This window comes from Streptomyces beijiangensis (assembly GCF_017315755.1).
GTDB classification, from domain to species: Bacteria; Actinomycetota; Actinomycetes; order Streptomycetales; family Streptomycetaceae; genus Streptomyces; species Streptomyces beijiangensis.
Map to the genome: position 1 here is coordinate 1 of NZ_JAFLRJ010000038.1, position 42,034 is coordinate 42,034.

Below are 42,034 nucleotides of genomic sequence, written 5' to 3' on the forward strand. Positions count from 1 at the left end.
CGAGCCCGCGCTCCCAGCTGCGGACCGCCTGCGCGGTGTCCCCCGCATGCCACTGGGCGACACCGAGGTGGTACTCGGTGAGAGGTTCGGCGGGTGCGGTCTCCAGCATGTCGCGCCAGTGCGCGGCCACCAGGGTCGGGCCCGGCGGGATGACGCGGCGCGGCACGGGGAAGGTGCCCGAGCGGTAGAGCTCCGCCCAGGGCGCCTGCTCCTCGTCGAGCGCCGACTCGTCGAAGGGGGTGCCGGGGAGCTTGTGGCCCGCGCGCAGGACTTCCAGGGCGCCCCAGCCCGATCCGGTGGCCAGCGTCTCGGTGGGCTCGTGGTCGGCGTACGGGCGCCAGGCCTCGTACGCCGCGTCGACCTGGGCGCGGGGCAGCGCCGCCTCCAGTCGCGCCTCGGCCTCCGTACGGGCGGCGGTCCAGTCGGCGCCGTGCACCGCGGCGGGGTCGCCGGCGAGCGGTCCGTACGCCTCCAGCCAGCTGAACTCCGCGCCCGCTTCGAGCTTGATGTGCTCCAGCTGGGTGCGGGCCAGGCCGGCCTGGATCTCCGCGTACCCCGGGGTGCCCGGCTCGGTCAGCCACTCCTGCCAGCGGCGTCCGCCGGTCCCCGAGCCCCAGAGGAAGAGCTTGCGGCCGCGCAGCTGGTCGGTGGAGGTCTGGACGAGGCCCTGGCCCGTCGCGTCGAGTGAGGCGATCCAGCGGCGGGCGTCCTCGGGGAGCTCGTAGAAGTAGTCCGCCGCGTGCTCGCTGCGCAGCGGGTAGCTGCGGTCCACGCCACCGAACTCGGGTACGGGGACCCGGCGCAGACTGCGTTCGTACCCGAAGTGCCAGGCCTCGTCGGCGGGCGCGACGATCCGCGTCGTCTCGTCCTCGGGGACGGCGATGTTGGACCACCAGTAGGTGGGGACGGCCTGCTCGTGCGGGTTGCGGATGCGCACGCCGACGTACAGGAAGTCGGAGTCGGCGGGGAGCCAGAGGTCCACCTGGTAGGGCAGGTCGCGCAGCCGCTCCCACTCCCAGAGGCGGACCATCTCGCCGCCGTCGGGGGCGGGGACGACGGCGGCGTGCAGCGGGGCACAGGTGAGGGTGGTGTGGCCGGTGGCGCCGATGTTCCACTCGATGCCGCCGGAGAACCAGGCGCCGTTGAGGGCGAAGTCGGCGGGCTGCAGGACCGGGTTGCGGTAGAGCAGTTCGCGGCCGGTCGTCTTGTGGAAGAGGGACTGGATACGGCCGCCGAGGCCGGGCAGGACCGTGACCCGCAACCGGTCGTTCTCGATGATGATCGCGTCAAGACCGGTCGGGGTCCGCTCCCGCCCGTATCCGTCGAGGACGCGGACGGGCAGAAGGGTACGGAGCGGTTCGTAACCCAGTTGCCGCGCCATGTCCCGGGGGAGGTCGCGCCGGCCCTCTTCGGCAACGTCGACGACATGCGTCTCGTCGAGCGGCCGGAGCGCCGGCAGCGGATTCTCCGGCCCCAACGGGGCGGCGGGCAGAGTCAGTACGGCACGTCGCACAGTCGTGGCCAAGGCAGCCTCCTCGATCGATTGCCTTGGTGACCATGGAACACTGGCCGAGCCCTGCTGACCAGGGGTTCCCCGGGTCAGGATTGCGCAAAAGCGTCCACCACAAGGTCGGCGAAGAGTGCGCCCGCAACCCCTTCGGGGTCAAGGTCCGGGTCGTAAACGGTCAGATTGAGCCCCACGCAGCGCTCGGACCGCAGCAGCCTCGCGAGCAGCACCCGCAGTTCGTCGGGGAGCAGCCCGCCCGGATCGGGGCTGTCCACGGCGGGCATCACGGACGGGTCCAGGACGTCGGCGTCCAGATGGACCCAGAACCCCTTGGTCACCGGGGCTTCGAGGGTCTGCACGGCGGCGTCCGCGAGCTCGGCCACACCCCACTGGCGCAGTTCGCCGACGGACATGGTCGGGATCTTCAACTCGCCCAGTTCCGCGCGCTCTTCGTCGTAGTCGCGGATGCCGAAGACCCGGATGTCCTCGTCGCGTACGTACGGACGCAACCCCTCCAGATCGGTCAGGTCGTCCTGCCCGCGCCCGGTGGCGAGCGCCAGCTCCTCCCCCGCCGCGGCCCCGACGCCGTCCGAGTTCCCCGGGTGCCTGAAGTCCGACGACCCGTCGATCACCGCGATGCCGTACCGGCCGATCCGGCGCAGGGCGAGCGAGGCGCCGAGCTGGATCGAGCAGTCGCCGCCGAGGACGAGAGGGAAGTCCCCCGCCCGCACATGCCGCTCGATGCGGTCGGCCAGCCGGGGCGTGTACGCGGCGATCGCGGCCGCGTTGAAGACGCCGTCCCCCTCCTGCCATACCCCGCGGTCGTAGCGGGGCGGCACGACGACCCCGCCCTCGTACGCCCCGAGCCGCTGCACCAGGCGCTGCTCCCGCAGCGCGCCCGCCAGCTTGTAGCAGCCGGGGACGGTCCCCGGGGCCGGCGGCCGCAGACCCAGGTTGGACGGGGCGTCGATGACCACGATGCGTCGCATGAGCCCATCGTCAGCGCCGTACCCTAGATCGTCAACGGCCTGTGGTGGAGCGAGTGAATGGGGCAGCGGAGATGAGCACGCAGCACACGTACCGGGTGATCGTCCGGGGAGTCTGGGACGGCCTGACGGACGCGTCCCGCACCGAGCTGCTCGCCGGGGCCGGTGAGCACGGCCTCGCGGGGATGAAATTCAGCGAGGAGGGCTCGCTCACCTACGACACCGTGCTCAAGCACTTCTCGTACCGCTATGCCGTCGTCTCGGACGCGGCGGACGGCGAGGAGATGGCAGGCGCGATCGCCGAGGACCGTGCGGAGACGGCGCTCAGGTCCCTCGGGCACGGTTTCCGCGATCTGCGCTCGACCGTCACCGACATGGACACGATGAAGATCAACCGCAAGGGCCGCTGAAGCGCTCCGTCAGGTGCGGGAGAGCATTTCCGCGGTGATCGCCCAGCGCTCGTGGTCCCGCCACGCCCCGTCGATGTGCAGGAAGTCCGGCGAGTACCCCTCCAGCCGGTAGCCCGCTCTGCGCACCAGCGCGATCGACGCCTTGTTGGCGGGCTGGATGTTCACCTCCAGCCGGTGCAGCCCCAGGGTCCCGAAGGCGTACCGCGTCACCAGGCCGAGGCCCTCGCCCATCAGACCGCGGCCCGTGGAGTGCGCGAAGGCGCCGTATCCGAGCGCTCCGCTCAGAAAGGCGCCCTCGACGATGTTGTTGATGTTGATGAAGCCCGCGATACGGCCCGGCGCACCGCCGTCGCGCTCGCAGAGCAGGAATCCGGCCCTGGCCGGGTCCTGGGCCAGCCTCCGCGCGTAGACCATGAACGCCCCGGCGTCGGTGGGCGGGGAGAGCCACGGGTGGTGCAGGGCGCGGCTCTCCCCGGCCAGCGTGGTGAACTCCTCGGCGTCGCCCTGCGAGAAGTGGCGTATGCCCACGCGGGGGCCCTCGGCGAGATAGATGACGTCGGCAGACATCGCGCCAGCGTACTCAGGCGAGGGGTCCGGCCCCCGTCGGGGCCTTCACTTGTTGCGCCGCCTGAAGAAGTAGCCGCCGCACAGGACGCCGACCACGAACATCGCGAGCAGGGCCATGTAGAGCGGCATCGAGACTTCGGGGATCAGCAGCCGGATGGTGACCTGTCGGGTGTTCTCGAAGATGAAGACCAGCGCGAGGACCGCGAGCGCGATCACCGCGATCCTGGCAGGCGTGAACTGGCCTCCGAGGCCGCTCCGGGCTCCGCCCGATGTTTCCTTGGAGCTCATGGTCAGGCCCTTCTCCTGGGATGTGACACCGCCCCCAGGATCAAGCATGGGCAGAGACCGGCACGGGCGCGGCAGGTGGCGGGCCGTACGGGTGACGCGTTCCCGGCGGAGCGGCCCCCGGGAACGCGTCACCCCGCGCTCACTCCGGCAGCGATCCGCTGACGACCGGGAGCTCCAGCGTCCCCTTCGAGCCAGGGGCGCTGACCACCGTCACCGGCTTGATGCCCCGGTTGCCGACATAGGCGTCGTCGCTCGCGGCGATCACGAACTCCAGACGGTGTCCTGCCTCGTAGCGGTGCACGATACCGGGGAGATTCACCGTGAACGCCTTGTTCACATCCGGTACGCGAACGGGTGCGACGAGCCGGTTGACCAGCGTCTTCGTCCCGTCGGGCGCCACGTCGTAGACCTTGGCGAAGAGGACGAGCTTGTCCGCTCCGTCGCCGGACCGCTGGGCCCGTGCGGCCACCGGCGAGACGACCTTGAGCGTCGCCTTCGGCGAGCCGACGACGTCGACCGCCTCGGTGAGCGGAGCGGTGGACCAGCCCAGATAGGTGCCCGGGGTGTCGAACGGCTTGGGGTCCGGCAGGCCGAGCGAGCCCGCGAGGGAGAACTCGGAGTGGCTGGTGGGGGTGAGCAGGTTCGTGTACGTACGGCTGCCCCTTTCGACCTTGCGCCGGTTGTCGACGAGCTTCCCGTCGCCGGAGAGGTACAGCTTCTGGGACGGGGCGGGGACCGTGCGGGCTTCGCCGTAGCCGCTCTGATAGGAGCGGTAGTACGCGAAGGCGGGGCCGGTGTCGGTGCCGTGCCGGTGCTGGAGGTAGCGGTCGAACCAGGCCAGGATGCGCTGCCCGGTGTAGCTGGTCTCCAGGTTCCCCTGGGCGAAGTTGAGCTCACCCGGCACCTGGCCGCCGCTGTGGCCCGCGGACTGCCAGATCATCTTGGTCTCGGTGCCCTGCGCCTTGAGCGTCTTGTACGTCGCCGTCGCCTCGTTGAGGTTGAACAGGCTGTCGGTCTGGCCCTGGACGAGAAGCGTGGGCGCCTTGACGTGCTTCAGGTAGGTGACCGGGGAGACGCTGCGGGCGTACTCCTGCATGGCCTTGGTCCCGCTCGCGGGGTAGCTGCCCGAGTTGAGGAGCCGCATCGTGTCGCAGGCCGGGGTGGTGAAATGCAGACAGGGCAGCGAGTTGATGCGGGAGGGGTCGAGGCTGCCGGGGTTGAGGATCGGCTGGCTCTCGCCGATGAGGTAGAAGCCGTTGGACCACTGGTACTTGAAGACGCCCGCGGTGTCGGAGCTGACCCCCTTGCGCTGCCCTGCGTTGTTCGGGTCGAGCGCGTAGGAGAGGTCGTTCCAGGTGATCATCGGTACGAGTGCGTCGATACGGTGGTCGACCGAGGCGGCGGCCATCTGGACGGCGCCGCCGTAGGACCCGCCGATCATGCCCACGCGCGGGTCGCCCCGGCCGTCGCTGGTGACGTAGTCCGCCCTGGTGCCGTCGTCGGCGGCCACGCTGCCCGCCAGGAAGTCGACGAGCCGGGAGGCGGCACGGCCGTCGATGCGCGGGTCGTCGAGGGAGATCAGGCAGCCGGACTTGCCGAAGCCGAGGCCGGAGTAGGCGAGTGCGACATAGCCGCGGGCCGCGAAGGCCTTCGCCGTGGCGTCGGTCCCGCCGTCGGACTTGGAGCCGCCGAAGCCGTTGGTCGTGAGAACGGCGGGCGCGGTGTGCCGCCTGTCGACGCCGGCCGGACGGTAGAGGTCGGCGTCCACGGTGCAGCTGCGTCCGCCCGCCTGGACGGTGAACTTCAGCGGGGTGACGGTGTATTCGGCGGTCGTGGCGCTCGCGGGGCCGGTGAAGGTCAGCGGTGCGGCCAGGGCTGCCGCACCGACGGCCATGGCGAGCGCTTTACGGGATCTGGACAGGACGACCTCCACACTGAGGACCATGTACCGACCGGTAGGTACGGCGCCGCGCTCATGCTGTGACACGTGTCATAGGCGTGTCAACGCTCATGACAAGAGTTGTTGAGCCGGGGTCAGTTCAGGGCCGGCACGTCCAGGGTGAGGGTGCCCGCGTCGGCGTCGAGCAGCGCGGGCACGCCCAGCGGCATGGTCTCCGATGTGGTGCAGTGGCCGAAACCGAGCGCTTCGACGACGGGCACACCGAGCGGCCCGAGCCGGTCCAGGAGCAGCGCGCGCACCTCGTCGTACGGTCCGCACTCCTCCCATGAACCGAGGGCGATCCCGGCGACCCCGTCCAGCCAGCCGGAGCGCAGGAGTTGCGTGAGGATCCGGTCGAGGCGGTACGGCTCCTCGCCGATGTCCTCGATCAGCAGCAGCCCGCCGCGCGCGGAAGGACGGGCGTGCGGCGTTCCGAGATCGGCGGCGAGCAGGGAGACGCAGCCGCCCAGGGTGATGCCCCGGGCCTGCCCAGGGACGAGGGGGCGGGCCGTGCCGAGCCCGAGGCTCCGGACCGACTCGGGCTCGAAGAGCGTGGCCCGCAGGGACTCCTGGGTGTGGGCGTCCTTGAGGAAGGAGACGGCCGCGATCATCGGCCCGTGCAGGGTGGCGAGCCCCGCCCGGACGGCGAACGCCTCGTGCAGGGCGGTGATGTCGCTGTAGCCGAGGAAGACCTTGGGACCGGCGGCGCGCATCGCCGTCCAGTCGAGCAGATCGACCATGCGCTGGACGCCGTACCCGCCACGGGCGCAGAACACCGCGTCGACGGACGGGTCGCACCAGGCCTCCTGGAGATCCCGGGCGCGCACCTCGTCGCTGCCGGCGAGGTACGGGAACTGCGGGTGCCGGTCCAGGACATGGGGCATGACGACCGGGTCCAGGTCCCAGCCGCGCAGGATGTCCAGACCGGCCTGCAGCCGGTCCTCGGGCAGCGGCCCGCTCGGGGCCACGACGGCGACCTTGGCCCCCGGCCGCAGTCGCGTGGGCCGGGTCAGGGGCGTGAGGGTCACTTGTCGAGCTCCAGTGCGGGGACGTCGGGGCGGGAGATGCCGAAGGTCTGGGCGTAGAGCGAGAGTTCTGCCTCCAGTGCGCGGATCAGGGTGTCCGCCTTCCGGAAGCCGTGCCCCTCCCCCTCGAAGGTGAGGTACGCGTGCGGGATGCCGCGCCCCGCCATCTGCGCCAGGAACCGCTCGCACTGCACGGGCGGGCAGATCACGTCGTCGAGCCCTTGGAGGAGCAGGAAGGGCGCGGTGACGCTCTCCGCGTGCTGGGCGGGCGAACGGTCCCGGTAGCGGTCGGGGACCTGGGCGAACGGCCCGATCAGGCTCTCCAGGTACTGCGACTCGAAATCGTGCGTGCCGTCGGCCGATGCCCAGTCGGTGAGGTCGAGGATCGGGAAGAGCACGGTGCCGCAGGCGTAGACATCGGTGAACGCGAGTGAGGCTGCCGTGGTCCAGCCGCCCGCGCTGCCGCCGCGGATCGCCAGCCGGGCGGGATCGGCGGTGCCCTCGGCCGCGAGCGCTCGGGCGACGGCGGCGCAGTCCTCGACGTCGACGACGCCCCACTGCTCGCGCAGCCGGTTGCGGTACTCCCGTCCGTAGCCGGCCGATCCGCCGTAGTTGACCTCCGCGACGCCGATGCCGCGCGAGGTGAAGTAGGCGATTTCCAGGTCGAGTACGAGCGGTGCGTGCCCGGTGGGCCCGCCGTGCGCCCACACCACATAGGGCGGCAGCTCGTCGGCGGGCGCGATCCGGTCGGGGCTGTGCGGCGGGTAGATGTGGGCGTGGATGTCCCGGCTGTCGGGTCCGGTGAAGGTGCGGATCTGCGGCTCGGGACAGTACGCGGGGTCCACGGCGTCGTCGTGCGCCGAGCCTATGACCCGGGTGCGGCCGGTGCGGGTGTCGAGCTCCACGACCTCGTACCCGCTGCGCGGGCTGGCGGCGACGCCGACGACCCGGGTGCCGTGCACGGCGAGGGTCGACGCCCACGCGGTCCAGGGGCCCGCGGCGTCGACCAGTTCGGCGGTCTCCGGGTCGAGGATGCCCAGGGTGGTGGTGCCCGCGCCGTGGATGACGGCGATCAGTCCGTTCTCCAGCGGCTGGAACCACTGCAGCCCGATCTTCCACAGCGGCCCGGCGAACTCCTCATCGCGGGCACAGAGCGGGGTCGCCTCAGGGCCCCGGTAGAGGTTCCACCAGCCGCTGCGGTCGGAGGCGATGAGCAACTGCCCGTCGGCCGTCCAGCCGACCTGCGGGATGGACTCCTCCGGGCCTCCGGCCACGGTCCTCACCTCGGCGAAGGGGCCGTCGGCCGCCACCTGGCCGAGCATCACCTCGGTGCCGTCCCACGGCATCCGCGGATGATCCCAGCCGATCCACGCGGCCTGCCGCCCGTCGGGCGAGAGCCGCGGCCCGGTGACGAACCGGTGCTGTCCGTCGGAGAGTTCACGCACCGCGCCCCGGTCACCGGCCGCCGATCCGTCCAGGGGTACGGCGACGATCACCCGGCGCACATCGGTCGGCGACTCACCGGTGAACTCCTCCAGTACGCACCAGACCTCATCCGCATCGGGGCGGATCGTGGGGTCCACCCAGCGCAGCCCGCCGCCGACCGCCGAGACGGGCGTCAGGGGCCTGGGCTCCGCGCCGCTGTCCGGCTCGTACGCGTACAGCCGCTGGTCGGGGAAGTGGACGAAGACGACGAGCGGCCGTCCTGCGCCGGTCAGCACGCCGGCCCAGGGCCGGCCGCCGTACTCGATGACCCGGCTGCGCACGTTCCAGGGAGCGGGCAGCACCGATTCCTCGGCGCCGTCCGCCCGCCGCCGCATCAGCGCCCGCCTGCCTCCCTCGGCAGGCCGCGGCGCGGTCCACCAGACCTCGTCGCCGATCACTCCGACGTACTCGGGCATCCCGTCGTGCGAGGCCGCGAGCGCCCCGTCGATCGGCGACGGCCAGGTTCCGTACGACCCCGTGGGCACCATGTTCTCCCAACTCCCCTCAGGTGGAACAGTCTGTTCAGGCTGACTGCAGATAGTGGTCGAGCACCTTGACTCCGAAGTGCAGACCATCGACAGGTACGCGCTCGTCCACTCCGTGGAAGAGCGCCTGGTAATCGAGTCCGACGGGCATCTTGACCGGCGAGAAGCCGTAGCCCGTGATGCCGAGCCGGGAGAACTGCTTGGCGTCGGTGCCGCCCGACATACAGAACGGCACCACGTACGCCCCCGGTGCGAAATGCTCCACGGCGGCACGCAGCTTGGCGAAGGTCGGGGAGTCCACGGGCGCCTGGAGTGCGATCTCCCGGTGCGCGAACTCCCACTCCACGTCCGGCCCTGTGAGCCGGTCGAGCGTCTCCTGGAACTCCGCCTCCCCGCCGGGCAGCACACGGCCGTCGACGAAGCCGGTCGCGCGTCCCGGGATGACATTGACCTTGTAGCCGGCGTCCAGCATGGTCGGGTTGGAGCTGTTGCGCACGGTCGCCTCGACCAGCGCGGCGGCCGGGCCGAGCTTCTCCAGGAGCGCGTCCACGTCGAATCCGGCGTCGATGTCGGCCTCGATGCCGTACAGCTCGGCGAGCTCGCGCAGTGCGGCCCGCACCGTCGGGGTGAGCCGGATGGGCCACTCGTGCTCGCCGATCCGGGTCATGGCCGCGGCCAGCCGGGTCACCGCGTTGGCCCCGTTCACCTTGGAGCCGTGTCCCGCCCGGCCGTGAGCGGTGAGCTTCAGCCAGCCCGTGCCGCGCTCGCCGGCCGCGATCGGGTAGATCTCCATGCCGGAGCCGGGGTGGAAGGAGTAGGCCCCGGATTCGCTGATGCCTTCGGTGCAGCCCTCGAAGAGTCCGGGGTGCTGATCGGCGAGGAAGCCGGACCCGTCCTCCGCGCTGGCCTCTTCGTCGGCGGTGTACGCGATGACGATGTCGCGCCGCGGTCTGATGCCGTTGCGCGCCCATGCCCGTACGACGGAGAGCACCATCGCGTCCATGTTCTTCATGTCGATCGCGCCGCGGCCCCACACCATGCCGTCCCTGATCTCCCCGGAGAAAGGGTGCACGGTCCAGTCGGCGGGCTCGGCAGGGACCACGTCGAGGTGACCGTGGACGAGCAGGGCGTCGGCGGAGGGATCGGTGCCCTCGATCCTGGCGACCACGTTCGTACGCCCCGGCGTGCGCTCCAGCAGGGTGGGCTCGAGACCGGCGTCCGCCAGCCGCTCCGCCACGTACTCCGCGGCCGGGCGCTCCTGGCAGTCGCCGTCGCCCCTGTTGGTGGTGTCGATCCGGATCAGCTCCGAGGTGAAGGTGACCACCTCGTCGAGGGCCCGGGAATCAACTGCCTGCATGTCAGCCATACTGCTCCTCCACTGCGGCCGAGACGATCGTCGTGACCGCCTTGAAGGTGCGAATGCACTCGTACATCGTCTCGCTGGTGTACACGACGCGGCGCTCGCCACTCCGTTCGGCCCCCGGCACCACGGTGGCGGCCGCCGCCAGGTGCTCGGCGTCGAACTCCATCTCCACGGTGAAGTCCTCGCCGCGCACCGGTGCGTGCCGTACGGCCAGCGATGTCGCGTCCTTGGCCGCCGCGCGGATCTCGGCCGCGGTACGCGCCGGGGTGCGGCACACCGCCGCATAGCGCGAGACGTGGTCCTTCACCGCCACCTTGCGGGCTTCGGGCGCATACCCCAGGGCGTCCTCGCAGGCCAGGTCGTCACCGGTGAAGAGCACCACGGGGACGCCGTACTCCGCGACCACATGAGCGTTGAGCAGACCCTCGCTCGCGCGCTTGCCGTTCAGCCACACACCGGTGAGCTGGTTGGCCAGATAGGTGTGCGCCAGCACACCCTCCATCCCGGCGCCCGTGTGGTACCCGATGAAGGCGATGCCGTCGACGTCCCCGTGCTGCACCCCCTCCACCATGGAGAGCGACTTGTGACGTCCGGTGAGCATCTGTACTCGTTCGTCCATCTGCTCCAAGAGCAGATTGCGCATGGACCAGTGGGCCTCGTTGACGAGCACCTCATCGGCGCCCCCGTCGAAGAAGCCGAGCGCGGCCGCGTTCACGTCGGAGGTGAACATGGAGCGGCAGCGCTCCCATTGCGGGGTGCCCGGCAGCACGTCGGCGGGCCAGGTCACACCCGTCGCGCCTTCCATGTCGGCGCTGATGAGGATCTTCATGACTCGAAACCGTACGCGGTCCGGATCGCCCGATCCAGGCCTGTGGATAACTACTACAGGTCCAGACCTCTAATACCGCTCCGCACACACCCCGTACGCCGTCCGACCAGGCAATTCGCCGGCAGTCCGATATCGACGGCCAAGGTCAACACTACGTCGCGCGAGGTGAGTGCGCCGGAGCCGGCCCGCCTGTCGCCGAACCGGTGGCGAGCACGGCCCGTAGGGACGGACCGTGCTCTCCATGACAGCGACTCTCGCGCTCCGTCAGTGCAGTTGACCGATCTCCTTCAATCGGTCGACGTACTCGTCGGGGATGCGGCCGGTCAGGTCAGGTGCCACGTTCAGCAGGAACAGGGCATTGCCCGCGTTGGCCTTCTGGAGGTTGGAGACGATCTCGTCGGCCGGCCGCGGAGCGCCGGTGCCCGTCGTGTGGAACCACGTGCGGTTGGTGTCGAGCGTGTCGCTGGCATCGGTGGGCCGCGGGTTGGTGGCGGGCGGCATGCCCTGCACCGGCACCTCGTAGACGATGACGTCGGTGGTCCGGAGCGTGTCCTCGTGGTCGTTGTTCGCGACGACAGTGCGCGGCGACGTCTTGCGGATCATGTCGCGGACGGGCTGGTAGGGGATCTGGGAGTACGGGATGTTCCAGCCCCAGCCGTCGAACCAGAGGTAGTCGATCTGTCCGTACTCGGTCAGCAGCTCACGGAGCTGGTTCTCGATGAGCTCGGTGCTGTCGCCGTTGTGCCGGTCCCAGATGGAGAAGTAGAGGCCGACCTTGAGACCGTTGGCGTGCATGGCGTCGACGTACTCGCGGACGATGTCGCCCTTGCCGTTCTTGTACGGGCTGGCGGCGATGGAGTAGTCGGAGTACTTCGTCGGCCACAGGGCGAAACCGTCGTGGTGCTTGGCCGTGAGCACGCCGAACTGCATCCCGGCCGCCTTCATGGACTTCGCCCACTGGTCGGCGTCCAGATTCGTCGGGTTGAAGTCGGCGGGGTTGCCGTTGGGGTCGGCCCACTGCGCGTCCTGGTACGTGGACATGTTGAAGTGCATGAACATGCCGAAGGGGTTGTCCTTCACCCACTTCTGCGCGGCCGGGGCGGGCTTGACGATCTCGTTGCCGAACACCTGCACCTCGGCGAGGGTCAAGTAGTCGGTCCCTTCCAGCTGGATGCGCAGGTAGCGGGCCTTGCGGGTCAGGGCGACCTCGGCCGACTGTCCGGTGAGCGATCCGATCCGGTACGAGCTCACCCCGCTCTCCGCCTTGGCCTCCGCCAGCCCCTGAGCCCCGAAGGGATGGTCGGAGACCAGGACCCAGAAGTTCGACAGCCGCTCGGTGCAGCAGTCGGTGCGGTTCCATACGACGATCTTGGTGAGAGCCTGCCGGCGGCCGAGGTCCGTCTGCCACCACGGCTCTGCCTGCTGCGCGGTGTGGCTTACCGACCCGGAAGGGAAAATGCCGTTGTGGCTGCCGTCGGTCGCCCGGTCCGCAGCGCCTTCGTACGCGGTACTGCTCTGCGTCGCGGCCGAACCGATGGCCAGGTCCCTCAGCTCGCTGCCGGCCGGCGGTGTCGTGCCCGGTGTTGCGGCGAAGCCGGTCTGTACAGCTGTCGTCAACAGGCTCAGCACAGCCAGTACGCCGATGAGATACGTCCTCACGGAGCGTCTCACGCCTACCTCCTCGTCGGAGAATTTTCATATATGATTTTGGCGCTCCAGTGAGAAGTCAAGGCGTGTGACAGGAACGGTCCCCGCCGTGGTGATACCTCACCAATTACTGCTGTTTAACCCAGTGTTGGTCGCAGAATTCCCGCTTTCCCACGCCCCACGCCTTGACGTGGCCACCAGGCCAGCGCAACATCGCGGTGCAAATATCCTATGGGATTGGGGTAGATGACCGTGAAGAACCAGGTCCTACTGAGAACCGTCTCGGCCGCCGCCGCAGGAACGTTCCTGGCTGCCGCCGCGGTGGGCTGCACCGTGAAGAACTCCGGGGGCCCGGCGAACGCGGCCGCCGGAGCGGCGACGCACACGGGCGGCGGATCGGCCGAACTGGCCGACGGTTCGGGCGTGAAGATCGCGCTGGTCCCCGGCGGGGCGCACCCCTACTTCCAGCCCTGGAAGCAGGCCGGGCAGACCGCCCGGAGCACCTACAAACTCGGCGACGTGACGTTCGACGAGACCGCCGAGTGGGACCAGCAGAAGCAGAACGACCTGCTGTCGTCCCTCGCCGCCCGCGGCTACAACGCGTTCGGCGTCTTCGGGGTCTCACCGACCGACATCAACAGCACGTTCGCCCGCCTCAAGTCACAGGGACTCTCCGTCGCCTCGCTCGGCTCCTGCCCCGCGGGCGGCGTCGACAAGGCCGACTTCTGTCTCTCCACGGACGTCGAACTCGCCGCGTACAAGGCAGCCGAGGCCGCCATCGGCGAGATGGGCGGCAAGGGCACCCTGGTCCATCTCACCGGCAACAACGTCGACGCCAACACCCAGTTGCGCATCAAGGGCGTGGCGAAGGCGGTCGGTGAATCGGGCGGGAAGGTCAGGCTCCTGCAGACGGTCACCGACATCGACAAGGACCTCCAGACCGCACAGAAGGCGGTCTCCGACCTGATGGCCGCCAAGGGCAAGGGGATCCAGGGCATCGTCGCCACGGCCTACAACCCCGCGGTCGCCGCCGCCGAGGCGGTGCAGAGCTCCGGATCGAAGGCGAAGGTGGTCGCGATCGACGACGACGCCAAGATCATCGGCTCGATCAGGAACGGCTCCGTGAGCGCGACCGTCGTGCAGAACCCGGTCGGCCAGGCGGACATCGGTTCCTGGGTGCTCGGCCTGCTGCAGACCAAGCAGTGCACGATGCGGACCCCCGGCGTCACGGTCGACTCCGGGTCGTTCGTCGTGACAAGCAAGAACATCGCCGACTACGACACCGCCCGCAGGGCCAAGACCGCCGCCCTGAAGAAGCAGTTCGCCGGCGAACTCCTCAACTGCCGCTGACCGGCACCCTCCCCGTAACCCCGCGTGACCCCGGAGCTGACAGGACCCCATGAGCACCATCACCGCTGCCACGGCTCATCTCGCCGACCTCGAGGTCGAGACGGAACGCACCGACGCAGTCCAGGCATTCGTCAAACAAGAGACGATCCTCGTCGACCTCACCACGTCCGAAGGCCTCACCGGCACCGGATACGCGTACACCATCGGCACCGGCGGCTCGTCGGTCCTCGCGATGCTGCGCGACCACCTCCTCCCCCGGCTGATCGGACGGGACGCCCGCCTCGTCGAGGGGCTGTGGCAGGAGCTGTTCTCCCTGACGCGCGCCACGACCGTCGGGGCGATCACCTCGCTCGCCCTCGCGGCGGTCGACACCGCCCTGTGGGACCTGCGGTGCAAACGCGCCGGTGAACCGCTGTGGCGGCTGGCCGGCGGATTCCGCCAGGACGTGCCGCTGTACGACACCGAGGGCGGCTGGCTGCACCTCAGCACCGAGGACCTCGTCAAGGGCGCGCTGGAGGCCCGGGACAAGGGGTGGTCAGGAGTGAAGATCAAGGTGGGCAAGGAGCAGGTGTCCGAGGACGTCGAGCGGCTGCGCGCCGTACGGGAGGCCGTCGGACCCGCCCTGCACATCATGACGGACGCCAACCAGTCGCAGACCGCGTCCTCCGCGCTCCGCCTCGCCGCGGCACTGGAGCCCTACGCCCCGTTCTGGCTGGAGGAGCCACTGCCCGCGGACGACGTGAGCGGTCACGCACGGCTGGCACGGGCGACCTCGATCCCCGTGGCCGTGGGTGAATCCCTCTACTCTCCCCTGCAGTTCCGGCAGTACCTGGAGTCCGGCGCCGCCTCCGTCGTCCAGGTCGACGTGGCCCGCGTCGGCGGCATCACACCCTGGCTGAAGGTCGCCCATCTCGCCGAGACCTTCAACGTCATGGTCTGCCCGCACTTCCTGATGGAGCTGCACGTCAGCCTCGTCGCGGCCGTGCCCAACGGCCGGTTCGTCGAGTACATACCGCAGTTGAGGGCCGTCACCCGCTCGGAGATCGCCATACGGGACGGACGCGCCGTCGCTCCCGAGGAGCCCGGCATCGGGATCGACTGGGACCGCGACGCCGTGGACGATCGGACGGTGGCATGAGCACCACGACCGCACCGCCCGCACCGCCCGCACCGGACGCCACCGCCGAAACGGCAGGACCCTCGGGCCGGCTGCCCTTCTGGGTCAACCAGCAGCTCGGGCTCTTCGTGCTGGTCATCGCTCTGGCCGCGCTGTTCGGGCTGCTGCGCCCCGCCTTCTTCAACGCCCAGTTCGTCCTCTTCCCCCTGTTGAGCGACATCTCCACGCTGACCGTGGTGGCGCTCGCCCAGATGGTCGTGCTGTCGGTGGGGCACATGAATCTCGCCGTGGGACGGATGGCCTCTTTCGGCGCGATGTTCGCCGGGCTCGGCTACGACCGGCTCCATCTCCCGCTGATCCTGGGCCTGTTGCTCTGCCTGGTCGCGGGCACCGCCATCGGGGCGCTCGCCGGATGGGTCATCGCACGTACAGGAGTGAGCTCCTTCGTCGTCACCCTGGCCATGGACTTCGCACTCCTCGGCCTCGTCTCACTGCTCTACACGGCGCTGACCGACAACGCCGCCTTCACCACGACTCCGTCGGGCATGGCGGAGCTGCGCAGCTACTCGCTCGCCGACATCTGCGCCGGCCCCATCTGCGGCTCGAACGCGATACCCCAGCTGGGGCAGTTCGCCGTACTGGCACTGGTCGGCCTCGGTTTCCTCTACCGCTACACCCGCACCGGCCGGGAGCTGCTCCTCACCGGGGCGAACCCGGCCGCAGCCGAACTCTCCGGCATCCCGACCGGCCGGCGCATCATCACCGCCCACGCCCTCTCCGGGCTGCTGGCCGCACTGGCAGGCTTCATGGCCGCCGTCAGCACCGGGTCCTTCCGGGCCTCCATCGGCGGGGAGTTCATGCTCCCCTCGTTCCTCGGAGCGGTGCTCGGCGGCACGCTGCTGACCGGCGGAGTCGTCTCCGTGCTCGGTGCCCTGCTCGGCACCTCGCTGGTGGACGTGATCCGCAAGGGGCTCGATCTGCTCGGGGTCGGTCTTGAGAGCCTGAACATCTATCTGGGCGGCGTCCTGCTGCTGGCCCTGTCGGCCGACCGGATCCGTAACGTCGTCTCCTACCGCAAGGTGGTGCGGTCCACATGAACATCCCCAACATCCCCCGTGACCTTCTGACCTCAGTGGCTCCCGCGATCCGGCGGCACTCGCGCTCCACCGAGACGACCCTGCTCGCCGTCGTCCTGGTGGGCTGTGCGGGCCTTGCGATCGCCTCGTCGGGCGACTTCCTCTCGGGGAACTCCGTCCGTACGTTCCTGCAGTACCTGGCCACTCCGGTGCTCATCGGGCTGGCCCAGATGGTCGCCCTGTGCGTGGGCCAGCTCAATCTGGCGGTCGGCGCCCTGGGTGGATTCACCGCCGCCGTGATGGCGGTCCTGATGGCCGACGCCCATCTTCCGATGGTGGTCGTGGTGGTGGCGGGTCTGCTGATCGCCACGCTGATCGGGATGCTGACCGGGGTGTTCATCGTGGCCACCCGGATCAACGGCTTCATCGTCACGCTCGCCACCATGACCATGCTGCTGGGCGCGCAGTACCGCGTCGTGGGCACCCGTACCGTCGACGGCTACTCCTCCTTCCTGAAGGACCTGGGGTCGGCCGCACCGCTGAACATCCCGCTGGTCTTCCTGACCGCCGTCGCCACCGCCGCGCTGCTCGCGCTGTTCATGCACCGGGGCATCGCCGGCCGCCGGCTGCTCGCGGCGGGCGGCAATCCCCTCGCCGCACGGCTGTCGGGCATCTCCACGGACCGGCAGATCGTCCTCGCCCACACGCTCTCCGGTCTGCTGATCGGCATCGCCGCCGTCACCGCGACGGCCTCGCTGCCGGGGGTCAACTCCAGTGTCGGCGGCGACTGGCTGCTGCCGAGTTTCGCGGCCCCCATCATCGGCGGAGTCGCGCTCACCGGCGGCTCGGTGGCCGTGATCGGCACCGTCCTCGCCGCCTTCCTCATGCGGCTCATCGACACCGCCCGGGCGCAGTTCTCGCTCGACCCGAGCTGGGTGAACTTCCTCATCGGCGTCGTCGTCCTGGGCACCGTGGTCGGCGGCCGGGTCCGCCAGTCGCGGGTCGCCGCCCCGCTGCCCGCCGCCGCCCCGCTGCCCGCCGCCGGAGGTGCACGATGAGTGAAGTACTCCTCGAAGGCCGGGAGATCGTCAAGGTCTTCCCCGGTGTCCGCGCGCTGGACGGCGTCGGACTGCGTCTTGAGGCGGGCGCCGTACACGCGCTGCTGGGCGAGAACGGCGCCGGGAAGTCCACCCTGATCAAGGTCCTCACCGGGGTCCACCCGCCGGACGGCGGACAGTTGCTCTGGCGCGGCGAGGCGGTACGGTTCCGGTCGCCGCTGGAAGCCGCGCGGACCGGGATCGGGGTCGTGCACCAGGAGCGGAACCTGGTGCCCGGCTTCTCCGTCGCGGAGAACATCTGCCTCCAGGCGCCCCCGTCCCGTCGTGGGATGATCGACCGCGCGGCGATGTCGGCCCCGGCGCTGCGGTGCCTGGCCGAGATCGGCGTGGATCTGGACCCGCAGACACCGGTCGGGCAACTCTCGGTCGCGCAGAAGCAGTTGGTGGAGATCGCGAAGGCCCTGTTCACCGAGAGCCGGGTCCTCCTCCTCGACGAACCGACGGCCTCCCTCTCGCCCCAGGAAACCGAACGGCTCTTCGAGGTGATCCGCAGACTCGCGGCCCGCGGCACCTGTGTCGTCTTCGTCAGCCACAAGCTGGAGGAGGTCTTCGCGGTGTGCGACACGGTCACGGTGCTGCGCGACGGGCAGTCCGTACTGGACTCCGCGCCCCTCGCGCAGTACACCCACGACGACGTGGTGAACCTGATGGTGGGCCGCGCCCATACGACGGCCGGCCTCGCCCCGCGGACGTGCGACACCGCCTCTCCTCCGGCGCTCGCGCTCAGCGGGGTGTCCACCGCCGCGGGGCACCGCGACATCTCGCTCGACGTCCGGGTCGGCGAGATCGTCGGCCTGTACGGACTCGTCGGCGCGGGCCGAAGCGAACTGGCCAAGGCGATCCTGGGGCTGGACCGGATAGAAGCCGGCGAGATCCGGGTGCACGGCACACCGGTGAGGATCAACTCGCCCCGGCAGGCGCTGCACAAGCACGGCATCGGTTACGTGACCGAGAACCGCAAGGAGGAGGGCGTCTTCCTGGAACAGCCGATCGTACGGAACATCACCGTCACCGTGTGGCGGAAGCTGGCCCGCGCGCTGGGCTACGTACCGGCGAAGGAGGAGCGCGCCACGGCGGCGGACCTGGTCGCCAGGCTCGGCATCCGGATCTCGGGACTGCAGCAGCTCGCCGGAGAGCTCTCCGGGGGCAATCAGCAGAAGGTGAGCCTCGCGAAGTGGCTCGCCGCCGACACCCGTCTGCTGATCGTCGACGAGCCCACCGTCGGCGTCGACATCCGTACGAAGAGGGCCTTCCACGAGCTGCTCTGGGAGCTCGCGGGCAAGGGGCTGGCGATCCTGCTGATCAGCAGCGACCTCGGCGAGATGGTGACCCTGGCGGACCGCGTCGTCGTGATGGGCAACTACCGCCGTCTCGGAGAGACCGACAACGACCACGACTACGAGGAGATGAGCGGCCGGATCATCCGTCTCATCCACGGCCGCCCCGAGGAGGCCGTCGCCCCGGCAGAGAGGAACCCCGCATGAAGCGCGTCGCCCAGGTCATCAAGGTGCGGCCCGAGAAGCTCGCCGCGTACCGGGAGCTCCACCGCGACGTCCCGCAGCCGGTCCTCGACCGGCTGCGCCGGTCCCACATCGCCAACTACTCGATCCATCTGCTGGGCGACCGGCTGTTCAGCTACTTCGAGTACCACGGCGACGACCTGCCCGCGGACCTGGCGGCCATGGGCGGCGACGCGGTGACACAGGCGTGGTGGGCTCTCACCGACCCCTGCCAGGAGCCGGTCGACGAAGCGGCGCCCGGGGAGTGGTGGACCGGCCTTGAACAGGTGTTCCTCATGGAGTAGAGGCGGCCCTCGATAGACTCCTCCCCATCGATCGAACCTTCACTGCGCCACAGGAGGCCGGATGCCGTCCCACGACCCCACCGCCTCCCCCAGCCCGGCCGTCTCGTCCGCGAAGCCGCAGCGCCAGGCCCTGACGGACAGTGTGTACGAGGCCATCAAGGCCATGGTGATGGACCACGAGATCGTCCCCGGCGCCCGCGTCGGCATCGAGTCCCTCTCCCGGTCCCTCCAGGTCTCGCCCACCCCGGTGCGCGAGGCGCTGGCGCGCCTGGAGTCCGACGGGCTGCTGGTCAAGCGTTCGCTGGCCGGTTACCGCGCCACCGAACTGCTGACGCCGGAGGGAATGGAGCAGCTCTTCGAGATGCGGCTCCTCCTGGAGCCGAGGGCGGCTGCCCTCGCGGCCACGTACGCCGACGAGGCACAACTGGACACCCTTGAACAGCTTCTCGACGCCATGCAGTCCCGTCCCGAGGTGGACGGCCGCTACGCCGCCTACCGCGATTTCGTGGCACTCGACCAGCGCTTCCACGACGCCATCGCGGTCGGCGCCGCGCGCCCGCTGCTCGCGGACGCCATCGAGCGCCTCCACTCCCACCTCCATATCTTCCGGCTCCGCTCCGTTCCCGGTGCGGGCGAACCCACGCTCGCCGAACACGAGCGCATCGTCCGTGCCGTACTGCGTCGCAGCCCGGAGCGCGCGTCGGAGGCGATGACGGAGCATCTGCGGCTCAGCCTGGAGCGCCAGCGCAACCAGGAGGGGGTCTCGTGAGGCAACGGACAGGCGCTGGAGGTCCGGACCTCTAGCTCGTGCCCGTACGCCCCACGACCAGCCATTTCGACGGCAGCACAATCCGTGGGCCGTCCGCGCGGTACTCCGTCGTCGTCAACGGCAGCTCGCCCTCGGCCACCACGTCCAGCCCCGCCGACCTGAAGTACTCGGGCAGTTCCGCGTCGGCCACTTCGCCCGGGGCGATGCCGTGCGCGAAGATCGGCCTCATTTTGGCCGGCGGTCCGGCCGGACCCTGTGCGATGCCCATCATCAGCGGCTTCGCTTCCTGCGAAGGCTCCACCACGAAGGCCCGCCCGCGCTCCCCCACGAGCGTCGCGATCGTATCGGCGAGCGCCTGCCGGTCGCCGGGCTCGCACTGGTGCAGCACCCCACGCATATAGACCTGCGCATCGCCCAGTTCGGCATGGAGCTGCTGTACGGCCTTCTCGTCCACGGCGTCGAGCTGCTCGAAGCGCACCTGCCCCGACCCGTCCTGGTGCCGGGCATGCTCTACCGCGGCCACCGACAGGTCGACGCCCACGGTCCGCTCGAAACGGCCCGCCAGGAACCGCGTCTGCGTTCCGTTGCCGCAGCCCAGGTCCACGAGGGGCAGTCCCTGCTCGGCCAAGTGCCCCTCGAAGAGCGCGAGATGGATCCCGGCCGTCAGCGCGGGATCCGCGTCCCAGAACACCGCACCCTGCTCGTCGGGCGCCTCGCCCCAGAACCCTTCCCAGGCGTCCTTGTACCGCGTCGTCACACTCATGACCAGCTCCCCAGGATGTGGCCACCTGTCGCCGTGACAGGGCGTCAAGATCGGTGTACCCCGAAGGAGTTGCGTGCACAACCCGTCAGCGCACACCTTCGCCCGGTGTTCGGGCCCGGCGTACGCCCGGGGGCAGGGACAGCTCGAACCAGACCGTCTTTCCCTCCCCGGTACGGCTCGCACCCCACTCCCGCGACAGCCTGCTCACCACCCGCAGTCCGCGCCCCGCCTCGTCGGCCGGACCCGCGCTCAGCAGGGTCGGCAGGACATGCCCGTCGTCCACCACCTCGCAGAGCAGCGTCTCGGCCCGCACCAGCCGGAGCCCGACACGGTGGCCGTCCACGTGCCGTACCGCATTGGTCACCACTTCGGAGACCAGCAGCTCCGCGTTCTCCGACACCTCTTCAAGGCCCCACTCCCGGAGCTGTGCGCGCACCAACCGCCGCGCCGTGCCCGCCTCCTGGGCCTCCGGGGCCAGCTCCCACCGGGCGACGTCTTCGGTCGCGATTCCGTTGAGCCTGGCCATCAGCAGGGCCACGTCGTCCTTGCGCCCGCCCCGCGTGTTGAGAGAGCGGATGATCGTGTCGCAGGCGTCGTCCATGGAGGCGGCGGGATGGGCGGCCGATTCGCAGAGTGTGGCGAGCCCGACGCCGATGTCCTCGCCCCGTACCTCCACCAGGCCGTCGGTGCACATCACCAGGCGGTCCCCGGGCGCCACCGCGATCCGTGCGGTCTCGAAGGGCACCCCGCCGACTCCGATCGGTGCGCCCGTGGGCAGTTCGAGGAGTTCGCTGCGGCCGTCCGCGGCCCGGACGAGGACCGGCGGGATGTGGCCCGCGTTGGCCATGAGCAGTTCGCCGTGGACCGGGTCGTAGACGGCATACAGACAGGTCGCCAGATAGTGCTCGCCGAGCCGCTGCGCCAGGTCGTCGAGGTTGCGCAGCAGCTGTGCGGGCGGCAGGTCGAGGGCGGACAGGGTCTGTACGGCGGTCCTCAACTGGCCCATCATCGCCGCCGAGTTGAGTCCGTGCCCCATCACATCGCCGACCACCAGCGCGATCCGCGAACCGGGCAGCTTGATGGAGTCGAACCAGTCGCCGCCGACCCGGCCGAGCAGCGTCCCCGGCAGATAGCGGGTCGCCGTGTCGCAGCCGGCCATCCGCGGGGTGACCTGCGGCAGCATGCTGTCCTGGAGGGTCTCGGCGACGCTCTCCTGGTAGGTGTACATCCGTGCGTTGTCCAGGACGAGCCCGGCGCGGGCGGCGAGTTCGGCGCCGGTGAAGCGGTCCATGTCGTTGAAGAGTGCGCGGCCCGGGTGGCGCAGCAGGATCATGAAGCCGAGGACCACATTGCGCGCCTTGAGCGGCACCACCAGCATGGAACGGCCGTTGATCAGCGGCCTGATGTCGCGCTTTTCGAACTGCGAGGCGATGGCGGTGCCCATCTGCTCGCTGATCTGCGGTACGAGCACGGGATCGCCGGAGGTCATGCACTGGAAGAACGGTGTGTGCGCGGGGAAGGGCATCGCCTCTCCGACCGGGACCACGTCGTCCCAGCGTCCGGGTGCGTCGACGTGCTCGACGGCGACCCGGTGCCACATGGTGGTCTCGTCGGGCGGCCCGTCGGGGAATCCTTCGCCCGCGATGACCTGTTCGCGCAGATAGGTGCCCGCGACGTCGGTGAAGCGCGGCACGACGGCGGCGCTCACTTCCTGGATCGTACGGGCGAGATCGAGGGAGGAACCGATGCGTCCGCTCACCTCGTTGAGGAATTCGAGCCGCTCGCGCACGGCGGCGTACTCAAGGTCCAGCTCCGGGGCCACGGGTGCGGTGGTCTGTCCCGCTGCCGTGTCCGCCTCGGCCTGCCGTCGCCTCGCCGCGCGCTCTGCCCGCCGCGGAACTCCCCAGTCTGGTGTCACGGGCACGCGGTCGTGCTGGCTGAACTCCAGGACCGGATAGCCCAGTTCGAGCACCTGCGAAACGATACGGCGGCTCTCGCCGACACTCATGCTCGGAAGGATCTCCGGCAGGCGTCCCGCCAGTTCGTCGGAGCCGAGGAATTCCGTGTGCAGCGCGAACCCGGGCGCTATCCGCTCGACAGCGCCGTCATCGGACTCGGTGCGGAGCTGGGAGGCGTCCGCGGCGAGAACCAGCAGCCGCTCGGGCCCTGGACCGACGAGCGGATACGCCCACCACAGCACATCGATCTGCGCCCGTCCCGGCTCGGACAGCCGGGCCCGGCCCGCGGCCGGATAGGAGGTGAGTCCGTTCAGCGTGGCGTCCAGGCCAGGACCCAGTTCGCCGTAGACCGGGTCATATCCGTCGTACGATCCGTCCTCGCTCAGCGCGCCGGAGACCGGCATCAAATCGAGGGCGGGCAGCCCCACCGCCTCTTCCCTGGGACGGCCGAACAGCCGCCGCGCACCGGTCGACCAGTGCGAGACGAGGCCCTGTCCGTCCACCACGACGACGGCCAGCGGAATGCGTCCTGCCTCTGCGTACTGCGGAGTACCACGCTCCATGGATCCACCGTACGACTCCCACGGAGCAGTGCGCGGGCGAAGGACCGAAAAGGTCGTGCGCCCGCGCACATTCTGACAAAAGGTCAGTCCTCGTGCCCCAGTTGGAGATCACGTTCCGTGCGCCCGCCGCCCGCGACCTGCAGGACCGTGGCCACGGGCGGATAGCCCGCCGCGATCACCGTGTACTCGCCGGAGGACAGATCGACGAAGCGGAAGGTGCCGTCGGGGCCCGTGGTGAGCGTGTCCACCACATTGCCCGCGGCGTCGAGCAGCGTGACCCGCGCGTCCTCCACCGGACGGCCGCCGCCTGCCCGCACCGTGCCGCGCAGCACCGCGCCGCCCGCCAGCTCGATGTCCTGCCGGGTCTCGCGCGATGCCTGCACGCTCACCGGCAGCGCGGCGGGGCGGAAGGCGGGGGCGCTCGCCGCGAGGGTGTACTCCCCCGCCACCAACTCCGTGATCACATACGACCCTTCACGTCCGCTGCGGGTCGATGAGACGACCTCGCCCCGGACATCGGTGAGCGTCACCGCGGCATCGCGCACCGGCGTCCCGTCCGCCGTGACGACGGTCCCGGCCAGCCGCCCGGCCCCTCCGAGGACCACATCCAGGTCCACGGGCCGCTCGCCGACGGTGACGCTGACGGCCTGCGGCTGGTGCCCGCCGGCCGCCGCGATCAGTACGTACGCACCGGAACCCGGCACGCTCAGCGCGTACCGCCCGTCCTCGCCGCTCGCGCCCCGCCCGATCTGCCGCCCTGTGACGTCGATGAGGGTGAGGGCGGCACGCGGGACGGTCGATCCGTCGGAGTGGTGGACATGGCCGCAGACCGGCACTCCCGCACCGAAAGAGGTGGAGGGCGAGAGAACCGAAGGGTTACGGGCCGAAGGGACGGCGGCGTCGGGCTCGACGGCGGGGGCGTTGTGGGACACCAGCGGTTTCTCCTTGAGGAAGAAGGCGATGACAAGTCCGAGAACGAGCACCGGCACGAGATAGAGGAAGATCCGGGGCATCGCGTCGGCGTACGCCTGGATGTAGCCGTCGCGCAGCGCGGCGGGCATCGAGTGGACCAGCTGCGGGGTGATCGACTCCGGGTCGGGCAGATGGGCGCCCGCCGGGAGCCGTACGTCCAGCGCGTCGGTGAGACGGCCCGCGAAGAGCGTCCCGAAGACGGCGGCGCCGACGCTTCCGCCGATCTGCCGGAAGTAGTTGTTGGCGCTGGTGGCGGTGCCGATGTCGGACGGCGGTACGGAGTTCTGCACCGCGAGCACCAGGACCGGCATGATCAGGCCGATGCCCACGCCCAGGACGGCCATCCCGATGCTGTACTCCAGCCGCGAGGTGTCCACCTCCAGGCGCGAGAGCAGCCACATCCCGACGGCGGAGATCGCGCTGCCGAAGACGGGAAAGAGCTTGTAGCGTCCGGTGCGGCTGATGAGCTGCCCGGAGACGACCGAGGCGCCGACGATGCCGCCCATCATCGGCAGCATCAGCAGCCCCGACTCGGTGGCGCTGGCCCCGTCGACCATCTGCAGGAACGTCGGCAGATAGCTGGCCGCGCCGAAGAGCGCGACACCGACGACCGCGCCGACGAGCGCCGTCACATTGAAGATCCCGTCGCGGAACAGCCGCAGCGGAATGATCGGTTCGGGTGCGAAGTGCTCAACGACCACAAAGAGCAGGGCCGTTCCCGCCGCTCCGGCCGCGAGCCCCAGGATCGTGCGCGAGCCCCAGGCGTACTCGGTGCCGCCCCAACTGGTCAGCAGCACCAGACAGGTCGACGCGGCCGCGAGGAGCAGCGCCCCGAGGATGTCCAGGCGCGGTTTCGCGGTGGGCTTCGGCAGCTTCAGTACGAGGGCGATCATCACCAGCGTGAGAAGGCCGAACGGCACATTGATGTAGAAGCACCAGCGCCAGGAGGCATGGTCGGTGAAGAAACCGCCGAGCAGCGGCCCGGCGACCGAGGCGAGTCCGAAGGCCGCGCCGATCAGCCCCATGAAGCGGCCGCGCTCACGCGGCGGCACGATGTCCGCGATGATCGCCTGCACGCCGATCATGAGCCCGCCGCCGCCGATGCCCTGGACGGCACGGAAGGCGATCAGTTCGTCCATCGACCGTGACCAGCCGGCCAGCGCCGAACCGATGACGAAGACGATGATCGCGAAGATGAAGATGGACTTGCGCCCGAAGAGGTCGCCGAGCTTTCCGTAGATCGGCAGCCCGATGGTGGAGGCCAGCAGATACGCGGTGACCGCCCAGGACATCTTGTCCAGGCCGTGCAGTTCACCCACGATCTTCGGCAGCGCGGTCGCCACGATCATCTGGTCGAGGGCCGCGAGCAGCAGGGTGAGCATCAGCGCGAGGAAGACCATCCGCACGCGGGCCGGGCTGAGTTCGTCGTACTGGTACGTGGGCAAGGGTTCGGGTGGTGGCGGGGGTTCGACCGCGATCGCCGCCTGCTCAGCCTCGGCCTGCTCGTCCTTAACCAGCGTGATCCCGCCCACCTGCTGCTCCCCATTCGTCGCGCCTGCGCCACCCTTTTCTCGCATTACGCGACAAGGGGGAGCAAGCGCGACGATTGGCGCGCCAGGCGCACGCCGGAGGCTTTACCGCCGGTGGGAGCCCCTACGGCGTACAACTGGGCCGCACAGAAAACCACTCGAACCGGTGAGCATCCATTTCACCCGGACGGGCTACTTGCGGTTACTTGCCCACCTCGGTGGCGAGCTTGTCGAGGATCGCGTCGTAGATACGGCCAAGTCCCTTGGGGGCGAAGGTCTTCTCGAAGAATCCGCCGATACCGCCCGCGCCGTTCCAGACGGTGGAGACGACGACCCTCGACTGCTTCTCGCCGGCCGGGGTGACCGTCCAGGTGGTGACCATGGAGGAGTTGCGGTCCTTCTCCACGAGCTGACCTTCGGTGGGCTCGGAGACCTCGAGCAGGCAGTCCCGAATGCGCTTGCTGGTCGCCTGGAGCTTCCAGTGGACGAGGGTGCCCTCGCCGTCGCCGCCCTCGCACACCTCGAACTCGCTGAAGTGTTCGGGAAGGATCTTCGCGCGCGTACCGGTGTAGTCGGCCAGCGCGTCGAACACCGTCTCCGCATCCGCCGCGATGGTCCGCTCCGTGGTGGCCTCTACCTGCGCCATGCCGTTTCCTCTCGTGGTGCGTACGGGGGGTGCCCCATTCTCCACCGCCGCCGGGCTCGCACGATCATGGGAACAAGTGTTCTATTATGGGGCGCGAGCAACCGAGGAGGCACCATGCGCTGGGACAATCTGGCGGAAAACCGTACAGGGCCGGGGCTCTTCGACGCGGAAGCCGTACGGACACGCACCTTCGACACCCCGGAATTCCGTGGCGTCACCTTCCATGAGGTCAGGGCCCGTTCAATCGTGAACCGGGTGCCGGGCGCCTCACGCATGCCGTTCGAATGGACGGTCAACCCGTATCGCGGCTGCACCCACGCCTGCGTCTACTGTTTCGCACGCAAGACCCACAGCTATCTGGACCTCGACACCGGTCTGGACTTCGACTCGCAGATCGTCGTCAAGATCAACGCACCCGAGCTGCTCCGCGGCCATCTCGCCTCCCGCAGCTGGCAGGGCGCGCACATCGCGATGGGCACCAACGTGGACTGCTATCAGCGGGCCGAGGGCCGTTACCGTCTGATGCCGGGAATCATCGCGGCCCTGCGCGACCACGCGAATCCATTCTCCATCCTCACCAAGGGCACGCTGATCCTCCGGGACCTCGAACTGCTGCGCCAGGCCGCCCAGATGACCGAGGTCGGCGTCTCCGTCTCCACCGGTTTCATGGACGAGGAGCTGTGGCGCACGGTCGAGCCGGGCACACCCTCGCCGCAGCGCCGCCTCGACGCCGTACGCACCCTGACCGACCAAGGGATCGACTGCGGGGTGCTGATGGCGCCGGTCATCCCCTTCGTCGGTGACCGCCCCGACCAGCTGCGGGCGACCGTGCGCGCGATCGCGGCCTCCGGGGCGACCTCCGTGACCCCGCTCGTGCTCCATCTGCGGCCGGGCGCCAGGGAGTGGTTCATGGCCTGGCTGGGGGTGCACCATCCGCATCTCGTACGGCGCTTCGAGCGGCTGTACGCCGAGGGGGCGTACGCACCGAAGTGGTACCAGCGGCGCATCACGGGGCAAGTGCACGCGCTGGCGGCCGAGTTCGGGATAGGCCCGGCCCAGCGCGGAGCGGCGCGCCGGATCCCGCCGGTCGAGGAGCCGGAGCTCCCCGGGCAAACCCAGCTGACACTGCTCTGACCACTGGCTTATCGTGCACCGCATGGACGCACGGATACGGGACATGACCGCCGACGACTGCCACGCCGTGGCCACCGTCAGAGTCCGCGGCTGGCAGTTCGCGTACGCGGGGCTGATGCCGCAGCCGTACCTCGACGCCCTGGACATCGAGGCCCAGGCGGCCCGCCGCCGCGAGGTCTTCGAAGGCGGCCGCGGGAAGGTGGTCAACGTGGTCGCCGAGCGCGACGGCGAAGTGATCGGCTGGGGCTGCTGCGGTCCGTACCGGGAGGACGACGGCAGCCCCACCGCCGACGGCGAGCTCTACGCCCTCTACCTGCTGCCCGAGCACCTCTCCACCGGCGTCGGCCGCGCCCTGGCCGCCGAGCTGACCGCCCGCGCGGCCACCGCGGGCTTCCCCGTACTGCGCCTGTGGGTCCTCAAGGAAAACGCCCGCGCACGCCGCTTCTACGAGAAGGCCGGCTTCGCCGCCGACGGCGCCGAGGAGCCCTTCGAGGTGGACGGCGTCCTCGTCCCCGAGGTGCGCTACTCCAGACCGCTCAGCGCCACGGACGCGGCAGCGCCCAACTTCGGTTGATCCAGGGCGCTTTCCAGTACGGACCGAGCCCGCACGTCGCCCAGCTGCCCCAGCCCCTCCACACAGGCCAGCGCCACCCGCCAGTAGGGACCGTCCGGGGCGAGCAGCCGCTCCAGCGTGGCGATCAGCACCGGCACGGACTCCGGCGCCCGCAACTCGGCCAGCAGCCGCACCGGTTGCAGCGCATAGGCGGTACGCAGCTCATTTGAGGCCAGCGCGGCCGCCGCCCGAGCGGTCCGGGGGTCGCGGAGTCGTGCCAGCGCGTACGAGGCCGAGACGCAGCGCTCAGGATCGCGGTGGTTCAGCAGCAGGACCAGCGCCTCGAAAGCCCGCCGGTCACCCGAACAGCCCAGCCGGAAGGCGGCGGCTTCCCGCGCCCAGAGCGGCTGCCCCGCCTCGGTCAGCACCCCCGCCAGCTCTTCGTGGTCCTCGCTCGCCAGCAGCCGCTCACACTCCCCCGAGCCGCCCGACTCGTCCCGCAACCGCTCCGCGAGCGACCTCAACTCCTCTTCCATGGCGTCCATGCACCGAACATTAATGGCGATCCAGATCACATCCGCCCAGGGCTGGCGCGCTCGTTACCCGCGGGTTAACCTCATGTGAGCGGGTCACACCCCGCAAGAGCAGCAAGACAAGAGCAGTAGAAGCAGTAAGAGCAGTTCCTCAGGGCGGCCTGGTGACGCAGCCGCTTCGAGTGTCCGTCGGTTCAGCATTTCTGTATGCACAGGTACGACGCGTGGCCCCGGGACAGGGCCCGTCGGCTCCTTTTCACGACACTCCTCTCAGTCGTCACTCATCCCTGGAGTCCCCTGATGGACACCCCTCTCCGTACCATCGCCGTGGTCGGCCTCGGCACCATGGGCACCGGTATCGCCGAAGTCCTGGCCCGCGCCGGCCGCGAGGTCATCGGTATCGACATCAGCGACGCGGCGGCCCGCCGGGCCGTGGCCTCGCTCGAGGCCTCCACCGCCCGCGCCGTGCAGCGCGAGCGGATCACCGAGGAGGAGCGCCGTACCGTCCTCGCCCGGTTCCGCACCTTCTCCGACCTGCAGGCGGCGGCCGAGGCCGAACTCGTCATCGAGGTCGTCCCCGAGTCGTACGAGATCAAGCAGCAGCTCTTCCGGGCGCTGGACACGATCGTCTCGCCGACCGCGATCCTGGCGACCGGCACCAACGCCCTCTCGGTGACACGTCTGGCCGCCGAGTCCTCCCACCCGGAGCGCGTCCTGGGCCTGCACTTCTTCAACCCCGCACCGGCCATGAAGCTGGTCGAGGTCGTCTCCTCCGTGCTGACCGCGCCGCCCGCCGTCGCGACCGTCACCGCACTCGCCCGGGAGCTCGGCAAGGAGCCCGTCGCGGTCGGCGACCGCCCCGGTTTCGTCGCCGACGGGCTGCTCTTCGGCTACCTCAACCAGGCCGCCGCGATGTACGAGGCCAAGTACGCGTCCCGCGAGGACATCGACGCCTCGATGCGCCTGGGCTGCGGACTGCCCATGGGGCCGCTCGCCCTCCTGGACCTGATCGGCATCGACACCGCCCGCACGGTCCTCGAAGCGATGTACTCCGCCTCCCAGGACCGGCTGCACGCCCCCGCCTCGATCCTCAAGCAGCTCAGCGACGCGGGCCTGTCCGGACGCAAGTCGGGCCGCGGCTTCTACTCGTACGAGGGTCCCGGCAGCGCGACGGTCGTCAGCGACGCCCTCACCCCCCGCGACTCCGCCGGGTCCGCGACCGGCCGGGAGATCCGCTCCGTCGGTGTCGCGGGCTCAGGGACGATGGCCTCGGGGATCGCCGAGGTCTTCGCCAAGGCGGGGTACGACGTCGTGCTCGCGGCCCGCTCCCAGGAGAAGGCCGAGACCGCCAAGTCCCGTGTCGCCAAGTCACTTTCGCGCTCTGTCGACAAGGGCAGGATGACGGCGGAGGCGAAGGACGAGGCACTGGCGCACATCACCCCGGCGGACTCGCTCGACGCCTTCGCCGAGGTCGACCTGGCGGTCGAGGCGGTCGCCGAGGACCTGGAGGTGAAGCAGCAGCTCTTCGCCACGCTCGACAAGGTCTGCAAGCCGGGCGCGGTGCTCGCCACCACCACCTCGTCGCTCCCCGTCGTCGCCTGCGCCCGCGCCACCTCGCGCCCCGAGGACGTCATCGGGATGCACTTCTTCAACCCGGCGCCGGCGATGAAGCTGGTCGAGGTGGTCCGTACCGTCCTCACCTCCGACGACGTCCACGCCACGGTCCGCGAGGTCTGCACGAAGATCCGCAAGCACCCGGTGGACTGCGGCGACCGGGCCGGGTTCATCGTGAACGCGCTGCTCTTCCCGTACCTCAACAACGCGATCAAGATGGTCGAGGAGCACTACGCGACCCTCGACGACATCGACGCCGCGATGAAGCTCGGCGGCGGTTATCCGATGGGCCCCTTCGAGCTCCTGGACGTCGTCGGCCTCGACGTCTCGCTCGCCATCGAGCGGGTCCTGCACCGCGAGTTCCGCGACCCGGGACTGGCCCCCGCACCGCTCCTGGAGCACCTGGTGGCCGCGGGCTGCCTCGGCCGCAAGACGGGCCGTGGCTTCCGCGAGTATGCCCGCCGCTGACCAGGGCGCCGGGTGGGGAGGGCTGCTCGAACCCGAGAGCAGCCCTCCCCCACAGGCGCACCTTCCTGCGCATATGCAGTACGTTCGGACCATGCCCACGCCTGCCAGGTCAGCCCGTGCCACCGCGACGTCCGATGTACCGGAAAGTGCCGCAGGCACCCGCGCGGCCGCCCAGCGCCTGAAGATGCGCAGGGAACTGGCGACGGCGGCGATGGAGCTTTTCTCCGCCAAGGGGTACGAGGCGACGACGGTCGACGAGATCGCGGCGCAGGCCGGGGTCGCACGCCGGACCTTCTTCCGCCACTTCCGCTCCAAGGAAGAGGCGATCTTCCCCGACCACGACGACACGCTGGTGCGGGCCGAGGCGGTCCTGAACGCCGCCCCGCCGCACGAGCACCCGCTGGACACCGTGTGCCGCGGCATCAAGGAAGTCATGCGGATGTACGCGGCCTCGCCCGAGGTCTCCGTCGCCCGCTACAAACTCACCCGCGAGGTCCCCACCCTGCGCGAGGCCGAGATCGCCTCGGTGGCCCGCTACGAGCGGCTTTTCACCCGCTATCTCCTCGGCCACTTCGACGAGCACGCCCACCACGACGGCAACGACGACCCGTTGCTCGCGGAGGTCGCCGCATCCGCGGTCGTCACCGCGCACAACCACGTACTGCGCCGCTGGCTGCGGGCCGACGGCAAGGGCGACGTGGAGACCCAGCTCGACCACGCGTTCGCGATCGTCAGGGACACCTTCGGCACGGGCATCGGCGCGGGGCGTACGGCGGAGACGCCAGGACCCGCCGCTGTCACCGCGCACACCAACGGGGAGGTGCTGGTGGCGGTGGCGCACACCGACGCACCGCTCAGCGAGGTCATGCGGACCATCGAGCAGGCGCTGAAGAAGCGCTGACCTCGCGCGACACCACTGCGACGGCCGTCCCTTTCCGGGGCGGTCGTTCTTTTTGCGCCCACGAATGATCGATCATCGCTCACTTGTTACGTAAAGATTTCACCTGAGCGCAACTTCTGGCACTCAGTGTCTTGCCACCTGGCACGGGGTGTCATAAGTTGAAGTTGTCCGGGCGGCCGGCGTGCAGAGACAATTCGTACGCCGGCTGTCCCCGTAATCCACGTGATTGCGCGCCCGGACGCCTGCGTCACAGGCAACCTCCCGCGCCACACCCAGCGCTGCCACAGCACCACCACCTCCGCCGAACCGACGGCACACCTCCACAGCAGCATTCCCGACGCAACCCTCAGACGCGTTCCCCTCGGACGCATCCCCAAGCTCTCGGCTCCGCTCGAGCAGGGGAGGCCCCATTCGCCGGAGGCATCACCGTGAAGGAAATCCTGGACGCGATCCAGTCCCCCGACAGCAAGTCCGCGGACTTCGCCGCCCTGCCCCTCCCCGAGTCCTACCGTGCGATCACCGTGCACAAGGACGAAGCGGAGATGTTCGCGGGTCAGGAGTCCCGGGAGAAGGACCCGCGCAAGTCGCTCCACCTGGACGACGTGCCGGTGCCCGAGCTCGGTCCCGGCGAGGCGCTGGTGGCGGTCATGGCCAGCTCCGTGAACTACAACTCCGTCTGGACCTCGATCTTCGAGCCGGTGTCGACCTTCGGATTCCTGGAGCGGTACGGCAGGCTCAGCGAGCTCTCCAAGCGCCACGACCTGCCGTACCACGTCATCGGCTCCGACCTGGCGGGCGTCGTGCTGCGCACCGGACCCGGCGTCAACGCCTGGCACCCGGGCGACGAGGTCGTCGCGCACTGCCTCTCGGTCGAGCTGGAGTCCTCCGACGGCCACAACGACACGATGCTCGACCCCGAGCAGCGCATCTGGGGCTTCGAGACCAACTTCGGCGGCCTCGCCGAGATCGCGCTCGTCAAGTCCAACCAGCTGATGCCCAAGCCCGGTCACCTCAGCTGGGAGGAGGCCGCGGCGCCCGGACTGGTCAACTCCACCGCGTACCGGCAGCTGGTCTCGCGCAACGGCGCCGGGATGAAGCAGGGCGACAACGTCCTGATCTGGGGTGCGAGCGGCGGACTCGGCAGTTACGCCACCCAGTTCGCGCTGGCCGGCGGCGCCAACCCCATCTGTGTCGTCTCCAGCGACCAGAAGGCCGACATCTGCCGTGCGATGGGCGCCGAGGCGATCATCGACCGCAACGCCGAGGGCTACAAGTTCTGGAAGGACGAGCACAACCAGGACCCGAAGGAGTGGAAGCGCTTCGGCAAGCGCATCCGCGAACTGACCGGCGGCGAGGACGTGGACATCGTCTTCGAGCACCCGGGCCGCGAGACCTTCGGCGCCTCGGTCTACGTCACCCGCAAGGGCGGCACCATCGTCACCTGCGCCTCCACCTCCGGCTTCAACCACGAGTACGACAACCGCTACCTGTGGATGTCGCTCAAGAAGATCGTGGGCTCGCACTTCGCCAACTACCGCGAGGCGTGGGAGGCCAACCGGCTGGTCGCCAAGGGCAAGATCCACCCGACGCTCTCCAAGGTGTACTCCCTCGAAGAGACCGGGCAGGCCGCGTTCGACGTCCACCGCAACCTCCACCAGGGCAAGGTCGGCGTGCTGGCGCTCGCCCCGAGCGAGGGCCTCGGAGTCCGCAACGAGGAGATGCGCGCCCAGCACATCGACGCCATCAACCGCTTCAGGAACATCTGATGGCGGCTCGTCCGAAGGACCGCCCCTGGCTCATGCGGACGTACGCGGGCCACTCCACGGCCGAGGCGTCCAACGAGCTCTACCGCAACAACCTCGCCAAGGGCCAGACCGGTCTCTCCGTCGCCTTCGACCTGCCCACGCAGACCGGTTACGACCCGGACCACATCCTCGCCCGCGGCGAGGTCGGCCGGGTCGGCGTCCCGGTCTCCCATGTCGGCGACATGCGCCGTCTGTTCCAGGACATCCCCCTGGAGCAGATGAACACCTCGATGACCATCAACGCCACGGCGATGTGGATGCTCGCGCTCTACCAGGTGGTCGCCGAGGAGCAGGGCGCGGACATCAACCAGCTCCAGGGGACGACGCAGAACGACATCGTCAAGGAGTACCTGTCGCGCGGGACGCACGTCTTCCCGCCGGGTCCTTCGCTGCGGCTGACCACCGACATGATCACGTACACGGTGAACCACATCCCCAAGTGGAACCCGATCAACATCTGCAGCTATCACCTCCAGGAGGCGGGGGCCACGCCGGTCCAGGAGATCGCGTACGCGATGTCCACCGCGATCGCCGTCCTGGACGCGGTGTTCGCGTCCGGCCAGATCGCCGACGACCGCAAGGGGGACGTGGTCGCCCGTATCTCCTTCTTCGTGAACGCGGGCGTCCGCTTCATCGAGGAGATGTGCAAGATGCGCGCCTTCTCGCGCATCTGGGACAGCATCACGCGTGAGCGGTACGGCATCACCGACGCCAAGCAGCGCCGCTTCCGCTACGGCGTGCAGGTCAACTCCCTGGGCCTGACCGAGGCCCAGCCGGAGAACAACGTCCAGCGCATCGTCCTGGAGATGCTGGCCGTCACCCTCTCCAAGGACGCCCGCGCCCGCGCCGTGCAACTCCCCGCCTGGAACGAGGCGCTGGGGCTCCCCCGCCCCTGGGACCAGCAGTGGTCGCTCCGTATCCAGCAGGTGCTCGCCCTGGAGAGCGATCTGCTGGAGTACGAGGACATTTTCGCCGGGTCGCACGTCATCGAGACCAAGGTCGAGGAGCTGGTCGAGGAGTCCCTCGCCGAGATCGACCGCATCCAGCAGATGGGCGGCGCGATGGCGGCCGTCGAATCGGGCTATCTCAAGTCGAACCTCGTGGCCTCGCACGCCGAGCGCAGGGCGCGTATCGAGGGCGGCGAGGACAAGATCGTCGGCGTCAACATCCATCAGGCCACCGAGCCCAGCCCGCTCACCGCGGACCTCGACGGCTCGATCATGACGGTGGACCCCGCGGTCGAGTCCCGTGTGGTCTCGGCCCTCTCCACCTGGCGCGACACCCGCTACCAGCCGCCCTTCAACCACCCGCGCCCCTGCAAGGCGCTGGAGAAACTGAAGGAGGCGGCGGCCGGCACGGCGAACCTGATGGAGGCCACCCTGGAGTGCGCCCGCGCGGGTGTCACCACCGGCGAATGGGCGGGCGCCCTGCGCGAGGTCTTCGGCGAGTTCCGCGCCCCGACAGGAGTGAGTTCGGCCCCGGTCGCGATCCCGGTCGAGGAGGGCACCCCGCTCGCGGCCGTACGCGCCAAGGTCGCCAGGACCGCGGAGGACCTGGGCAGCGGCCGGCTGCGCCTCCTGGTCGGCAAGCCCGGCCTGGACGGGCACTCCAACGGCGCCGAGCAGATCGCGGTGCGCGCGCGTGACGCGGGCTTCGAGGTGGTCTACCAGGGCATCAGGCTGACGCCCGAACAGATCGTCTCCGCCGCTCTCGCCGAGGACGTGCACTGCGTGGGTCTGTCGATCCTCTCCGGCTCGCACTCCGCACTCGTGCCGGACGTGCTGGAGCGCCTGCGCGAGGCAGGCGCGGCCGACATCCCCGTGATCGTCGGCGGCATCATCCCCAACAGCGACGCCGAGGACCTGAAGCGGGCGGGAGTCGCCGCCGTCTTCACTCCCAAGGACTTCGGCATCACCGAGATCATCGGCCGTATCGTCGACGAGATCCGGACAGCGAACAAGCTCGACCCTCTGGAGGTCCCCGCATGAGTGTCAACCGTCTCCGCCCCCGTCGCTCCTGTCTCGCGGTACCGGGTTCCAACCCGCGCTTCCTCGAGAAGGCCCAGGGCCTCCCCGCCGACCAGGTCTTCCTCGACCTGGAGGACGCCTGCGCCCCGCTGGCCAAGCCCGAGGCGCGCCACACCATCGTGAAGTTCCTCAACGAGGGCGACTGGACGGGCAAGACCCGTGTCGTGCGCGTGAACGACTGGACGACCGAGTGGACCTACCGCGACGTGGTGACCGTCGTCGAGGGCGCCGGGCAGAACCTCGACTGCATCATGCTCCCCAAGGTCCAGGACGCCCAGCAGGTCGTCGCGCTCGATCTCCTGCTCACCCAGATCGAGAAGACGATGGGCTTCGAGGTCGGGAAGATCGGCATCGAGGCGCAGATCGAGAACGCGCGCGGCCTCAACAACGTCAACGCCATCGCGGAGGCCTCCCCGCGTACCGAGGCCATCATCTTCGGGCCGGCCGACTTCATGGCCTCCATCAATATGAAGACCCTCGTCGTCGGCGAACAGCCTCCCGGCTACGGCGCGGACGCCTACCACTACATCCTGATGAAGATCCTCATGGCGGCCCGCGCCAACGACCTCCAGGCGATCGACGGACCGTACCTCCAGATCCGCAATGTGGACGGCTACCGCGAGGTCGCCAAGCGCGCCGCAGCCCTGGGCTTCGACGGCAAGTGGGTCCTGCACCCCGGCCAGGTCGAGGCCTCCAACGAGATCTTCTCCCCCTCCCAGGACGACTTCGACCACGCCGAGATGATCCTCGACGCCTACGAGTGGTGCACGTCCGAGGCGGGCGGCAAGAAGGGCTCGGCGATGCTCGGCGACGAGATGATCGACGAGGCCAGCCGCAAGATGGCGCTGGTCATCTCCGGCAAGGGCCGGGCAGCGGGCATGCAGCGCACGACCAAGTTCACGGCCCCGGAGGCGTAACCACCATGCAGTTCGGCCGCACCTACGAAGAGTTCACCGTCGGGGACGTCTACAAGCACTGGCCGGGAAAGACGGTCACCGAGTACGACGACCACCTCTTCTGCCTTCTGACGATGAACCACCACCCGCTCCACATGGACAGCAACTATGCGGAGAATACGACCGATTTCGGGAAGAATGTCGTCGTCGGGAACTACATCTACTCACTCCTCCTCGGCATGTCCGTGCCGGATGTCTCCGGCAAGGCGATCGCCAACCTGGAGGTCGAGTCGCTGAAGCACATCGCGCCGACCTTCCACGGCGACACCCTCTACGGCGAGACGACGGTCCTCGACAAGACCCCGTCGAAGTCCAAGAGCGACCGCGGGATCGTCCACGTGGAGACCAAGGGCTACAAGCAGGACGGCACCGTCGTCTGCGTGTTCCGCCGCAAGGTGATGGTCCCCACCGAGACGTACATCAAGGAGCGCGGCGGCGAACAGCCCGGTCGCCCCACGCCCTCCAACTAACTACGCCGAGTCCAGGGAGAAGTAGTCATGGCGCGTCTCGCCCAGACCCCCGGTCTGACCGACATCCAGCAGGAAATCCTGGCCACGGTCCGCGATTTCGTCGACAAGGAGATCATCCCTGTCGCCACCGAGCTGGAACACCGCGACGAGTACCCGACGCAGATCGTCGAGGGCCTCAAGGAACTGGGCCTGTTCGGGCTGATGATTCCCGAGGAGTACGGGGGCCTTGGTGAGTCCCTTCTCACGTACGCGCTCTGCGTGGAGGAGATCGCCCGCGGCTGGATGAGCGTCTCGGGAATCATCAACACCCACTTCATCGTGGCGTACATGCTCAAGCAGCACGGCACACAGGAGCAGAAAGACACCTTCCTGCCGCGGATGGCGGCCGGCGAGGTGCGTGGCGCGTTCTCGATGTCCGAACCGGGGCTCGGTTCCGACGTGTCGGCCATCACGTCAAAGGGAGTTAAAGACGGGGACGACTACGTCCTGAATGGCCAGAAGATGTGGCTGACGAACGGCGGATCCTCGACTTTGGTGGCCGTTCTGTGCCGGAGTGACGAAGGACACCCTGAGGGCACGGCGCGCCACAAGTCGATGACGACCTTCCTTGTCGAGAAGGAGCCCGGCTTCGGTGAGGTCCGTCCCGGGCTGACCATCCCCGGCAAGATCGACAAGATGGGTTACAAGGGTGTCGACACCACTGAGCTGATCATGGACGGGCTGCGAATTCCGGCCAATCGCGTACTTGGTGGCGTTACGGGCCGCGGCTTTTACCAGATGATGGACGGCGTCGAGGTGGGCCGCGTCAATGTCGCAGCGCGTGGCTGTGGCGTCGCACACCGTGCATTCGAGCTGGGCATCAGTTACGCACAGCAACGGCATACCTTCGGAAAGCCGATCGCCCAGCACCAGGCAATCCAGTTCAAACTGGCCGAGATGGCTACCAAGGTCGAAGCCGCTCATGCGATGATGGTGAATGCAGCACGCAAAAAGGACTCCGGGGAACGAAACGACCTCGAAGCAGGGATGGCGAAGTACCTCGCCGCCGAGTACTGCAAAGAAGTCGTGGAGGATGCCTTCCGTATCCATGGCGGCTACGGATTCTCCAAGGAGTACGAGATCGAGCGCCTCTACCGAGAGGCCCCGATGCTTCTCATCGGTGAAGGTACCGCCGAGATCCAGAAAATGATCATCGGGCGGCGACTCCTCGAAGAGTACCGATTCCAGGGCTAATTGTCGGGTTTGAGGCGATTCATGCGCGAAGAAGATCACACCCAGTCATCGTCTTCCGGCCGCCGAATGGGCTTCCTGGCTTGCCCAGTTGTGGCCCGCAACCGATAACATCGCCCGAAAGCCGCCGTCCCCCATTGCAGCGCGGCATCATCCGCTACGAAGGTCATCCATGCCCCACAGCCAAACCTCTGCACCACGCGACGGCGCCCTCAAGGGCCGCCTTGCTCGCGGAGCATCGCCGTGGCTTCTGCCGACCGTCGCCACTGCGGCGTTCAGCCTGGTCCGGGCCCGCCGGTCCGGTCGCTGGGCTGCCGTCGCCGTGCCCACCACCGCTCTGGCGGCCGGCATGCTGTGGTTCTTCCGCGACCCCGAGCGCGAGATCACCCAGGGCCGGGTCATCTCGCCTGCCGACGGTGTGGTGCAGAGCATCATGCCGTGGAAGGACGGACGTACCCGCGTCGCGATCTTCATGAGCCCGTTGAACGTCCATGTCAACCGCGCGCCCCTCGCGGGCACGGTGACGTCCGTGGAGCACATCCCCGGCGGTTTCGTACCGGCGTTCAACAAGGAGAGCGAGAACAACGAGCGCGTTGTCTGGCACTTCGACACCGAGCTCGGTGACATCGAGATGATCCAGATCGCCGGCGCCGTCGCGCGACGCATCGTCCCTTACGTCCCGCAGGGCACGAAGGTCGAGCAGGGCGAGCGGATCGGCCTGATCCGCTTCGGCTCCCGGGTCGACATCTACCTGCCGGAAGGTGTCGAGGTCGCGGTCGAGGTCGGCCAGACCACCACCGCGGGGGTGACTCGCATTGACCGTGATTGATCCTGACACTCAGGCGGGCTGGGTCCCGGAGGGTGAGATCGAGGGGGACCTCGATGGCACAGAGGACATGCCGCTCTCCATGCGGCTGTCGATAGCGGACACGCTCACGCTCGGCAACGCCACATGCGGATTCATGGCCGTGTACTTCACCACGACCGGAATCCTCATCCCGCATCTGCAGGGCAGCTCGGAATCGGGCATGGCGCGGCACTCCGCCGCGACGGCCGTGATCCTGATGCTGATGGCAGCGATCTTCGACCTCTGCGACGGACTCGTGGCGCGCAAGCTGCGGTCCTCGCCGATGGGCGCGGAGCTGGACAACCTCTCCGACCTGATCAGCTTCGGGCTCGCCCCGGCCTATTTCGTGCTCGTGTACGGAATGGTCGCGGACGACGCCCATCAGCGGGTCGCGGCGGTCGCGGCGGTGGTCGTCCTGTTGGCGGTCGTCCTGAGACTCGCGCGCTTCTCGTGCGTGACGCTCAAGGACGGCATGTTCCAGGGCATGCCGAGCCCCTTCGGGGCGCTCACGGTGGTCTCCATCGTGCTCCTGGAGCTCCCCTTCATCCCGACGCTGCTGGCCGTGCTGGGCGTCGCCTGGCTGATGGTGAGCCGCGTCGAGTACCCGAAGCCGCGGGGCATCCTCGCGGTCGCGATGCTCAGCTGGATCGTGGGCGCGATGGGGCTGCTCGCAGCCTGGGCGTTCGACGCTCCTGGCGGCTACCTGCTGCTGCAGACCGGCTGTGCGCTCCAGGTCGTCCTCGGCGCGGTGATCCCGCTCTTCGCCACGGCGCGGCGCGTGAACACCTTCCGCGGGAACCGGCGCGAGGCGCGGACGGCGCAGCTGCCGTAGCGGTCGTACGGAACAGAACGGAACGTAGGGCCCCCGGTGCGGATCTCGCACCCGGGGCCCTTCGTCATGTCGGGACCGGCGTGTCAGAACCGGTCAGGGCCGGTCAGGGCCGGTCAGGGCCGGTCAGGGCCGGTCAGGGCCGGTCAGGGCCGGTCAGGATCCAGGGGTGAAGTCCTCGGCCGCCTTGGCTGCCGAAGCCGCCTGGACGACCTTGAGCCCACCGGGGACCGTGAGGTCGGGCTTCATGATCACGGACTCGCGGGTCGACGGGGCCTTGGGGTCCGAGAGGTCGTGCTTGATGCCGAAGCCGTTGTCGTACGAGGTGATCGTGAGCAGCGCCTTGTCGATGCCCGCACGGGTGAGGTCCTTGGCGGCACAGGCCTTCTTCAGCGCCTCGCCGTAGACGGTCGCCGCCGACCAGCCCGCCACCACACCGTTGTCCAGGCCGTCCTTGGGGTACGCCGCCGTGTACTCCTTGGCGAGCTTCGTCGGGGCCGGCTCGGTCGAGCCGATGGGGAGCGTGGAGGCCGCGACGTAGTAGTCCTTGGCCAGGGCCGGGCCCGCCGCGGTCTTCAGCAGCTGCGGGGCGAACGCGGAGTTGTTGCCGATGATCGGAATGTTGAACTTCACCGCGGCCGCGACCCCGACCAGCGAGGCCGCCTGACGCGGGCCCGCGCTGAGCACGATGGCCTTGACGCCCGCCTGCTTGAGCGCCGCGACCTGCGCCGACATGTCGTTGTCGGTCGGTTTGATCTTCTGCTCGACGACGGTGAGGCCGGCCTCCTCGGCCGCGTACTTGGACCCGGCCAGGGCGTTCTCGCCGTAGTCGCCCTCGAAGTACACATGGCCGATCTTGTCGCCCTTGGCGATCCGCTTCTGGGAGAGCAGGTACTCGACCGCGTTGATCGTCTCGATGTCGTACGTCGCCCCGAGAACCCGGATGTACGGGCTGCCGAGCAGCGAGGCCGACCAGGCCTGCGGCAGGACGAGGCCCTTGTCCTGGGTGTCGATGCGCTGTTTGACGGCGGCGACGAACGGCGAGCCGATGAACTGGACGAAGCCGAGCACCTTCGGTTCCAGCTCCGTGTACGCGGCCACGGCCTTCTGCGGGTCGTAGCCGTGGTCGCGTACGGTGAGCGCGATCTTGCGGTTGCAGATGCCGCCCGCGTCGTTGGTCTGCTTCGCCCAGAGCTGCTGCGCCTGGGTCACGCTTTTGCCCAGCGAGGCGTAGACGCCGGTGAGGTCGGTCAGGACGCCGAGCGGGATCGTGGTGGCGGTGACCCCGTTGCCGGTCTTCACTCCCCCCGAGCTCTTCTCCGCGCCGTCGCTCTTGTCGGCCTTGCTGCTGCATCCGGCCGCACCGATGGTGAGGGCGAGCGCGGTCACGACCGCAGCGCAGATCCTCGGCCTTGGTTTCATTGTTTCTTCTCCCTGGTCATGGTGAGACGGGTGAGGCCTCCCGGCAGGAACAGCACCACCGCGACGATCGCGGCGCCGTACAGATAGCGGGCCGCCTCGCCCGGTGCGATCCCGCTGCCGGTGCCTGGAGTGGAGACCAGCGGGAGGGAGTCGCTGTAGCGGGTGAGGAGCTGCGGCAGGAGCGAGACGAAGGCGGCGCCGAGTACCGCTCCCCTGACCGTGCCGAGACCGCCGATGACGATCATGGCGAGGTACTCCAGGGAGAGGGTCATGCCGAAGTAGTCGGGCACGGTCCGCTGGAAGATCAGGGCGAGCAGGACGCCGGCGAGGCCCGCGTACATCGAGGACAGGACGAAGACTGCGGCCCGGTAGCGGGCTACGGGAACGCCCATCACACCGGCTGCGATGCGGTGGTCGCGGATGGCGTTCATGGCCCGCCCCGGGCGTCCGCGCAGGACTCCGCGGGCGAAGAGCGCACCGGCGACGAGGGCGAGCAGGGCCGCGTACCAGAGCTTCTCGGAGGACTGGAAGGGGACGGCGGCGATCACTCTCTCGCTGTCGTCGAAGGTGAATCCGAAGAGGGAGAGCGGGGGGACGGCCCGTCCGTTGAAGCCGCCGGTGAGGTCCCTGGCGTTGAAGAGCAGATGTTGCCCGATGAAGATCAGGGCGAGTGTGGCGATGCCGAGGTACGCGCCCCGCAGCCGTCCCGCGATGGGGCTGAAGAGGCCGCCCGCCACCCCCGCGAGTGCCACGGCGAGGATGACCGCGAGCCAGCTGGGCAGCCCAAGGCCGGTCAGCCGGTGGCCGCTCTCGACGGTGGATTCGCCCGCGAAGACGCAGTAGCCGTACGCGCCGACGGCGAGGAAGAAGGCGTGCCCCATGGAGAGCTGTCCCGTGGCTCCGGTGAGCAGGTTGATGCCGATGGCCCCGATGGCGGCGGCCATCGCGAAGACCCCGGCCTGCAGCCAGAAGCGGTCGACGTAGAAGGGCAGCGCGAGCATCAGGACGCCGCCGACGGCCCATCCGTACGTACGGGGGCCGCGCAGCGC

General features: G+C 69.2%; 36 protein-coding genes. 19 read left to right on the forward strand and 17 right to left on the reverse strand.

The window, feature by feature from the left end:
* A partial coding sequence (locus J0695_RS05165; protein ID WP_206960601.1) for a DUF5107 domain-containing protein occupies window positions 1-1,525 on the reverse strand: 1,525 nt, incomplete at its 3' end.
* A gap of 74 nt (window positions 1,526-1,599) precedes the next feature.
* Entirely contained in the window at window positions 1,600-2,496 is an 897-nt protein-coding gene (locus J0695_RS05170) for an arginase family protein (RefSeq protein WP_206960602.1), read from the reverse strand.
* Window positions 2,497-2,567: 71 nt separating this feature from the next.
* Between J0695_RS05170 and J0695_RS05175 the strand changes: the two genes are divergently transcribed.
* Window positions 2,568-2,903: a DUF6204 family protein gene (locus tag J0695_RS05175; protein WP_206960604.1), complete on the forward strand. Its 336-nt coding sequence runs from the start codon at window positions 2,568-2,570 to the stop codon at window positions 2,901-2,903.
* Window positions 2,904-2,912: 9 nt separating this feature from the next.
* On the opposite strand, the gene J0695_RS05180 is transcribed toward J0695_RS05175, so the two are convergent.
* From J0695_RS05180 to J0695_RS05215, 8 genes are all read right to left on the reverse strand, one after another.
* The gene (locus tag J0695_RS05180; RefSeq protein WP_206960606.1) at window positions 2,913-3,470 is read right to left on the reverse strand and encodes a GNAT family N-acetyltransferase; all 558 of its coding nucleotides are present in this window, start codon (window positions 3,468-3,470) and stop codon (window positions 2,913-2,915) included.
* A 45-nt stretch (window positions 3,471-3,515) separates the two neighbouring features.
* Entirely contained in the window at window positions 3,516-3,758 is a 243-nt protein-coding gene (locus tag J0695_RS05185) for a lipopolysaccharide assembly protein LapA domain-containing protein (protein WP_206960608.1), read from the reverse strand.
* A gap of 139 nt (window positions 3,759-3,897) precedes the next feature.
* Window positions 3,898-5,703, reverse strand: coding sequence for a CocE/NonD family hydrolase (locus J0695_RS05190; RefSeq protein ID WP_206960610.1), 1,806 nt, complete (start codon window positions 5,701-5,703; stop codon window positions 3,898-3,900).
* A gap of 89 nt (window positions 5,704-5,792) precedes the next feature.
* Entirely contained in the window at window positions 5,793-6,725 is a 933-nt protein-coding gene (locus tag J0695_RS05195) for a S66 peptidase family protein (RefSeq protein ID WP_206960612.1), read from the reverse strand.
* Window positions 6,722-8,695, reverse strand: a complete 1,974-nt coding sequence (locus J0695_RS05200) for a S9 family peptidase (protein WP_206960614.1) — start codon at window positions 8,693-8,695, stop codon at window positions 6,722-6,724. Before J0695_RS05200 ends, J0695_RS05195 begins: the two co-directional genes overlap by 4 nt.
* Window positions 8,696-8,729: 34 nt before the next feature.
* A complete protein-coding gene (locus tag J0695_RS05205) occupies window positions 8,730-10,058 on the reverse strand; it encodes a M20/M25/M40 family metallo-hydrolase (protein ID WP_206960616.1) in 1,329 nt (442 codons plus the stop codon).
* Window positions 10,051-10,884 carry a M55 family metallopeptidase gene (locus J0695_RS05210; protein WP_206960618.1) on the reverse strand — a complete coding sequence of 278 codons (834 nt, stop codon included), beginning with the start codon at window positions 10,882-10,884 and terminating at the stop codon, window positions 10,051-10,053. The genes J0695_RS05205 and J0695_RS05210 overlap by 8 nt, the downstream gene beginning before the upstream one ends.
* Before the next feature lie 264 nt (window positions 10,885-11,148).
* A complete protein-coding gene (locus J0695_RS05215; protein WP_206960619.1) occupies window positions 11,149-12,555 on the reverse strand; it encodes an alpha-L-fucosidase in 1,407 nt (468 codons plus the stop codon).
* Window positions 12,556-12,777: 222 nt separating this feature from the next.
* Here J0695_RS05215 and J0695_RS05220 point away from each other — a divergent pair, with 222 nt between their 5' ends.
* The 7 genes from J0695_RS05220 to J0695_RS05250 all read left to right on the forward strand — a co-directional run bounded on the left by J0695_RS05220 (window position 12,778) and on the right by J0695_RS05250 (window position 19,765).
* Entirely contained in the window at window positions 12,778-13,881 is a 1,104-nt protein-coding gene (locus J0695_RS05220) for a substrate-binding domain-containing protein (RefSeq protein WP_206960621.1), read from the forward strand.
* A gap of 49 nt (window positions 13,882-13,930) precedes the next feature.
* A complete protein-coding gene (locus J0695_RS05225; protein ID WP_206960623.1) occupies window positions 13,931-15,019 on the forward strand; it encodes a mandelate racemase/muconate lactonizing enzyme family protein in 1,089 nt (362 codons plus the stop codon).
* Window positions 15,016-16,095, forward strand: a complete 1,080-nt coding sequence (locus J0695_RS05230; RefSeq protein ID WP_206960625.1) for an ABC transporter permease — start codon at window positions 15,016-15,018, stop codon at window positions 16,093-16,095. Before J0695_RS05225 ends, J0695_RS05230 begins: the two co-directional genes overlap by 4 nt.
* Window positions 16,092-17,132: an ABC transporter permease gene (locus J0695_RS05235; RefSeq protein ID WP_206960628.1), complete on the forward strand. Its 1,041-nt coding sequence runs from the start codon at window positions 16,092-16,094 to the stop codon at window positions 17,130-17,132. Before J0695_RS05230 ends, J0695_RS05235 begins: the two co-directional genes overlap by 4 nt.
* A complete protein-coding gene (locus J0695_RS05240) occupies window positions 17,129-18,676 on the forward strand; it encodes a sugar ABC transporter ATP-binding protein (protein ID WP_206960630.1) in 1,548 nt (515 codons plus the stop codon). The genes J0695_RS05235 and J0695_RS05240 overlap by 4 nt, the downstream gene beginning before the upstream one ends.
* A complete protein-coding gene (locus J0695_RS05245; RefSeq protein WP_206960631.1) occupies window positions 18,673-18,996 on the forward strand; it encodes an L-rhamnose mutarotase in 324 nt (107 codons plus the stop codon). Before J0695_RS05240 ends, J0695_RS05245 begins: the two co-directional genes overlap by 4 nt.
* A gap of 61 nt (window positions 18,997-19,057) precedes the next feature.
* Window positions 19,058-19,765, forward strand: a complete 708-nt coding sequence (locus J0695_RS05250; RefSeq protein ID WP_206960633.1) for a GntR family transcriptional regulator — start codon at window positions 19,058-19,060, stop codon at window positions 19,763-19,765.
* Window positions 19,766-19,796: 31 nt separating this feature from the next.
* Here the strand turns inward: J0695_RS05250 and J0695_RS05255 are convergent, their stop codons facing one another.
* The 4 genes from J0695_RS05255 to J0695_RS05270 all read right to left on the reverse strand — a co-directional run bounded on the left by J0695_RS05255 (window position 19,797) and on the right by J0695_RS05270 (window position 26,196).
* The gene (locus J0695_RS05255; RefSeq protein WP_206960635.1) at window positions 19,797-20,528 is read right to left on the reverse strand and encodes a class I SAM-dependent methyltransferase; all 732 of its coding nucleotides are present in this window, start codon (window positions 20,526-20,528) and stop codon (window positions 19,797-19,799) included.
* Window positions 20,529-20,613: 85 nt separating this feature from the next.
* Window positions 20,614-23,049, reverse strand: a complete 2,436-nt coding sequence (locus tag J0695_RS05260; protein WP_206960637.1) for an ATP-binding SpoIIE family protein phosphatase — start codon at window positions 23,047-23,049, stop codon at window positions 20,614-20,616.
* Between the two features lie 83 nt (window positions 23,050-23,132).
* Window positions 23,133-25,553 (reverse strand): MFS transporter, encoded by a 2,421-nt coding sequence (locus tag J0695_RS05265; protein WP_372445705.1) that lies wholly within the window; start codon window positions 25,551-25,553, stop codon window positions 23,133-23,135.
* A 199-nt stretch (window positions 25,554-25,752) separates the two neighbouring features.
* On the reverse strand, window positions 25,753-26,196 hold the full coding sequence (locus tag J0695_RS05270) for an SRPBCC family protein (protein WP_206960641.1): 444 nt from the start codon (window positions 26,194-26,196) through the stop codon (window positions 25,753-25,755).
* Between the two features lie 114 nt (window positions 26,197-26,310).
* Here J0695_RS05270 and J0695_RS05275 point away from each other — a divergent pair, with 114 nt between their 5' ends.
* Complete coding sequence (locus J0695_RS05275; protein ID WP_206960643.1) at window positions 26,311-27,330, forward strand: Rv2578c family radical SAM protein; 1,020 nt, start codon at window positions 26,311-26,313, stop codon at window positions 27,328-27,330.
* Between the two features lie 22 nt (window positions 27,331-27,352).
* Complete coding sequence (locus J0695_RS05280; RefSeq protein ID WP_206960646.1) at window positions 27,353-27,904, forward strand: GNAT family N-acetyltransferase; 552 nt, start codon at window positions 27,353-27,355, stop codon at window positions 27,902-27,904.
* On the opposite strand, the gene J0695_RS05285 is transcribed toward J0695_RS05280, so the two are convergent.
* Entirely contained in the window at window positions 27,853-28,419 is a 567-nt protein-coding gene (locus J0695_RS05285) for a HEAT repeat domain-containing protein (RefSeq protein ID WP_206960660.1), read from the reverse strand. The two genes, J0695_RS05280 and J0695_RS05285, sit on opposite strands and share 52 nt — an antisense overlap.
* A gap of 297 nt (window positions 28,420-28,716) precedes the next feature.
* Between J0695_RS05285 and J0695_RS05290 the strand changes: the two genes are divergently transcribed.
* The 9 genes from J0695_RS05290 (at window position 28,717) to pssA (ending at window position 39,566) form a co-directional block, all read left to right on the forward strand.
* A complete protein-coding gene (locus J0695_RS05290) occupies window positions 28,717-30,498 on the forward strand; it encodes a 3-hydroxyacyl-CoA dehydrogenase family protein (protein WP_206960648.1) in 1,782 nt (593 codons plus the stop codon).
* A gap of 91 nt (window positions 30,499-30,589) precedes the next feature.
* Window positions 30,590-31,399, forward strand: a complete 810-nt coding sequence (locus tag J0695_RS05295) for a TetR family transcriptional regulator (protein WP_206960649.1) — start codon at window positions 30,590-30,592, stop codon at window positions 31,397-31,399.
* A 428-nt stretch (window positions 31,400-31,827) separates the two neighbouring features.
* Window positions 31,828-33,165, forward strand: coding sequence for a crotonyl-CoA carboxylase/reductase (gene ccrA, locus J0695_RS05300; RefSeq protein WP_206960651.1), 1,338 nt, complete (start codon window positions 31,828-31,830; stop codon window positions 33,163-33,165).
* Window positions 33,165-35,192, forward strand: coding sequence for an ethylmalonyl-CoA mutase (locus J0695_RS05305; RefSeq protein WP_206960652.1), 2,028 nt, complete (start codon window positions 33,165-33,167; stop codon window positions 35,190-35,192). Before ccrA ends, J0695_RS05305 begins: the two co-directional genes overlap by 1 nt.
* The gene (locus tag J0695_RS05310; protein ID WP_206960653.1) at window positions 35,189-36,148 is read left to right on the forward strand and encodes an HpcH/HpaI aldolase/citrate lyase family protein; all 960 of its coding nucleotides are present in this window, start codon (window positions 35,189-35,191) and stop codon (window positions 36,146-36,148) included. The genes J0695_RS05305 and J0695_RS05310 overlap by 4 nt, the downstream gene beginning before the upstream one ends.
* Window positions 36,149-36,153: 5 nt before the next feature.
* The gene (locus J0695_RS05315) at window positions 36,154-36,657 is read left to right on the forward strand and encodes a MaoC family dehydratase (protein WP_206960654.1); all 504 of its coding nucleotides are present in this window, start codon (window positions 36,154-36,156) and stop codon (window positions 36,655-36,657) included.
* Window positions 36,658-36,684: 27 nt separating this feature from the next.
* Window positions 36,685-37,890: an acyl-CoA dehydrogenase family protein gene (locus J0695_RS05320; RefSeq protein WP_206960655.1), complete on the forward strand. Its 1,206-nt coding sequence runs from the start codon at window positions 36,685-36,687 to the stop codon at window positions 37,888-37,890.
* A 169-nt stretch (window positions 37,891-38,059) separates the two neighbouring features.
* The gene (locus tag J0695_RS05325; protein WP_206960656.1) at window positions 38,060-38,716 is read left to right on the forward strand and encodes a phosphatidylserine decarboxylase; all 657 of its coding nucleotides are present in this window, start codon (window positions 38,060-38,062) and stop codon (window positions 38,714-38,716) included.
* Complete coding sequence (gene pssA / locus J0695_RS05330; protein WP_206960657.1) at window positions 38,703-39,566, forward strand: CDP-diacylglycerol--serine O-phosphatidyltransferase; 864 nt, start codon at window positions 38,703-38,705, stop codon at window positions 39,564-39,566. Before J0695_RS05325 ends, pssA begins: the two co-directional genes overlap by 14 nt.
* A 153-nt stretch (window positions 39,567-39,719) precedes the next feature.
* Here pssA and J0695_RS05335 read toward each other — a convergent pair whose 3' ends face one another.
* Together J0695_RS05335 and J0695_RS05340 are read right to left on the reverse strand one after the other, a co-directional pair.
* Window positions 39,720-40,985 (reverse strand): ABC transporter substrate-binding protein, encoded by a 1,266-nt coding sequence (locus tag J0695_RS05335; protein ID WP_206960658.1) that lies wholly within the window; start codon window positions 40,983-40,985, stop codon window positions 39,720-39,722.
* A complete protein-coding gene (locus J0695_RS05340; protein WP_242552242.1) occupies window positions 40,982-42,031 on the reverse strand; it encodes a branched-chain amino acid ABC transporter permease in 1,050 nt (349 codons plus the stop codon). The genes J0695_RS05335 and J0695_RS05340 overlap by 4 nt, the downstream gene beginning before the upstream one ends.
* Window positions 42,032-42,034: the final 3 nt, after the last annotated feature.

Excerpts from the sequence above, each read along its gene's own strand:
- J0695_RS05275 (WP_206960643.1), top strand. The coding sequence starts at position 26,311 with ATGCGCTGGGACAATCTGGCGGAAAACCGTACAGGGCCGGGGCTCTTC.
- J0695_RS05310 (WP_206960653.1), top strand. The coding sequence starts at position 35,189 with ATGAGTGTCAACCGTCTCCGCCCCCGTCGCTCCTGTCTCGCGGTACCG.
- J0695_RS05220 (WP_206960621.1), top strand. The coding sequence starts at position 12,778 with ATGACCGTGAAGAACCAGGTCCTACTGAGAACCGTCTCGGCCGCCGCC.
- J0695_RS05260 (WP_206960637.1), bottom strand. The coding sequence starts at position 23,049 with ATGGAGCGTGGTACTCCGCAGTACGCAGAGGCAGGACGCATTCCGCTG.
- J0695_RS05205 (WP_206960616.1), bottom strand. The coding sequence starts at position 10,058 with ATGGCTGACATGCAGGCAGTTGATTCCCGGGCCCTCGACGAGGTGGTC.
- J0695_RS05210 (WP_206960618.1), bottom strand. The coding sequence starts at position 10,884 with ATGAAGATCCTCATCAGCGCCGACATGGAAGGCGCGACGGGTGTGACC.
- J0695_RS05230 (WP_206960625.1), top strand. The coding sequence starts at position 15,016 with ATGAGCACCACGACCGCACCGCCCGCACCGCCCGCACCGGACGCCACC.
- J0695_RS05185 (WP_206960608.1), bottom strand. The coding sequence starts at position 3,758 with ATGAGCTCCAAGGAAACATCGGGCGGAGCCCGGAGCGGCCTCGGAGGC.
- J0695_RS05290 (WP_206960648.1), top strand. The coding sequence starts at position 28,717 with ATGGACACCCCTCTCCGTACCATCGCCGTGGTCGGCCTCGGCACCATG.
- J0695_RS05175 (WP_206960604.1), top strand. The coding sequence starts at position 2,568 with ATGAGCACGCAGCACACGTACCGGGTGATCGTCCGGGGAGTCTGGGAC.
- J0695_RS05305 (WP_206960652.1), top strand. The coding sequence starts at position 33,165 with ATGGCGGCTCGTCCGAAGGACCGCCCCTGGCTCATGCGGACGTACGCG.
- J0695_RS05250 (WP_206960633.1), top strand. The coding sequence starts at position 19,058 with ATGCCGTCCCACGACCCCACCGCCTCCCCCAGCCCGGCCGTCTCGTCC.
- J0695_RS05235 (WP_206960628.1), top strand. The coding sequence starts at position 16,092 with ATGAACATCCCCAACATCCCCCGTGACCTTCTGACCTCAGTGGCTCCC.
- J0695_RS05255 (WP_206960635.1), bottom strand. The coding sequence starts at position 20,528 with ATGAGTGTGACGACGCGGTACAAGGACGCCTGGGAAGGGTTCTGGGGC.
- J0695_RS05190 (WP_206960610.1), bottom strand. The coding sequence starts at position 5,703 with ATGGTCCTCAGTGTGGAGGTCGTCCTGTCCAGATCCCGTAAAGCGCTC.
- J0695_RS05315 (WP_206960654.1), top strand. The coding sequence starts at position 36,154 with ATGCAGTTCGGCCGCACCTACGAAGAGTTCACCGTCGGGGACGTCTAC.
- J0695_RS05200 (WP_206960614.1), bottom strand. The coding sequence starts at position 8,695 with ATGGTGCCCACGGGGTCGTACGGAACCTGGCCGTCGCCGATCGACGGG.
- J0695_RS05180 (WP_206960606.1), bottom strand. The coding sequence starts at position 3,470 with ATGTCTGCCGACGTCATCTATCTCGCCGAGGGCCCCCGCGTGGGCATA.
- J0695_RS05245 (WP_206960631.1), top strand. The coding sequence starts at position 18,673 with ATGAAGCGCGTCGCCCAGGTCATCAAGGTGCGGCCCGAGAAGCTCGCC.
- J0695_RS05335 (WP_206960658.1), bottom strand. The coding sequence starts at position 40,985 with ATGAAACCAAGGCCGAGGATCTGCGCTGCGGTCGTGACCGCGCTCGCC.
- J0695_RS05280 (WP_206960646.1), top strand. The coding sequence starts at position 27,353 with ATGGACGCACGGATACGGGACATGACCGCCGACGACTGCCACGCCGTG.
- J0695_RS05170 (WP_206960602.1), bottom strand. The coding sequence starts at position 2,496 with ATGCGACGCATCGTGGTCATCGACGCCCCGTCCAACCTGGGTCTGCGG.
- J0695_RS05320 (WP_206960655.1), top strand. The coding sequence starts at position 36,685 with ATGGCGCGTCTCGCCCAGACCCCCGGTCTGACCGACATCCAGCAGGAA.
- J0695_RS05285 (WP_206960660.1), bottom strand. The coding sequence starts at position 28,419 with ATGGAAGAGGAGTTGAGGTCGCTCGCGGAGCGGTTGCGGGACGAGTCG.
- J0695_RS05225 (WP_206960623.1), top strand. The coding sequence starts at position 13,931 with ATGAGCACCATCACCGCTGCCACGGCTCATCTCGCCGACCTCGAGGTC.
- J0695_RS05325 (WP_206960656.1), top strand. The coding sequence starts at position 38,060 with ATGCCCCACAGCCAAACCTCTGCACCACGCGACGGCGCCCTCAAGGGC.
- J0695_RS05240 (WP_206960630.1), top strand. The coding sequence starts at position 17,129 with ATGAGTGAAGTACTCCTCGAAGGCCGGGAGATCGTCAAGGTCTTCCCC.
- J0695_RS05295 (WP_206960649.1), top strand. The coding sequence starts at position 30,590 with ATGCCCACGCCTGCCAGGTCAGCCCGTGCCACCGCGACGTCCGATGTA.
- J0695_RS05270 (WP_206960641.1), bottom strand. The coding sequence starts at position 26,196 with ATGGCGCAGGTAGAGGCCACCACGGAGCGGACCATCGCGGCGGATGCG.